The organism is Serpentinicella sp. ANB-PHB4, from assembly GCF_031432315.1.
GTDB lineage: Bacteria > Bacillota > Clostridia > Peptostreptococcales > Natronincolaceae > Serpentinicella.
Genome location: NZ_JAVKGO010000002.1, coordinates 33,144 through 90,814, shown reverse-complemented (window position 1 = coordinate 90,814; position 57,671 = coordinate 33,144). Strand labels below are relative to the sequence as shown.

Genomic DNA, 57,671 nt, shown 5'->3' with positions numbered 1-57,671 from the left:
AAACTCCACTGTACTGAGATGTTAATTCGTAAGGTATTCACCCTGTATTATGATTAAAGCCGAAGGTAATTTTAACCTTCGGCTTTTCTTAGTCAGAGATATTGGAATCACTGGTTAGTATATTCTTTTCTCTATATGCTCTTCTATACTCAGATATAAATTTAATAAAAACCTTGATCGTACCTGTTAAAGGAACAGCTATAATCATGCCTGGTATACCAAAAATATTTCCAAATAAAAGAACAGAAAATATAACGTTTAGCGGATGTAATCCTACACTATTTGACATAATCTGTGGAGATATAAAACTTGATTCTATCTGTTGAACAACAATAATCCAAATAGTTACCCAGATAGCCGTAATAGGATTATTCATTAATGCAAGTACAACAGGTAAAATCCCACCTATCCATGGCCCAAAGTAAGGAATAATATTCGTAATACCCGCTACAAGACCAATTGTCATGGCATAGGGTACCCCGATAAACCAGCATCCTAGTCCAGTTAAAATACCAACAAAGGTTGCAACTAAAAGTTGTCCTCTTATAAAACCACCAAGCACTTTATTAATTTCTCGTCCAATTTCTTTTATTTTATTTGCCCGTTTTTCACTAAAGTACTGCATAAAAAATTCGGTCAGTTTATCTTTATCTTTTAAATAATAAAAGGCAATAATTGGTGTCATAATTATATCTAGTAATGCACCTGTAGAAGATAGTAGTGCAGCAGATAGCTGATTAAATGAGTTTCTTACCACTTCAGATACTTTATTCATCTCTATATCAAAATCGAATAATTGCCTTGACCAATCTGGCAGTATTCCTAATTCGCCAGTTCTAAAATCTACAACAAACCGCTCTATTGTTGCAAATATTTGAGGTATGTCTCTTGCAAATATTGATAAATCTTTTGTTAATCTTGGCATAAATGTAGCAAACACAGCTGAAATGATCAATATAATAACTAAAAAAACAATAAGTATTGCAAAAATCCTTTTTATGCCTTTTCTTTCGATTAAGTTGACAATTGGGTTAAGTAAAAATGCAACAACTAAAGCATAAATAAATGGTGTCACCACATTCATAATATTGTCTCTTATTAAGAAAATAAGAATCGCTACAATTGAAAATAGCAATACGTCTAATAATACATTACGTTTTCTGTTAGATAGATACATAACATGTACTCCTTAGTAAATCTCTATTTTTTTATATTTTATCATATATTATAACGATCTGTAAGTCATCTTTTATTTTAGACGCTTTGTAATAAATTATTGAAAAAATAATTATTTATCATCGACACACTAGAAGTACGATATATTATGTTAAGATGAAAGAAATATCTCAAGAAACATTCTATTTAAACCCTAAGCTTAGATATTATGATTTAGATATTCTTCTATTAAAGGTTAACCTATAGGCCTTTTCCCCTTCTAAATTAATATGGTATCTATAAAAAGTACGGGTACCACTTTTCCTATCTTTAGTTACATTTCTTCTACCAATGCTTTCAAAGGACAAAGTTTTTATCTCCTGTGAGTCGCTTGTTGTGTATTTTATAATTATGCTATCTGAGATCCCTTCTTCTCCTTCTGAATATGCAACTGAAAAGAATTGAACTTGCGCCTTAATATTACTATTCGTAGTATGATCAATAATCTCCACGGGTAACTCCTTATTTTTAGTGTAAACGAGCGCTCTGATTAAAGTTGCATAATCAGTCGCTGTTAATTTAGGCATATCACAATAGTCTAAACACTTATTTGGGGTCTCACTGGTTATTTTATTCATAATAACATCCTCTCTATTCTTATCACATTTACTTTGCTTCTGTCTAAGTACATAAAAATCAATAAATACCCTGCTTTTATACATATATTAAATTGTTCTGTTCACAAAAGTCTAATAATAACTTTTTCGTACCATGTTTTTTAAAAGTAACTTTTGCTACTTTATCTGAGGAAATAGATTTTATTTCCCCTTCACCATACTGTTTATGTGTTATTTTCATACCAATATTATACGTACTAGGGCATTTCTTTAAAAACAATTTTGTTTCACTTATAAAGCGAGAGCAATTGACTTGATTATTAAACCGAGTTTTAAGAGTGCAAAGCCTTAACTTGTTTATAGCCCTTGTTAAAGCCACGTAGTATACTCGCCTTTCTTCTTCTATTTCACTATCATTTTCTTCTTTACTGTTTGAAGTGAAGGGAAATAACCCTTCTATAAGATCTATTAAGTAGACTTCTTCAAATTCTAATCCTTTAGATGCATGGACTGTTGATAAAATCAATTTACTGTTTACATTTTTCTTTGCTTTTTGAATGATAATTTGTAATGTATCTAATTTAGTCATTAGGTCAGACCCATTAGAACAATCCCTTGCTAAATATTTTAGTGTACCTAAAATGTTATTTGCAGTTTCCTGTGGGGTATGATCTTGATTTTGAAGATATTTTCCATAGTACATTTCTTTTTCTATATATCCTATAATATTCTTTTTATTTCCTGATTTTATCGCATCAAAATCTAACTTAAGCTCATGGATTCTATCTCTTTGTCTTGGTTTTAATCCATCATAGGTCAAAACAATATCTAAAATACGATTACCGGCCTGCTTTTTAGATAAATTTCCAACATAATTGAGAACATCCTTCGATAGGTAGGCATCAAGCTTATAGTATATTTTTGTAAAGCTTTCGAAGTCGCAGGGATCGTAGGCTAAATTTATAAAACAGATAATATCATTTACGATCCAGTGCTTTAAAAAAGACAACTTATGTTCTCTTATGTAAAAATCAATATTTTCCTCATTGAGTTTATCCATAAAAGGAATGGCTGAAAAATTATTTCTGTAAAGAATAGCTTTTTCGGTATTGCTTTCTTTAATACGTTCAATCACTGTATTTATCTGTTCAGTTTGATCTTTGAATTCATTTATCATAATAGCAGGACCATTTAGATTATTTGTAAATATATTTTTCTTATACCGTTCTTTGTTCTTGTCTATAATATAATCACTTAATTCTACGATATCTTTTGTACTTCTAAAGTTTTCTTCCATGAAGTAAACTTTAGCCTTTTTAAAAACCTTATTAAAGTCTAGCAAAATTTTAGGGTAGGACCCACGCCAGCTATAAAGGGTTTGATCGTCATCTCCTACACAAAAAATATTATTTTTAGGATGTATGAGTAACTTTATCATTTCATATTGTATTTTACTCGTATCTTGAAATTCATCAATTTGCCAATATTGATATCTATTTTGCAGTCCTTCTAAAAGCTTAGGTCTTTCTTTAAGTATCTTATATGCTACTGTTAACATATCGTCGTAATCAATATACAAATTTTCTTCTTTAAAAGTCTCGTATTGATTATATATCTGAATAAAGTTTTTAACATTTGTATCTATTCCCGCTATTTCTTCTTTTCTTAGCATCATATTTTTAATATAGGTGATAAGACTTAACATTTCTTCTACTGTTTCTTCTGTAGCATACCCGTTATTGAGCTGTTGGTAAATATTTTTAAGAATCCGGTGTTTATTTAGAGGATTCGTACTATCTTCTATAATCATTAATCTTCTGTTCATTTGCCTGTAGTATTGTAATATTATTTTATAAGCAAATGCATGTATCGTACTAAATGCTAAATGGTTTGTATCAATAAGATGTCCAAAAACATCCCCAAACCTTTTTTTCATATCTTTTGCTGCAGCTTTTGAAAAAGTTAAGGTCATAATGGTTTTTGGATTGATTCTATGATTTAAAATTAAATTTGCAGTTCTAGTGCAAAGAGTTGTTGTTTTTCCTGAGCCTGCAACGGCTAATATAATGGCTGGGCCATCTACGTGCTGTGCTGCTTCTTTTTGTTGTTCGTTTAGTCTATCTTGTATTTCTTCAAAACACCTGTACATACCGTTCACCTTTTGTATATGATTTTGCAGTCAACTGATTTTCAATTTCAGACATTGTCATTTGCAATATATTTATATTAACATATTTTTTATTTATCTTAAAATTTCCTATCTTATCCATAACAAAAATAAAAGATTCTCCTGCCTTCACCGAGAATCTTTTGTTTGTTAGCAAATTTTATTATCTGAAATTTCATATCGGAAATATAGATATATTAGCCTTACGCCGATAATTAGTGTTATCAATTCTGCAATTGGAACTGAAAGCCATACCCCATTTATCCCCCATATATGAGGTAGTGTTAATACTGCTGGTATTGTTAAAAACATACCTCTTAAAATGGAAACAATAAACGACTGTCTTGGCTTAGCGATCGCAGAGAAAAATGAAATGATAACAATATTTAATCCAATTAAAATAAAGCCTGGGAAGTAAAGCCTCATCCCTTGTTTTGCAATTTCATGTAATAACATGTCATTTTCTGCATTAAAGGCAGCAATAATTGGGTCTGGGTATAAGATAAAAATTATATAAAAAATACAGCTTATTAATACTGTGCAATATGATGCATATAACAGTATCTTTTTTATATAACCCATTTTCCCAGCACCGTAGCTAACACTTATGATTGGCTGAATACCTTGTCCTATTCCAATGAAAATTGCAATAAATACAAATGAAATATTAGCTAGTATCCCGTAAGCAGCAACTCCAATATCTCCTATAATTCTTAAAATTACTATATTAAAGACAAATAAAACAATTCCAGTTGAAAACTCCGTTATATAAGTTGGTATGCCAATAAAAACAACCTTTGATAGTTCACTTCGTTTAACCTTTGTTTTAATAAGCTTAAAATTATTTTTCTTAGTAAAGATATGGGAAGATAAAATTACTAGACTAATAATAGGCGCTAGACCTGTAGCTAATGCTGCACCAAACATACCCATATTAAGGGGAAATATAAATAAGTAATCAAGAATAATATTACTTATACTTCCTGTAAGCATAGCAATCATTGCTAATTTAGGATTGCCATCATTTCTAATCATACTAATTATAATATGGTTAAATATAAAGGCAAATGAGAATAAAAAAAGGGTTTTTATATACTCATTCGCTAAAGGGATCAGGTCCCCACTTGCTCCTAAGCCCGCAATAATATTTTTTGAATAAGTAATGCCTAGTACTGTTAAAATACTCCCTAAAAATAACGCCAATATCATTACTTGAGTAAATACGCTATTTGCGTTATTGGGTTCATTTTTACCTAAATATATGGAATACATTGTTCCAACACCCATACTCAGCATTAATCCCAATGCATTAATACCACCTATAAAAGCAGGTAACGCTAAATTTAGAACAATTAGGCCTTCTTTTCCAACACCGTTAGCTATAAAGAAGGTATCTGCTAGTACATATAATGACATACCTAACATACTTATTACATTAAACGACACATATTTTAAAAAGGTTTTAAAAATATTATTATCTATTATGTCTTGTGTTTTCATAGTGCCTCCAGGTCATTTGGTATCTTAAGCTCTTGATACTGTAATTTTTCCTTCAACTTTATTAAGATTTTTAATCTTCATCGTTGGATCTGTTACACCACAATCATTCATTATTGTTTCAAGTATTTTAAATTCTTTACGTTTGATGACAACTTCTATCTTATGTCTTATGTGGCCATGGTTTCCTCGTACTAAATAGTTGTTTACTGTATAGCCCTCGTCTCTTAATTTTTCAGCTATCTCAACCATTTTATTCTTATTATTTAAAAACACATCTACTTCTAATATCCCTAAGGCTAATCTTTCTTCAATTTTTCCTCCAATAAATACGCCTAAGGTTTTGCCTAATGCATAGGCAACTCCAAACTGTACACCGTCAGAATTAGCAACTTTACTAACTACAGTAGCAAAGATAATGGCATCCATAAAAACTAAAAAATAGACTGGATTCATAATTTTTTTTGCTAATAGTATGCTTTTTAAAGTTGCAAATATATTTGTTAGGGCGGTTACTAGGAACAACCCTATTAGTGTTAACACCATTTGTTGTGTCATATTGACACCTCCTTTTACCTTCTTTTTATTTCTAGCTTCTTTTCAGATTCATTCTAATTAAAAAAGCTAACATAGTCATATGTTAGCAAATAAAAGGCTTATTAATAATCTATTATTAATCCATGTTCCGCAAAGGTATGTAACATCTTTATTTAAGAAGCTACTTCATTTTTTAGACTAATACATATTATCTTTCAATTTTTATCATTGAAAATCCAAGAATAGAAAAAACCTACTTTCAACAGTTTTTATATGTTATCTCTTTAAAAAGAATCGGCATCTAACTTGTTCCTTTTAATTTAAAAAGTAATTTGTCTATACTTAATTTGCTTTATTTACTAATAAACTAACCTTTTTATCTTAACACATATTTGTAATATATTCAACTATCTTTATTTTTACTTTTATAAATAGTTATACTTTCTATTTCTTCTATAAAATTTCTAACTAAAACTTCATACACTTTCTTATTTTTCACATAGGCTCTTGCATGCTCTACATTTTCAGGAAAGAAACTCTTTTTTATGCCTTGCTTTACATTATACATTTTAATACTCATTTCACTTGGTATATAGTCATCCTTTTCCCCATGAATAAAAAACATAGGAATATCGCTTTTCTCTACATCTTTTATAGGCAATATATCTTTAGGATTAAATCCATTCTTTAATTTTATAATTGAGTTGGCAATATTTAAAATAGGGAAGGCTGGCAGCCTGTAATCCGCTTTTAATCTAACTTTTAAGAGTTCATTTAGATTAGAAAATGGACAATCAGCAATGACAAAGCCTATCCTTGAATCAACACCTGCATTTTGGAGTGCAATTGCAGCCCCCATTGATTCACCATGTAAGCCGATCATACTATCTTCACCTATTCGATCAAAAACCCAGTCAGTAAAAATTTTAAGATCATACTTTTCAAAATATCCAAAGGTAGTATTTTTACCACCACTGTTACCATGGTTTCTATGATCAAAAATTAGCACGTTATAATCACTTTTAAAAAATATATTTATATATTTAATAGATGCAAACATTGTAACGGTTATACCATGACAAAGTATAACCGTTTTTTTTGAATTGTGATTTTTTATAAATATACCTTTTAATTGATAACCATATGGCGAGTCTACTACTACTTCTTCTTTATCTAACTCGTTAAACCATTTTTCGTCAAAATTTTCTTTTTCCAGTTCATATAAATAACTTTTTTGACGGGTTATCGTTTTCGGATAGACTACAAGGGTTGAAAAGTAATAACTCAAGCCAAGTAGCATTAAAAAAGCAATTAATATAATACTCCAAAATATTATCATGTGCTTCATACCCTTTACATTTGAATATTAATTTGATAAAAATATAGTGCTGTGCTGTACATGTTTGTTTAAGAATATGCTTCATTTATATAGAATTATATCATCATACTTTCAAAATACAATATGTTAGACAATACCTTTAATAATGTGATAAAATTTACTAAATTAAACTAAGGAGTTGAGTACTATTAGATTTAATGATTACGATAATGAAGAAGATTACTATGATCGATTAAAGTCTCTAAAAAATCAAGATAAGCATCAATTTACTAATAAATCAACCTTTGAAAAATTTGAATTTGATTATGAAGAAGACCCTTATGAACCTTAAACTTCTACAAGTACACCCTGTAGGTATTTTAAACCTTACAGGGTGTACTTGTTATTTTATATTCTTCCACTCCTCTTCTTTAAATCCTATTAGTACAGAACTGTCACCTATTAACAATGGTCGTTTTACTAGCATTCCATTAGTTGATAATAACTTTATTTGTTCGGCTTCTGTCATTTCTATTAACTTATCTTTTAACTTCATTTCTTTATACATCTTACCACTTGTATTAAAAAATCTTTTTATAGGTAATCCACTCTTATTAATCCATTGTTTAAGTTCTTCCTCTGTTGGATTGTTTTCTACTATGTGCCTTTGTTCATATGTAATTTGATTATCGTCTAACCATTTTTTCGCTTTTTTACAAGTTGTACATTTAGGATATTCTAAAAATAAATAGTTCGTCATTTACTCATCTCCTTTGTTATTTAAGAAAATTGCATAGTTATATTAGGTTAATCGTTATAACCTATAACACCCTTTGATACTGTAATTACTGTAATTGCAATTTTTTACTTCAATCTCTTTTTAAGAATTACCCAATTTGTATTAAATTAATCTAAAGTTTTTCATACTACTATTAACTATCGACTTTTTTACCTATTGGTATAAAGATAAATGAATATTTTAACTGTTTGAAATTAAGAGGAATTAGAAACTTCTATAACGAAAATAGTATAGTAAAAAGCTCTTTGAGGAGTGATCTTATGCAAACAAAATTTAAAAAGATACTTCCTAATGAATTAGATGAAATTCTTGAGTCATCATACGATGGTATATACATAACTGATGGTCAGGGCTATACCTTAAAACTAAACAAAGCCTATGAAAGGATCAGTGGCATAAAGCGAGAAGAAATATTAGGCAGAAATATGAAAGAACTGGTACAAGAAGGTTATCTTTCAGAATCGGTATCTCTATTAGTTCTAAAAAAACGAGTTAGAACCACTATAGAGCAAGAATTTTCAAATGGTACAAAAGCCTTAGTAACCGGGACGCCAATTTTCGATGAACAAGGAGATATATCACTAGTTGTTACCAATGTTCGCGACGTAACAGAACTAGTGAATTTAAAGGATGAATTAAAAAAAAATCGTGAACTTACAGAAAAGTATTTCTCAACTATTGAAGAGTTGAAAAAACAAATTATAAAAACTGATCATATGGTTGTTGAGGATGAAAAGATACTAGAGTTACTCAAAGTAGCACAACGGGTATCGCAATTAGATGTTACTATACTACTATTAGGAGAAACCGGTGTCGGAAAAGAAGAAGTTGCTAGATTTATTCATCAGAATAGCAGCAGAAAGGATAAACCTATTGTAAAAATAAACTGTGGAGCCATTCCTGAAAATTTAATAGAATCAGAGTTATTCGGATATGAAAAAGGTGCTTTTACAGGAGCAAAAAAAGAGGGAAAACCCGGCCTTTTTGAAATAGCTGAAGGTGGTACTATATTCTTAGATGAAATTGGTGAATTGCCCTTAGAGCTACAAGTAAAACTACTGAGAGCATTACAGGAAAATGAAATTGTGAGAGTTGGTAGTGTAAAACCTATCAAAATTGACGTTAGAATACTTGCAGCAACAAATAGAGACCTTGAATACATGGTAAAAAACAAACTGTTTAGGGAAGATCTATACTATCGATTAAATGTTGTACCATTTTCAATTCCACCCTTAAGAGAACGAAAAAAGGATATTGTTCCTTTAATCTACTTTTTTACAAATAAAATAAATAATAAATATAATCTTAATAAAAAGTTTTCAGCAGAAGCATATCATTGTTTTATAAAATATGATTGGCCTGGCAACGTACGTGAGTTGAAAAATATCGTTGAGAGAACAATAGTTGTTAGTCCTAATTCAGAAATTGGATTAGAAGATCTTCCTAAACAGCTATACCAAAAACACAACTCTATTAGTATTAATATAGATGAGGATTTACAACCATTAAAAACCGTTGTTGAGAATATCGAAAAGAAATTAGTTGATAAAGCCTATGAAAAGTTTGGAAATGTTCGTGCAGCGGCTAAAGCGTTAGAAATTGATCCCTCTACCTTTGTTAGAAAAAGAAGAAAATACCAAAAACAGTAGCGTTTGTTGTGTAATTGCAACAGTTGCATTTACACAACATTTACATGTAACCTATACAATTCTCTATATTACCTGATTTGAAATTTAAATAAAAAAGGTTTGATGCAAATTTGCATCAAACCTTTTTTTATTTAAGATATTTTTTCCTTTTAAAATCCTAAATATCATTTTAATTATTAATATTTAACATAATTTTTTAAAAGATAAACCTCTAAATTTCAACTACTCCATGCACTCACTTTCTTTTTTCTACTTTCTAAAAAAAGTCTGGCATAATCTTTGCTCTATTAGTAGGTACGAACTAACCAAATAACTTTAATGAAGGGTGGATTATATTATGATAAAAACTAAAGTGGATACAAAAAAAAGTAGTATATTTGCTAAATTACTTGCACTACCAGAAGGGCCTAACCACGATACGTGTTTAGAATTTAAATACTATCTCCCGTTAGATGAGTCTAGACGTAAAGCATTACTAGCATCTTTTTCACAAGGTTTTAGTCAGAGGTTGCAGAAATAAGTTTAATAATGCCACCTTATCTCCTCCAAAGTTTCTTAGTTTAAAGACCCAAATCATTGGTTGATTAGGGTCTTTTACTTTATCTCTTTAAAATCGGAGAAATCTTTTTATAGATAAGTAATGTTATTAGTGCAATAAGTAATCCTTTGAAAATATTAAAAGGTGTTACTCCGTAGATAACTAGTGTTCTTATATCCACAATTCTGCTGTTCACAACAGTTCCCATCTCAATAATATTTTCGATAGGCATGATTTTCGAATAAAAAGGAATAATCAAATAGATATTTGATAATGCGCCTACAAAAGACATTATAACTGTCCCAACTAATGTTCCGATTATTGCGTGGGTTTTGTCTTTTTTATAACGATAAATTAAAGCCGCTGGTACAACATAGGCTGTCCCAACAATAAAATTTGAAAGCTCACCTACTCCTCCTGTTGAGGTTTTGGTTATCAAATGTAAAATATTTTTAAGTAATTGAATAAGCATTCCCGCAACTGGTCCTAGGGTAAATCCACCGATTAGTGCTGGTACATCTGCTAAATCAATTTTTAGAAATCCCGGAAATATTGGTAACGGGAAATGTATCAACATTAATACATAAGCAATTACTGCTAGCATTGAAATTTTAACTAGATTACTCGTAGTTAGTAGTGTTTTTTTGTTCACACCTATAGATCCATTTACATTTTGCATAAGTATTCCTCCTAATAATATCATTAAAGTTGAGGAGAACAGTGTGTTTTAAGTTTGTGAAATAAATCACAAAATGCCCAAAAGAAAAATCCCTTGGGCATGTAGAATCACAGTTTTATTTCGCTCTTCTCCCATCCAGACTTTACTGTCGGTACTGGAATTTCACCAGTTCAATCAATAAAATATTGATTCGCGGACTTTTAACCGCCGGTCGGGAATTTCACCCTGCCCTGAAGAATTAAATGTTATTTAATTTTCTTGTTTTCATTATAACCTTTTACTTTTAATTTGACAAGTATTTAACAGCAAAATTCGACAATAATCATCATTCCTTAATTTGGATTATACTATGCAATAAACCGATGAATCCACTTACTTAAAACTATTCTATATATAAAATATCCAATGATGCCTCCTACTGTATTTAAAATTATGTCATCTATATTCGCTGTGCGTAAAAGAACGAGTCCATAATAAGAAAAAATAAGTTGGTAAATTTCTATGGTTAAAGAAGTAAGCATTGTGTATAGGACCACTTTTTTAAAGCTTTTTATGTGAAATAAAACCGGAAAATAAATCCCTAATGGCAATAACATTACTAAATTATATAAAGATAGTTTAACAGAATTCAAAAAAAACCAGTCAGTTCCGCCTCTATTATACATTTCTACCCAATCTTGTAAAAACTTAAATGGGACTAATTGATAAGATATCCCTCGATATTCTCTTAATGGCGGTATATTAATGCCCCCAGTGGTCACCTGTACCACATATAATAAATAGAAAATAAAGCTATATCTAACTATTCGTTTTAGTAGCTTACTTTTCTTGTGTTTGAAAAAGTCGGATATTATATAAAGGACTAATAATAGACTACCTATTGGTACGATGTCAATACGATACATTGTTCAACCTGCTCTCTATTAATTTAATATAGAGGGGAGAATTTCCCCTCTATATTTTCTTTGTTAAATTGTTAGTTAAAGAAGTCCTCTACATACTGAGGAACACTTCCTTCAAAAAAGTTTTCAAGGGTAATCATGTTATTTTTTTCATCATAAAATCCTACTTGGTATCGTAGTTCTCCTCTGTGATAATTTCCTGATTTTTTAAGGGCCTCATTGATTTTGATTTTATCACTGGTCTCATAGCGCTTTATTGTGTTTGAGTCATCTCTATCTTCAAAACCTACTCTTGATCCACCCTGAAATTCCTCAACGACAATATAAGCTACTTGATCTTCTGTAAGCCTAACTTCATTTAGGTAGCCTTTCTCTTCAAGCCATTGGTCTACATGTTTAAAGTTTTTACTCCAATTTGTATGGATTTCTTGGATCACTTCACCATATAGACTTTCCATTTCTTCTCCTTGGGCAAGTAGAATACTGATGTCTCCCCATCTTCCTGATTTTTCAATGGTTTCATAGTCTGCTTCTAAAATATCTCTTCTTAGTGCTTCTACTAGCTCTTTTATTTCATCTGGGTCCGTTATTGCTACATGTCCCCCATTAGTATAACTATTGATTTGAATTCTTTGCATGGATTTAACTGCAGTATTAAGTACCGGATAATTATTTATTTTATGCTCTTTTGATTCAACCAATGGCTCGTAGTAATCTTCGTAAAACTCGCTACCCACTGGACTATAAGTCCTTACAAAGTTTTCTCCATTATTTAGTTCATATACAATATGGAACTGTCTAGTATCTCTTCGGTGGGATGCTCCTTTGATATTCCATTTGTTATCAATAATGGTTTGGTGCATATTTAATATTCTTTCTATATTTTCTTCTTCTCTGTAAATAAAGTTGAATGATTCACTTTCTTTCATTCTTTCATAACTGTAATGGGTTGGCCCTAAGTAAACACCCTGTATTTCTTCTTTAGTTGGTATTCTTCCCTCAAACCCGACCACATCAAAGGCTAGTGTACTTACTAATATTGTAATTATTAGACCGTAAATCGCATAATTTACAAAAAGCTTTTTTGTAAAAATTCGTACAGATTTTTGTAAAATGCCTTCTGCGATTAAATACCCAAGTAGAGAAAATGTAATATACCCTATATATACCCAAGTTAAGTTTCCGTCTGTTGCATAATAGAAATATAATCCCGCTACAAGCATGACACAAAACGTTACGCCGTATTTAAATATAATCTTTAATGGGTTAAAAACAATGACTTGTAGATTGTTCTCAAGCTTCCTCTCTTTATAAATATATAAACCTATCCCTAGCACAGCTAAAATGAATACTGAATATGCAATAGCTTCCTTTGCTGTGAACATATTATTAAATAGTCCGCCTAAGCGAATAATGGGCGATAATCTTTCCATTCCTGTGTAACCTAATCTTTCATAACTTTCCCAATTAAATCCAAAAAGGTACATTGTCATGTTGTTTAAAACTAGTGTGTATAACCCAACAGGAAGTAATAATACAATGTAAGTTAATATTCCTTGAGCCACTGTTATCCCCGTCACTGTTCCAACAAAAACGGTGCTGGCAAACATAATTAGATTTGCTAAAATCATTGTACCAATCCATACGAAAACTTCTTTAACAGTAAACAATATTGCTAGATCAAAAATAGCTCGTATGATTAGGATAATGATCCCGGTAAGCAGTATCGGTACAACAATAAATCCAATTCCAGCTAATACATAACTGATAAAAAGTCCTTCTCTTTTTATTGGTAAACTATGAATCATGTCTGAACTATCTTTATTTTGTAGGTATCTAAAAAGCAATAACCCTACAACCACCGGAATAGTGAAAATAGAAACCATTATGATACCACTATTAAAGTATAATATATTTTGGTGTATTCTAATACTATTTAAATTTTCTTCTAGATTCGGTAAATATCTTTGAACTTCCATAATAATTTGAAGGGGTACAGTTAAAAACAATGCGATAAAGTACAAAATCGGTACCCAGTATAGTCTTTTAATTTCATTCCTAATAATGCCTTTACTGAAATATGATGTGATCGATTTCATAACCCGTATCCCCCATTTCGTATATAAATACTTCTTCTAAACTTAAAGGTAATACATCTAACACCGCAGGGTTTAGTTTACTAAAGTGATGCATAATCCCTTCTCTTTCCCCCCGCACAATATAGACTTGTATGCTCCCCTTGGTTTCTTTGTGTAAAACTTCTAGTTCTTCTAATGCTTGTGGTTTTACTTCTTCTTTAAAGGCCACTTGTACTTTGTGCACATCCTTTTTTAAATCGTCCATATCTTTTTCTACAATCATTTTTCCTTGATGTAAAATACCTACATGGTCACATAGATCTTCTAATTCCCTTAAATTATGGGATGAAATAATAATTGTTAAGGAGCGCTCGGCTACATCTTGAAATAAAAGGTTTTTTACCTTTTGTCGCATGACAGAGTCTAATCCGTCTAAGGGCTCATCTAAAATCAGTACTTCTGGCATAGCAGATAGGGCTAACCATATAGCTACCTGTCTCATCATCCCCTTAGAAAGTCGATTAATTTTTCTATTAAAGTCTATTTTAAATACTTGCTTTAGATTACGGTACCTCTGCTCATTCCACTTAGGATAAATGCTTTTATAAAATTTTGCCATATCTTCTATGGTATAGGACGAAAAGAAATATAAACGATCTGAAATAAATATAACCCGTTCTTTTAATGCTATATTTTCAAATACCGGTTGTTCATCAATTAAAACTTCACCAGTATTTGGTTTGTACAGTCCAACTAGTGTTTTTAATAAGGTTGTTTTTCCTGCACCATTTGAACCTAAAAGGCCATAAATGGACCCTTTCTTCACAGATAAGTCTACTGAATCAATAGCTTCAAATCCCTCGTATTTTTTTGTCAGATTTCTAACACTAATCATTTTGATCCCTCCCAACATTATTTTCTACTTCTTCAATTACCTTTAAAATTTCATCTTTACCCATGCCTAAGTATATTGCTTCCGATAATATTTTTTTTAATTCCGTTTTAAGTAACATAAGCTTTTCCCTTTGGTCTCCTTTCTCTATCTTCTGAACGAAATTTCCTTTTCCTTTCACTGTGTAAATGTACCCTTCTCGCTCAAGGGCTTTATAGGCTTTTTGTATTGTATTTGGGTTAATGGTCAGCTCCTGGGCTAATGTCCTCACTGAAGGTAACTGTTCATCTGCTTTTAAAACATCTTCCATAATTAGTGTTTTAATCTTTTCAACTAATTGCTCATAAATTGGTAGTCTGCTTCTCAAGTCTAACTCTAGCATCGTCTTCCTCCTTTCTAAAAAATTAAATTAACCTAATTTCACTTTATGTATTATCTGTTATATGTGTGTTAGTTGTATTAGTACAGTTATAGTATAAAATAAAGCTCTACTTTTGTAAAGCCTTATTTTATTATATTAACTTTTTTAGTATTTAAACTATTGATCTTTAATTTTATTTTATCCACGACCCAAGCTCGGCAACAGGTTTGGGCTTGCAATAAAAATAGCCTTGCATTAAATCACAATTTAATTTTAATAATATATCCCTTTGTTCTTCACATTCTACACCTTCTGCTACAACTTTTAAGTTCATGCGATGACATAATTCTATAATAGACTCTGTTATATATTGATCCTTCTCACTAACTAATAAAGAATCTATGAAGGATTTATCTAATTTTAGCTTAGATATTGGTAATTCTTTTAAATAGTTCAACGACGAGTACCCTGTTCCGAAATCATCTAAAGCAATAATGAAACCTTTTTGTTTCAATAAGTCGAAAACTGCTAAAGTCTCTTCTATTCCTTCTAATAAAGTTGTTTCTGTAATTTCCAAAATTATATCCGATGGCTCTACATAATACTTTTTTACTAATGCTTCTAAAAAACTTACTAAGCCTTTATTAATTAAACCCTTTGGAGAGAGATTAATTGAAACAAAAAAGCGCTTATTAGTTTGTTTTTTCCAGTGCTCAACTTGCTTAAATACAGCCTCAAAAATTTGTTTTTCTAATTGTAGAATTTGTCCCGTTTTTTCTGCTATAGGGATAAACTCACAGGGTGAAATGAACCCTCTTTGGGCATCATTCCAGCGTATTAGTGCCTCAAACCCAACTAATTCTTCCTTCACTGTTTCTAAAATTGGTTGGTAGTACATACAAAATGCTTCTGTTTGTAATGCTTCATTAATATCATGCATATAACTGGTTTCTTTATAGGCAAATTCTCGCATGCTCTCTTGATAAATTCGGAACTGATTTTTTCCTTTAATTTTTGCATAATATAGCGCAGTATCTGCATACTCTAGTAGGCCATTGAAGGTGGGGGCATGCTCAGGACACAAGGCAATACCAATGCTTGCAGTTATACAAATTTGATGTCCTGTCAAAAACTGATTATATCTAAAAATTTTAAGCACTTCATTAGCCTCTTTATATAAATCACGTTCGTGATCGTAGAATAATAAAAGTATAAACTCTTCTTCACTATCTCTACCCAAAACAAACTTTTTATTTAATTTTTCTTTTAATTTTTTTGAAATATTTTTAATTACTTCATTACCCAACTCATAGCCTACTAAATTGTTAATGTATCTAAAATTATCTAAATCAATGTAAAAAATAGCAACTTTCTGATCGCTTTTATTTAAATCATACATTGCTTCAAATTCTACATTGAGTTTTGCTTTATTCGGCAGATCAGTTAGCGGATCATAGTAAGCCAACTGATATAATTGTTGATTCATTTTATTTTTTGATTCCATCTCCTCTGTAATGTCAATATGTAATCCTGCAATTCTCAAAGGTTTCCCACTTTGATCCATTTGTATTCTTCCACGACTTAAAACCCAACGATATTCTTTATCTGATTTTTTAATACGATATATATTCTGGTATATTCCAACCTTTTTAACTAGATAGTCTTCTAAAATATTGACTGCTTTTACTTTATCTTCAGGATGAAGAAGATTTTTCCATCCCTCTAATGAATCAATTTTTCTAGACGGTTGACTAACTGTCTCTTCTTTTGAAGAAAAGAAGTATTCGCCATTTTGCAAATTCCAATCCCAAATACCATCATTTGTTCCTTCTAATATAAATTGATTTCGCTCAATAATGTTTGATATACTTGTGTCTTTTTCCTGTGGGGAAGCTTTTTTATTTATTTTGGTTTTACGATTGTTTATCACTTCATTTCCCCCTCTTTAAAATATCAATTATTGCCTCTATTATGTATTAATTATAATATAAAATACCCCGTAAGAATGTACTCAATCAGAATGCTTTTATAAAATTTTTAGTAATCACTATGCACAAAATATCTGCAATTATATAGAAATTGTAACATTTTTCCGTTGTATTATCTTGTTTTTTGTCTAAAATAGTAAAAAATACCTATGTAAAATAATACATTTATTAAAAAAATCTAACTTTCTTAGATATAGAAAGTTAGATTTTTTAAATGTTTAATTTGATTCAGTGCAATGAATGCTGCTTATTATTTATTTTACTATTCAATAACAATAACCGCCCCATCTTCGATGTTCATCCAGTTATATAAAAATTCTGCATGACTTGTAAAGTTACGTACACACATATTTGAGCGTGGAAAAGTTCCAATTGTATGGAGGTACTCTATTAATCCAGGATCAATCTTTTCTCCATTTTCTTCTTCATAAGCTACTGGAACACCATGGATGTAAGCACCTCCTGTAAAACGAATAGCAAAAGGCGCATACCCTGCAATATCCTGTGTGCCACTTTGTAGATACTGAAAACGATCTCTTTTTTGTATTGCCTTATAGCTTCCTAATGTGGTTTCAAAGGAAAAATCACCTGGAATACCTGTAGTTGACAAGGTATAAGAAATAAGATTTAGCCCGTTTTCTGTCACTTCAAAGGCGGCTTGGTTTTGCTGATTCCTATCGATAACAACTACATGATTTAACTGGCTCAGTGTATTATCTAAATCTATATATTGCCGTGGTACATAAAATTCTCCGCCAAAAGTTGGTGAGAAGACCCGATAAAATTCATATACCTCTTCTAGTACACGTACTAGCATACCATCGGGTATATACCTATAATCACTTTCTAAATCAGCTTCCGCATATGCAGGTGCACTATGATAAAAACGATATCCGTGCTCATCTAGTGCTTCATCTCCATTTTGTGGTGGTACCCCATTTTCAAATTTATAATTTGATATAAAATGAAGCTCTCCTTGTTCTAATTCGTTTAACAACTCGCCTACTGCCTGTTGCTTACTATCGAAACGAAATATCCTAGGTGTCCCAGTATTTGAATGAACATATCCTTCTTTTAGTTCTCCTTCACTCTCAAAAGCAACCCTATACCATATATTTGAATCTTCTATTGCATCTCCTTCTACTCTCTGCAATAGAGCGACTTTATGTAGACTTTCTATTTCCTCTACAACCTCTCCATCAGGTACAGGATTTTCTCTAACTATAACGCCTTCTTCAGCTGTTATAAGAAAGTAATCGAAAGTTAAATTATATTTTAAATATTCAATAGCATCATTAACCCCTTCAGGCAATATACTTTCATATTGTTCTAATACCGTATTCATTTCTTTTGACCCAATGTTTTCTAGTAGCGCTTCTTTCTGCTGTTGGCTTATATTTGTTATTCTACTGGCCTCTTCTTCCGTAATTTCTACATCATCTTCTATATCGAAGCCATTAATGTTCTCTTCTACAGCTTCTTCATCAGTTTTTGCGAGTTTATCTTCCTTTGATCTATCTGTAACCTCCTGATTAGGGCCTGGATCTGTTTGTTCTTCTTCTGTAGGTCTTTCCAACGCAGCACACCCAGTCATAACAACCATTACTATAGCAAATATTATCATCTTTCTTCTACGCATAAACTCAACCCCATTCATTTTTTACTTATACACAATATTAGCTTTTACAATGGAATTCGGTATTATGTACTTGTATAGTAATAAATTATGAAGCAGAATGCTAGTTTCTCAGCACAATCTTTCTGCTTTTTCATATACTGAGATAAAGCTTATATCTTAAGGAGGAAAAAGTATGAACTATAGTACCCCTTATAATCCAATCTATACAAGTCCTATAATTATTTCTGCTGCACATGGTGACGTTACTGGGGATGGAATTTCTGATTACGTTTATCTCACTGGTATAACAACTAGTGATAGTCCATATGTGCAGAAGATTACGTTAGTCATTCAAGATGGAAGAACTGGTATGAAAAAAAGTGTTCCCCTTAAATCCGATTCTGGGTATAATCCTACCTTGTTCTTAGGTGACTTTACTGGAAACCATGTTAAAGATATCTTTATTAGCATTGCTTCCGGAGGTAGTGGTGGCATTATGTTCTATTATATTTACTCCGACTTTTGTAATATAACTAGGCTTTTATTTGACTATGAAGTTTTTAACAATGCTTACAAATATGACATTTGCTATAAAGATTATTATAAGGTTGAAGTAAGAAATATTACGAAAGGCATTAAATTTATAATTGATATTTCTACTAGGGATGCTGATTACTTACATGAAATATACCATAAAGATGGTAAGCTAAAATCACCTATTGATGGCTTCGTAAACCCACTAAGTGGACTTTATCCCGTAGATTTTGATACGAATGGTGTTTATGAGTTATTAGCCTATCAAAGAATTTCTGGTCGTTATGCGGCAGATGCTTTAGGCTATCTTAACACTACTTTAAAGTGGGATACACAAAATTTTGTTATGGATCATCAGAATGTTCTTATTTTTGGTGTTGAGTGTTGAGATAAAAGAATTATGGTGCAATATTCTAAAGTAGTAATTTAATAAGTTATATAAATTAAGTGACTTCCTCTTTTAAGAAGGAATCATTTAATTTATATTTTCTTCACTTTAGTTCTTTCCCTTACAATTTATGGTATAATTTTAAGTACTGATATTTGATAAGGGAGGTGTCTAATGAATAGAAGATTTCTGCATAACCTACAAATAGTAGATCGGAGTACAGGTAAACTTTTGCATATTAAATATAAAAGTTTAGTTGTGATTGTATGCACAGTTGTTATTCTCCTATCCATACCGGCATGTTTCATTTATTTACTTAATAACGGATATTTACCTAAGTAGTGAAATGATAAAAGTCCTAAAAGTATTAAACTTTCAGGACTTTTATAAATAGTTTTTTTGAATTACCAAGTACCAAATAATCCTCTTCCACCAAATAATACTACTAGCAATAAGAAGAAGAATAACAGACTATCCCCTGACGTTCTAAATAAACCACAATTACAGAAAATTATAACTAGTAGTAAGAAGAAAAATAATAAACTACTGTTTCCGTGCCTTGAAAACAATCCACCCAAAACGCCCTCTTTTTGAACGCTCATATATTACACCTGCTTTCATAATATATTATTTAGAAAGAGACACCGTTACCTATCTATCTCAATCTTAATATATATAGTATGAAAAATAATAAATTAGGTTCTAGTTATAGTAAATATTTTACATATTAGGATAAATGATATATACAATATTATTCTTTTATTAATTGTCTTAACTCAGAAAAGATATAAGGGTTCCCAGCGATAACTAAATATCCTTTTTCTAGTTGTCTTTTATATACTTTTCCCCCGGCCTCTTGTATAAGCAGTAGTCCTGCTTCAAAATCCCATGGATTAATTTTGTACTCCCAATATGCTTCAAATCGTCCCGCTGCCACTTGACATAAATCTAAAGCTGCACTACCGGTTCGTCGCATCCCACCTACATTTAAAACGACCGCATTAAATTGTTGTAAATTATTTAGAGAATCGGTTTTTCTGTCATAGGGAAATCCAGTTGCTATAAGCGAACTTGTCATTTTAGTGACACTAGATACTTGTACCTTCTTTCCATTTAGAAAAGTACCTTCTCCCTTCACCGCTTGGTAATGCTCCTTAATCATTGGTGCATAAATAACACCAACTACTGTCTCTTCTTTATGTTTAATTGCTACTGATATACAAAACATCGGAAACCTATGGGCATAATTAGTTGTCCCATCAATGGGATCAATAATCCATTTATATTCTGATGTTCCTCTTTGACCACCTTTTTCCTCTGAAAAGATTGTATCGTTAGGAAAAAAGTTTTTTATTTTATCATGTAAAAATTCATCCGTCCAAATGTCCATCTCTGTGACCAAATCAATATCATCATCTTTTTGTGATATGTCAATACTTTCATTCATTCGTAGCAATTGTTCTTTCCCTGCTTCCATTACCCATTGGTTTAGATTTTCTAAACGTTGTTTCCACTCATCCTTCATTAATATTACCTTCTTTCCTAATTAGCGTTATATCATGTTGCGTTCATTTATTGAATCTATCATTTATTTTGTAAAACTATCCAGTTTTATTTTAACATCATAGTGTGCTAAAATAAAATAAGAAAGGGTGGTATTATGTTAACTACTACTGGTATTATTTTACTAATACTTAGTATTGCTTTATCAATACCTTATATACGATCATCAAGAACTAAGCTTTTTGATAAATATTTCCAAGTTGATATTGAAGAAAGTTACAATCTTGTTGACTTATATCCAATTAAAATTACTGGTACTATCAGGCCTACGGTTGATTATTTAGATATCCCCTATGAGGATCTTGATATAGTAATTAATACAAAAACAATTCGTGGAACAATTGTAAATAATAAAATATCACTTGAACTCATTCAGTTAAGCGACCGAAGAAAAGCACTTTATTTAATTAAAAAACATTATACTAAAGCTGTTCAATCATATATTACTGAAACACTTACAAATAAAAAACAATTTATTGAACTAATTAATATTTCAAGCAAAGAAAAAAGATCCCTTGAAAAAATTGCATGTAACACTTGTAAGCACCGCCTAAATTGTCCTTTAGAGTTTAATAAATGTACTTATGAACGGGAAACCAAAGACATTATATTAAGTAAAGGTATCAAGGTAAATACCACTAAAAATTACGAGCTTAATAGTACCACTAACTATTAAACAAAGCTGTCCGAGCACCTTCATAAAAAAATTGATCCTTTAATTAAGGATCAATTTTTATTTTTCTCGTTTTTAATTAACGATTTTTTATACTCTTATACCTTTGTATATTGTCTTCATTTAGAAACTCATATGCATTTGTAATTTCTTGAAAGGCTTTTGTCGTATCCTTATCCTTATTTAAATCAGGATGGTGTATCTTAGCCTTCTTTCTATATGCTAATTTTATTTTATTTTTATCAGCATCGTAAGGAACGTCTAATGTATCGCAGCTCTTTTCGTACTTATTTTTAAATTCTACATAGGGATTTGAAAAGCCTTGATTACCTTGTCCACCGTAACTACTATATCCCCCTTGACCTCTATGAGCGTTTTGTTGGTGCCACCTTGCAAATCGCTCTGCCCATTCTTTTTGTTCTTCATAACGACGACGTTGTTCTTCTTTTCTTCTTTCTTCCTCTGCTCTTCTATAGGCTAGTTGAAATTCTCTAAGCGGTTTATACTGATATTTTTTCTTATCATTTAAGTAATTTCCAAGATTGAATAAAAATTCTGTCCATATATACTTTAAATATCTTAAGTAGGACACCATACTTGCACCAAGTACTGGAAATATTAATAAAAATAATACAATAAAAAGTCCTCCAGGTTGGGCTAATATTCTAAGACCTAATGGCCCGGCAAATAATAATATAAATAAACAACCGCCCATGCTTATTAAAGCAAAACAACCCTTCGTTATACTTCTTACAGTTAATACAACCGTCTCGATTATCCCTATTAAGATATCTAATACGACAGCTAAGAACGAACCTATTGAATATATAATTTTTCCTAATAGCTTATTTATTATCGTCATTGAAGGTTAGTCTCTCCTTACTATGTCAAAGTTTTTATTTAGTCTGAATTACGTCTTTCTACTAAATTTTAGTTTGCACTTAGGGCAGGTCACCATAATTTTCCCCTTGCCCTTTGGTACTCGTAGTGCTGTTTTACACTTCGTACACTTAAAATATTTATGTGTTTTTGCACAAGTAATCCTATTTTGTACTTTTTTAAATTTTGCATAAAGAGGACTCATAAGTATAGCAAACTTGTAGTTTTCCATACGTCTTTTTTGTACATCTTTTGAGAATATTCTATAGATGGCAATCCCTAAAGGAATGTAACTAATCATTATTAACAGAGATATCCCTACTATCTGACCCACTAACGTTAATAGAATTGAAATACAAAATAAAAAAATCGATAGCTGATCACCGCCAGATCTCCCATACATAAATTTCTTTAACCAGTCCATTATTATCACCCCTGTTTTCTTGACATCTATTTTTCACTTTTACTTTTAGTTTGTTATGATTGTAAAACTTTTGATTTTTTTACTCAGTCCATTATATCTTTTATAAACTTATATCTCAAGTTTTCATATGTATTTGAGTAAATTCCACAATAACATTTTCAGATTTTTTAAAAAAGAGGTGCTTTCAAAAAGAAAGCACCTCTTTTGTTTGTTAACTTGTTATAACTTACTATTACAATTATAGATCATTATCCTTGTATATCCCTTTTGTTATACCCTATAAACCCTAGGTAACTAAATACAGCACCTAAACCAACCAAAACAAGTGATGTTATAACATTTACTTCTTCCATTGGTATGTTTGGTATATGCCCAAAGGGTGTAATGAATTTTGCCCAGTCACTAAAATTTAATAATTGTCCAAAGTATGCAACCACAAAGGAGTAAAATACGATTACCCAACTTAAACTTGTGGCTTTCGGTAAATAACCTAGTAGTAAATTTGCAAACCCTAGTATACAAAGCATTGCGGGCAGATAGACAAATCCGGCTTTAAAAACTAAACCAAATGCCATAGGAACATCCATTACCGAGTAGCTTGCAGCCCAAAGGCCAATAACTGATATAAGTAATGTAACAATAGCGGTAAATACAGAAATACTAAAATATGCTCCCATTACATTGGTTCTAGATACAGCACAGGAATATATATGCTCCGTACGATTTTTCTTTTCTTCTCCCTTTAACCTTAATAACATGATTAAAGCAGCTACTAATGATAGAATCGCCACAATTGATAAAATCACAGATACAAATTGTTCTGCAAAACTAAAACCGACGCTTGGAGGTAGCATTTGTTGTATAATCTCGTTGTCTTCAAAAAACATTTCTAAATCTCCGAAAATTGATCCATACATTACAGCAAGCATAAATAAGCCAATGATCCATACAATGATTGATGTTCTCTGTAAGCGTAGTGCTAAGCCTAAAGGACTTTGTAAAAATCTGCTTGCATGTCTTCTTCCTGGTTTAGCAGGCAAAATTCCCGCGCCTAAGTCCCTTGCAGCACTTAAATAAAAACCTAGTGCACCTATTGCTGTCCCAACAGCAATTGTCACAATTGCTGGCCACCAGTAGTTGTTAACAAATACTTCTGTCCTCAGAATTAGGCCTAAAGGTGAGGCTACTGCAAGTGCTTCATTACTAACATCGCCTATAGCTCTCATAATATAACTTATCCCAAGTACACCGAAAGAAAAACTTAAAGCACCTCTGGGCGTTGATGAAAGCTGTGCAAATAATATTGTCACACCTGTAAAGAAAATACCTACTGCTCCAAGAGCAGTACCATAAAGTAATGATGGTCCTAATGGCATACTATCCATTCCTAAAGCATACAAACCAAACCCTACAATTAGTGCAAGACTAACATTTGCTATTACAGAAAGAATTGTAGCTGCACCTAAGTTGGAAAGGCGTCCTACAGGTAAGGATAGTATCATCTCTATTCTTCCCTCTTCTTCGTCAGCTCTAGTGTGCCGGGTAATTAAAAAAATACTCATCAGCGCAACACCAATAGCTGTAAATAAAAGCATTTGATGCCCCATCATAGCACCAATATTATAATTATCTAATCCGTAACCTGGCCCAACCATTGCTGTCATGGCAGGATTTCTCATGGTTTCTGCAATTGCTTGTAGAGCTTCATCAGTAGGATATAGCTCATCAAATGCAGGTGGAATAATTAAAGTAAAAAAGACTAACATAATAATCCAAATTGATAGCTTAATACGGTCTCTTTTTAACATTGATCTCGTTAACAGACTTGTATTTGTAAAAAGTGCTTTAGTCATTATTTCACTCCTTTCTCTCCTTCATAGTGACGAATAAAAAGGTCTTCTAGTGCCGGTGGTGCACTTTCTAGTTTTAATATTTCAAACTGACTAATGTGTTTAATTACATTACCCATCTCTTCACTATCTACCTGGAAGACCAATCCACCCTTTTCCTCGGACAAGTCATGTATTCCCTTCAATGCATTAATACCCTCTATTGCTTTTCTTGTTTTCACAAAAACATGGGTGCGTGTTAAATGCCGTAATTCATCTAATGTTCCCGTTTCAATTATTTCACCCTGCCTAATAATACTCACTTTATCACATAGCTTTTCTACTTCTGATAAAATGTGACTAGACAAGAGTACACTTTTCCCTTTATCTTTTACTTCTTTTACACATTCCTGAAATACTCTTTCCATTAACGGATCTAGACCTGAAGTGGGTTCATCTAAAATATATAGATCTGCATCAGAAGCAAAGGCAGCAATTAAAGCCACTTTTTGTCTATTACCTTTTGAATATGTTCTACACTTTTTTGTTGGATCAAGATTAAACCGCTCTATTAATGCTTCACGATGACTTTTGTTGTCTCCACCTCTTAGTTTTGTGAATAGATCAATTACTTCACCACCGGTTAAGTTAGGCCAAAGGTTTACATCTCCTGGTACATATGCTAACCTTTTGTGAATTTCTACAGCTTCTTTTCGGGCATCTTTACCCAAGATCGTCGCTTGCCCCTCAGTTGCATTCAAAATACCTAAAAGTATTCTTATTGAAGTTGTTTTCCCAGCGCCATTTGGACCAATAAAACCATATACTTCACCTTTGTTTACAGTTAAATTTACATTTTTTAAAGCTGTAAATTCACCATATTTTTTTGTCACATTCACTAAATTTATCATTTCCATAATTTTTTACCCCCTTATTTATATAATATTTTTTTTAATAAATCTAAATAGTTATAGAAATCTTCCCAATATGGGTCGATATCTGTATCTAGCTCTGTAATTTTTTTACCTTTTAACTTTTCTAACAATTCCTTTTCATAGCCATCCATAGATAACCGAATTAAACGTATTCCATCACCCGGATCTATATCTTCACGAAACAAAGTTTTATCAATGTTTCTATATATTTTCTCATAAACTAATTGGCGCAGTTCTAAAAGTTTAATTTCTAATTCGTCACTAAGCGTCATATCTTTATTTAAGTAACTCGTTGCAAAAAAATTAAAAATATATGGTTTTTCAGTATATGCTTTTAGTTTAACTTTACTACCTTGCTTACATTTTTCGATAAAGTCTCCCATATTTTCATCAATTTCTTCTAAATAGCGCTCCTTGATAAATTTAATACCATGATCGATTAAATAATAATAGAGCTCTTTTTTACTATTAAAATAGTAGAACAACATTCCTTTTCCAATGCTTGCATTTTTAACTATTCGGTTTGTAGAAGCTTGCTCAAACTTTTTCTCTGTGAATTCTTTATATGCTGCACTTAAAATACGCTCTTTTTTGTCTGCATCTAAGTTGTAAAACTTATCATTCAAATGATCACCTTCCTTTTTTCGACCACCGTAGTCTACTTTTATGTTTTAAGTATATCCTTTTAGACCACTTCGGTCAACACTTTTTTCTAAATATATCCATAATTATATATTGCCTAATAATCTGTAGAAGAATAAAAACCGATTAAAGTAATTTTTACTACTTTAATCGGTTCTTTTTCACACTTTTGTTTTTTAAGAGTAATTACAGTATTAATCAGGCCTCATGACTCTCATGGCATTTAATACTGCAATCACCGATACACCAACGTCTGCAAATACAGCTTCCCATAGTGAAGCAACGCCTAAGGCACCTAATGCTAAAAATAATATTTTTACCCCCATAGCAAAAACAATATTTTGCCATACGATTTTTCTTGTTCTTCTTGCTATTTTTATTGCAGTAGCGATCTTAGAAGGTTCGTCAGTCATAATGACAATATCTGCTGCTTCTATAGCAGCGTCAGAACCTAAGCCTCCCATTGCTACCCCAATATCTGCTCTTGCCAGCACCGGAGCATCATTAATACCATCGCCAACAAACACGAGTTTTCCTTTGACAGATTTATAAAGCAATTCAAGTTTTTCGACTTTTTCAGTGGGCAGTAACTCTGCAAACACATTGTTTATCCCTAACTGCTTGCCGATCTTCTGTGCAACAGCATTTGTGTCTCCAGTGAGCATTACTCTGTTTTTCACTGCTAGATTTTTAAGTTCCTTTATTGCATGTTCGGAATCTTTCTTAACCTCATCTGCAATTACAATGTTACCGGCATATACTTTGTTAAGTGCTACGTGTACTTGTGTTCCTGTTGACTCCAGCTCTTTAAATACAATATTCTCTCGATGCATTAATTTAATATTGCCAACGAGTATTTCATCTCCTTCAATCTTTACTTTAACCCCATGGCCAGGAATCTCTTCATAAGCTTCAATTTTTCTCTTATCTACATCTTTTCCATAGGCTTTTAGAATTGATGTTGCAATTGGATGATTTGAGTAACTTTCACCATATGCGGCATATTTTAATAGTCCTTCTTTTGTATAATTTCTCATAGGATTGATTTCTGTTACGTTGAATACACCTTTTGTTAATGTTCCAGTTTTATCAAAAACAATGGTTTCTACATTATTTAATGCTTCTAGGTAGTTGCTTCCTTTTACTAATATTCCTCTTTTAGAGGCTGCTCCTATGCCTCCAAAAAATCCTAGTGGGATTGACACGACTAAGGCACATGGACAAGAAATAACTAAAAATACCAAGGCTCTATACACCCACTCAGAAAATGTTGCCCCTTGGAGGATAAGTGGTGGTAGCGTGGCAAGAACAACTGCTATGCCTACAACTATAGGTGTGTAATATCTTGAAAATTTTGTTATAAAGTTTTCCGTCGGGGCTTTTCTGCTGGCGGCATTTTGAACTAAATCTAAAATTTTTGATACCGTTGATTGACTAAATTCCTTTGTCACTTCTATCACTAGTACACCGTTTTGATTAATGCAACCACTCAATACATCATCCCCTGTTAAAACTTCTCTTGGTATTGATTCTCCGGTTAAGGCGGATGTATCTATCATCGAATTTCCCTCTACTACCTTCCCATCTAATGGTACCTTTTCTCCTGGTTTTACAATAATCATATCTCCAACATTTACATCTTCAGGGGATACCTGATTTTCCTCTCCATTATTGATGACCCTTGCAAAATCCGGTCTTATATCCATCAATGCACTAATAGATCTTCTTGAACGGTTAACAGCTAAATCTTGAAAAAATGCTCCTACTTTGTAAAACAGCATCACTGCTACCCCTTCTGGGTACTCTCCAATGATGAATGCACCAATGGTTGCAATACTCATTAAAAAGTTTTCATCAAACACTTGGCCTCTTCTTATATTATTTGTAGCTTTAAGTACAATTTCTCCTCCAACGATCATATAACTTAATAAAAATATCATGAGGTTAAGGGAACTTGATAAATCTAAAATCAAGCCAATACCGAATAAAGTTCCCCCTACAGCAAGTTTAATTAATTCATTTTTATTGTTATTTACCTCATGATCATTTTCTTTATTCAGGTTTTCTTCTACTGCTATAACTTTTACATCCGGCTCTATTTTTTTAATAATAACTTCTGCTTCTTCAACAATCCTTTTTAAATCCGATTTATTATTTGCTTCAATCATTAATTTTCTTGATACAAAGTCAACACTTGCTTTTTTTACACCAGCAAGGTTTTTTATTTGACTTTCAATTTTTGTAGCGCAGTTTGCACATCCTAACCCAACTAGTACTAAAGACTTTTTTTCACCTTTTGTTATCTTTTTTTCTTTAATTACAACATGTGGTTCATGACGATTTACAATCGCATTTACAGTTACTAATATACCATCTAAATTAATATTGTTATCAACTTCAACGGTAAGTGTCTTTGTAATAAAATTTACAGAAGCAACTACCCCATCAATTTTATTAACTTCCGACTCTATTTTTGTAGCACAATTTGCACAATCTAAGCCTTCTAATATTAATTCTTTTTTTAACTTTATATCTACACTCAACGTTTTTGCCTCCTTATAGTGCCGCAGGTCTTGCCTATATTACTTTCATAATTGAATTATTTAAACTTATTAATACCTATCGCCTTTCATTAATATGGTTTAGCCCTTGATCAAAAATTTGTTTGATATGGTCATCATCTAAAGAATAATAAACAACTTTACCTTCTTTTCTAAATTTTACAAGTCTAGCTTGCTTTAAAACCCGTAATTGATGTGATATTGCAGATTGAGTCATGTTTAATAAAACAGCAATATCGCAGACACACATCTCCGAGGCAAACAAAGCATACAGAATTTTAATCCTCGTTGTATCACCGAAAACTTTAAATATTTCTGCTAAATCATATAGCCTTTCTTCTTCTGGCATACTCTCTTTTACAGCGTTAATAATATCTTCATGTATAATCGTACTATCACATTTAACAATTTTACACTTTGTATCTTTCATAACTTCTTTCACTCCTTCTTATAATAACATATGAGCAAATATTCATATGTTATTATAATTATATGTTTAATTTTTTCTATTGTCAACGATTGGTACAGTAGCACAATCTATTCAAAAAAAATAAAGTACCCCAGTTACACTGGGGCACTGATCAGTATCAATTATTATAACTTCATAAATCGTTTTATAAAAAATCTAGCGGGTTTATAATAAAAGCCTTCCATAGCTTTAGAAACTTTGGCTAACTCATCTATAATCGCTATATTTTGTGGACAGTGTTTTTCACATTTACCACATTTAATACATAGAGAAGCATTTTGAGCCTGACTTTTAAAGCTGGTCTGCATAATATATTTTCCGATGGCTGTAATTTTACCTTCTATCTCCCTGTCATTATAACAGGAAAAACAAGTTGGTATATCTACCCCTACTGGGCATGGTAAACAATAATCACAAGCTGTACATGGTATTTTGATTTTTTCATCTAAAATTTTTCGTACCTTGTTAAATAATTCGTAATCATCTTCTGTAAAAGTATTTGCTTCGGCCTGCGATGCCACTCTAATATTTTCTTCAATCATTTCCTGTGAATTCATTCCTGATAATACTACTGTTACTTCTGGGTGATTATAGATCCAGCGAAAGGCCCATTCTGCCGGCGTACGCTTAGTGTCAGCTTTATCCCATACTTCATAGACTTCTTTTGGCAAGTTTGTTACCAATTTTCCACCTCTTAAAGGTTCCATAACCATCACTGGTAATCCTTTAGCTGCAGCATATTTTAGGCCGCTTTTTCCTGCTTGATTATTTTCGTCTAGATAGTTATATTGGATCATACAAAATTCCCATTCATAGGCATCAATAAGTTTTATAAATTCCTCTCTTCCTCCATGATAGGAAAAACCAATATTAATAATTTCACCCTTTGCTTTCTTTTCTTCAATCCATTTAAGAATACCTATATCTAGAAGTCTTTTCCAAATGTTAATATCCGTTAGCATGTGCATAAAGTAATAGTCAATATAATCTGTTTGTAATCGTTCCAACTCTTCATAAAATATTTTATCTAGATCTTCATATTTTTTTACTAGGTAAGGAGGTAACTTTGTTGCAATCTTAACCCGTTCACGATACCCTTTTGAAAGTACTCGCCCTAATTTCACTTCACTATTTGGATAAATATAAGCCGTATCAAAAAAATTCACACCATTTTCTATAGCGTAAATAATCTGCTCTTCTACTTCTTTTTGATCCTTTGGTAGACGCATACATCCAAAACCTAGTGCAGAAAGTTTATCATTATTTTTTGGGTTTACTCTATATTTCATATTCGTCTCTTTCCTTTCATATAAAAGCACTAGCCTTGCTCACTTAATTTTATCACTGTAGATAAAAAAATAAAATTATCTTTTTAAAAAGACAATTTTATTTTTTTTATTACCTTAACCGAATTCTTGGCAAACTTTCAAAAACATCTTTTCCGAAAGTTGTATTTAAGAAAATAGTTGCTAAAATTGACAATACTATAATCGCGCCTATTACACTAAATGTCGTCTTATACTTAGGTTCCATTACTATTCCTCCACTCATTGATTATAATTCAAATGGATCACATAACCTTAACTTTGTTAAGATTCTATACTTTTACAGAAATTTTTTCTACAAAATCTAAATTAACAAGCTCTAGGCTTTTACTTTTTTTCTCCTCAACCTCAACTTCCATCCATTTGTCATCTACGGTCGTTATCTTTCCTTCTACATATTGGTCTAAGGTATGCACCTCACAAATTTTACCTATATATTTTTTTATTACTTCATGGGTCATTTCTATCCCTTCTTTCTTGTTAATTTTCCTTATAATAATTTTTTTTGTAGTATCTGTTTTCGTAAAATCGAAATGATCTATAAAGATTAATACTAAAAATAAAATTAATGGCCATGATAAAAAATCCAGTTCTAACACCACACTTCACCTCTTTGCGCTTAGAATTCCATTTTGTCCCACGCTCTTTTACCTATATTTGAAATATACGTAATCTGCACGATAACAGTGGATACGGCAATTACTATTATTAATGGTAGATTTAAAAAACGCTGTAAGTTCGATAAAAACCGTAGCTCTATGCTATAAATTACATATAGACCTATCGTAAGTAAAAGATATGCTGGTATTATCAAAAACGAAATTAAGCCTCCAATAAATTTGTTGCTTTCGAAATATTTTTGAAAGTAAATCATTTCAACGGATTGACTCATATAAAAATATCCAGTTGTAATGAATATTTGTATTAGTATAATTACGATCCATTCAATTAAGGTTAACTGTAAAAAAATTGATGATATCGTTAACCCGATTGTTAAAATTACTATGCTAGGAATAAAAATCATAATAATTCTTGATAGTATTACCTCCTGTGAAGAAACAGGCATAAATTTAATCAGAGAGTGCTGATACTTAGCCGTTAAAGGATTTTTCGTGATTTCACTACTTTCAAAAGGTACTGATGTACCAGTAGTAACTAAAAATATTCCACCTGCCATGGCTAATGCACTAAATAATAACGGGTTTCTACTTCCTATCTTTATTGTAAAATAAACTAAAAGACTATACAGGGCATAAAATACTAAACTACCTACCATAATGTCGAAATTTTTGCAGGCTCTTATCCACTCATATTTTACCATACATAAAATTGGTGTTAAGTTTCTTTCTGGTGTTTTCTTATTTGTAACTTTCTTATTTGTAGTTTTCACTTTTTCAACCGGTGTACTATTCATCCAACCCTTGTAAAAATATTTTTTCGCTATACAATATGTTGCTATCACTATTAAAGCTGTAACGCCTACTAAAAATAGGGTCGGCATAACCAGTTCCTTTGGTGATGCCCCCAAAGCTATCTTTCCTAATAGCTCTCCACCTGATATAAATGGAAATATAAGATATAAATAAGCTGTGTTAAATAACCATTTAAAAATGTCCTCTAGAGGGATAAAACTAGGTGCTTTTACACCAAAGAATATAAATACCCACACTAAAGCTGTTAATAAAAAATTACCTGTATTTACAAAATACCTATAGGATTTTATAGAAAATTTTGTTAGAAACAATATTCCTAAGGATACCCCAATACTGGCAGCCGTTGTCGCAATCATAAAATAGATCAACGGCATTAATATGTAAAAAACGGCATTAGCCTGTACTGATATACTTAAAGCAATTACAACAGGCACAAAAAATATCGCTTCTTTTATAATTGTGTTACAAGTATGATTTAACAGTTTATATATTAGAATAATTCCTGAATTTAGAGGTTTAGAAACCAAGAAACCCATATCAGGTGATTGATAAAAATTATTAATTAGGCCTAAGAGGCTTGCAAAAAATTGAAAAGCAAATATCAATAGAAAAACTACTGAGTACATTACGGTAGCTACTGCATAACCTTGTTCACTAGGAAAGTCTCCAAATCTTCCTACTACTTTTGTATTTAAAAAGTAAACCCCTAAGCTTAATAAACCTAAAATACCACAAGCAATAAGTATGTTTACAATCCCTTTATTTCTAGTTCTAAAATATCTGTTAATAAACATTGACCATTGATTTTTATAGAGTAACTTTAATGTATTCATAAATTAAATCACCTACCCTTGTACCGGATCTGATTCACTAGTAATGTTTACAAAAACTTCTTCTAACGTAGTTCCCTTTTGGGCCTTCTTTTGTAACTCTTCTAATGTTCCTACAGCAACTAACCTACCACCTGCAATAACAGCAATCCTATCACATATTTGTTCTGCAATCTCCATGACATGAGTGGTCAGTAACACCGCAGTATTTTCTTTATAGGCCATTTCTTTTACAATGTCTTTTGCATTTTTTGCACTAACTGCATCTAAGCCTAAAGTCGGCTCATCTAATAATAAAATTTTTGGTTGATGAATAATTCCTGCCATTAATGCTATTTTTCTTTTCATCCCTCTTGAATACCCACCTATTAGTTCGTTACTTTTTTCTTGCAGGTCTAATCTATCTAATAGGTAATCTATTCTCTCTATTCTGAGTTTAGGATCAACACCATACATTTCCCCAACAAAGTTTAAGAACTGTCTTCCTGTTAACTTATCATATAAAAAAGGATCATCAGGGACATACCCTAAATGCTTTTTAGCTTCAGTAGGATTAGTAACAATATCATACCCACAAAGATTTACTTGACCTTCAGTAGGTAATAAAAGACCGCTACAAATTTTAATTGTTGTTGTTTTTCCTGCACCGTTAGGTCCTAAAAATCCTAATATTTCACCGGGCTTTACTTCAAAATCTATCCCTTTTACAGCCTCTACTTTTCCATATTGTTTTTTTAGATGAGATACTTTTAACAAATTATTCCCTCCTTGTATATAACCTTTATCTTGTTTAGATGTTTTAACAGTTAATTTCAATATTAATTTCTTAATTTTTCCATAATTATAGCACATCATTTTATGGAATGCATCTAATTTCATCAATATAAAAAGCACAATTCAAAGTAGACAATAATATCTACTTTGAATTGTGCTTTTTAAACGAAGATAACTTTTTAGTATTTAAAGTTCTCAAGCTCATCATAAATTGCGCAAATAATTTTGTGTTTTTTGCGATCTTTGTATATTTCTATATTTATTTAACTAATTTTTATTTAGTTTCTTCAATCTTCTATTTCATTTATCAACTTATAAATATTATCTCTTTCTTTTGTTACAACAAACTTATCTAGTAAAAATGAAATAATTAATATTCCAGGTATATTAATCAATAACCGAGTTACTGCGAAGTCAGATCCTAGTGCAGCCATTTCAAATAAAAACATAGGTATTTTCGTTGTGGACCAGGCACCAATAAAAATTAGTATATTACTAAATGTTGCCCCTTTTTTCATTAATACTAATGCTACAGGAAAGGCACCATACAATGGGCCCGCCGCAGCTGAACCTAATGTAAAAGCTATTATTACTCCTTTTATACCGGAACCTTCTCCCATGTATTTTACCATTGTTTCCTTAGGGACCCATACATCTAAAAGACCTAGTAAAATAAAAACTGGTGGAATAACCATCGCCATCTCTCTAAAACTAAAACCTACAACATCTATTGCTTCTCTTCCCATTTCAGCATTCACTGCTGTAAGTATGCCTAATGCAACAATCGTTATAGCAAAAAAACGATATCGCTTTAACATAGTTCTCATAGACGGATTTTTACCTGCTGTATTTTTCATCCTCCTATAACCCTCCCCATAATAAAAGCTACAATAAAAGCAAATAGAAATGCACTTATGTTTCGCCACATTGTTAGTCTTCTGCCAAAATACTTACTTTCAATAGGTATGGTTATGACCCCTACCATCATCAAAGAGGATATGAATGCTGCTATTTGAGCAATCCCAGCACCACTTTCTAATAATAATGCAGCAGTTGGAAAAGCCACAAAAGCAGGTATTAGTGTCACTGCACCAATTGCAGCAGATATAATTACACCCAACCAACCTGACTGTCCACCAAGTATAGCGCCTATTACTTCTGGGTTTAAGACCGCTAATAAAATACCCACCAAAATAATAACACCTAAAAACTGAGGCAAGATATTCTCAAAGGCTTTCCAAGCTTTTTTCAAAGCCATCTTTGTTTTCTTTTCATCTTTTCTATAAGATACAACTAAAAAAATAATTACTATAGCATACAAAATTCTATTAATCATGGTTTCACTCCTAAAAGATCAGTTTAATATATTATTTCTCATTGTCTTATAATTAGACTCCCAAATATAAATTGTTAAAAATTGTAGTTTAAGTAACAGAGAATAAATATAATATACTTTTTAAATACTATTGTTATATTATTTTTTAAATTATATAGGTAAAGGAGTTTAGTACATGAATAAGTATGATGCTATTGTTATAGGACTGGGACCTGCAGGTATGGCTATTGCCGGTATGGCACCACTCATGGGTTTAAAGGTACTTGCTATAGAATCCCATAAAGTAGGTGGAGAATGTTTAAATTACGGTTGTATCCCTAGTAAAGCAATGTTAAAAATTGGAGAAGTAGCTTACTCAACAAAAAAACTTGACTTCTTTGGTCTAAAGTCAACATCTGAAATTACTTCTTCGGCACCAATGGATAATGTTCGGACAAAAACCCCTAAAATAAATAATCAGATGGCAGAGAAAATGTTTCCCGGAGTAGATCTAATTATCGATAAAGGATTAGCTAGTTTTGTTGACTCCCACACAGTAGAGGTAGATGGAGAAAAATATGAAGGAAAAACTATTTTTATTGCTACTGGTACCGAACCTTTTATACCACCAATTCCAGGGATACAAGATGTGCCTATTTTAACTAATCAAAATGTTTTTGCATTAGAAGAAGTACCAGAGTCACTAACTATAATTGGAGGAGGAGCTATTGGTAGTGAATTAGCCCAAGCTTTTTCTAGATTGGGTTCTAAGGTTACAGTTGTACAAAAAAACTCTTTTTTAGTTCCAATTGGTGATGAAGAAGCAGGACATGTTTTAGAAGATCAGTTTAAAAAAGAAGGTATTAAGGTATTCAATGATACCCAAATAGAAAAAGTTGAACAAAAAAATAATAAGATTTATACACATACTACTAATGGTGTACTGGAATCGGATAAACTTCTTGTTGCAACAGGTAGGCAACCGGTATTAGAACCCCTTAACCTAGAAAAAGCAGGTATTGATTTTGATAAACGAGGTATTATCGTTGATGAATATAATAAAACCTCTCAACCTCACATTTTTGCCTTAGGAGACTGTAATGGCAAGTCACTACTATCACATGCCGCAATGCATCAAAGTATGCTATCTCTAATGAGTATGTTTACACCGGAGCCAGCAGAATCCTTAAAAAGAAGTAACCATTTAGTCCCTTGGGCTGTTTTTACTAAACCAGAGATTGCACAAGTTGGCATGACAGAAAGGGAAGTTAAAGAAAAAGGAACTGACTATATAGTAGTTAAAGAAGATTATGCAAATTACACAAGAGCTGCTTCTGAAGGTCACACTACTGGTTTTGTTAAAGTTATTACGGATCTCCGTGGTACAATATATGGTGTAACTATTTGTGGTGAGGCTGGTAGTGAGCTAATACATGAATGGGTCCTTGCAATGCAAAATAGACTTACTATGTTTAACATTGTTATGATGCAGCATACCTTCCCTACACTGTCGCTGTTAAATAAAAGGGTGGCTGAACAATGGATGATGACTATGATGCAAAATGGTGCTATGGAAGAAATGATGAAACAAATTAAGTAAAATTACAAGCCACTTGTTGTAAATAACAAGTGGCTTGTAATCTTTATAATTTTCTTTATTGCATTCCTCTTCGATTATATCTATTTCCATTTCCTTCACGATATCCCTGACCTTCATTTCTTGCTTTTCTATCTTCGTTCCCTTTTCCAGTTCCAAATCTCATGCCAAGTTTTTCTTCTGTCTGATGAATCCCCGTTCCATCACAATCCCTTTGCCGTTCCTCTAACTTACTATAGATTTGACTTGCTTCTTCTTGTGTTACTTTCCCCGCCACAATTCTTTGTTCTAATATTGCCTTTTTATTAATTAGATTGTTTTCTTTAAATTCTTCTAAAACACCTTTTTCATTAGCTAAAGCCCCAAATGTGAGATCCCCTTTTTCCTCATATAAGGTTTCTACGGGTGTATCAGTTAGAGCTGCAAGGTTTTCTACAGGACTTGAATACTCACTAGCATAAGCCATAATGCCAGTCCCAAGTATGATAGTAGTAACTCCTACTACTAAACCTGTTAATTTTGTTCTTTTCATTGATATCCTCTCCTTTACAATTTTACAAAGACTAATGTTACTGTCTTTACAAAATAGTATAGCCATCAATTGTGATAGAAGTATGATCAAAATATGTTTTTACTATGAAACCAATTTTTTACTAATTGTAAAATAAAAAGTACTCCCTTTTCCAACCTCACTATCTACACCATAAGGTATTTCATGGGCTTCTAAAATGCTTTTTACAATTGAAAGACCTAAACCTGTCCCTCTATTTGAGTTATGAGAACACTTATAGTGTCTATTCCAGATATATTGTAGCTCTTTATTAGATATACCCACACCGGTATCCTGTATTTGAACTTTTGTGCCTTGACTCTCTTCTGTAATCGTAATTTTAATTTTTCCCCCTGCATGAGTATGTTCAAGTGCATTAGATACTAAATTATGTACAACCTGTTCTATTCTTTTATAATCCCCATAAACATTGTTTTTTCCCCCGCTATATTCTAAGATTAATTTGATCTCTTTTTGTGTTGCAATTAGTTTGTACTTGTCTATAGTATTTTTTATTAGATCTGTAATATTAAACACCTCTTTTTGAAGTTTTAGATATCCAGACTGTATTTGTGAAAAATCTAAAATGTTATCTACAACACGACTTAACCTATTTGTTTCTTCAATAATTACATTTAAATTTTCATCTCTTTTTTCTTTATTTTCCCCGTTAATATCACGTATTAGTTCAGCATATCCCTGTATTAAACCTAAAGGTGTCCTTAGTTCATGGGAAACATTTGCAATCAGATCTTTTTTTAACTTATCAACTTTTAATAATTGCTCTGTCATACTATTAAAGTTTTTTGACAGTGTACCTATTTCATCACTTGTTGTTACATCTACTCTAACGTTCATATTTCCTTCTTTCATAGCTTTAACTGATTGGTTAAGCTTTTGGATAGGTTTTAGAAATACCTTAGATATAAGTGTTCCTATAATAATTGCTATTATGAATAAAATAAATGATATTGTTATAAGCTGTTTTTGAAGTATCTCAATTGTCTCATTAATAGGTTCTATTGGTATACTTCCAGTTATTATGTACTCAGCGTCAGTTATTAGTTTTGAGTATGTTAATACGTCCGTATTTAATCTATTATATTGAGTAATATTTGTTATTTCCCCAGTCTCTATAATTTCTTTTAAGTAATTGCTTTTAAATATTTTATTATTTAAAAGTTGTCCTCTTCCCTTCATATGCCCTGATATGAATAAAGATTGTCCATTTAAATAACTAACTTCAATAGAAATATTATGTGTATAAAAGATTTTTTCAGCATATTCCTGCAGTTCTAACATATTTTCTTCTTCATAGTGAATTCTTGTGTTCTCAACAGCTTGTCTTATATGATCAAGTTTGCTTTTCATATAATACTTCTCTAAATAAACAGATTGATACACCCACAAAATAATTATTGTCAATGATGTAAATGCAATCATACCCAAAATTAACTTGCGTGATATTTTATTCATTATTATCTCCTATCTCAAATTTATATCCTACTCCCCAAACTGTAGTAATATAACGTTTATAATCCTGCAATCTCTCTCTTAACATTTTGATATGAGTGTCTACAGTTCTGTCATCTCCGAAAAAATCTGCACCCCAAACGCCATTTAATATTTGCTGTCTGCTTAAAGCTTTATTTTTATTATAAACTAAATAAACCAGAAGTTCGTATTCTTTTGGTGTTAGCTTTATTAGTTTATTATTAATGTAAACATCCCGAGAACTTGTATTAATAATCAATTCATTTAATTCCATAACCCCTAGTTGATCGGATTCTTCTATCTTTAAACTTCTTCTAATCACTGCCTTAAGTCTTGCCATGAGTTCTTTTGGACTAAAGGGCTTTACAATGTAATCATCTACACCTAACTCAAAACCAAATAGTTTATCATACTCTTCTCCTCTAGCTGTAAGCATAATAATTGGAATATCAGAAGTTTTTCTAATTTCCCTACATACAGACCAACCATCAATTCTGGGCATCATAACATCTAATATGACAGCATCGAATACGGATTCTTTAAATACTTCTATTGCCTCTTCACCATCCTTGGCAGCAACGTAATTGAAACCTTCTGCTTCTAAATAAGTTTTTATAAGTTCACGCATTTTTTGTTCGTCTTCAGCAATTAAAATTTTTTTCATTTTACCACCTTCCTCTACCAGTTTCATTGTAATAGAACTTTTTTCTATTATAAAGCATTAATGTGATAGAATTATTATCAATTTATTTTTTTTTGAATTTATTCCAATTTAACTTCTGAAGTTGATTCCATGCATCATCAAATGTAATCTCTGGATTCTGATCCATAATCACCCCTACTACATACACAAGGGGGATCTTAATAGGAGGTGGTATAGCATCGTATTTTTTCTCTTTATCTTGTGTAACAGATTTTGAAATGTCCTCTTTATCTCCTAAAACTGCAAGCCAACTGCTATTTTTTAAAAATAATAAGTCTTTATAAAAAGATTTTAATGTGGCGTACTGTTGTGGTGCACGCGGTAAATAAAGTGCAGGTCCTTGGTTTGTTTTTGGTGTAATACAAGTAAGCTCAGGGTAAATAATGATTTTTCCTAAAATTTTTTTTAACCTTAGTTTTTTAAAATACAGATTTGAAAACCTCTCAATAAACAAATCTTCCAAATCAAGCAAACCAATTAAAGGATCTTTTGTGGAACAATGGCACCATTGATTAAACTCATCTTTTAAATTTATTTTATTTTTAAATAAAAATTTACTTATCAAATCAACCTCTTTTTTTAGATTTCTGAACCTCTTTTTATTTAGTTTTACCACTTGAAGCTTGTTTCGCCTAACAAAAATCTTATTGAAAGACTTAGTCGCAAACGCTAAATCCTCTGAGAGCTTCTTTTTACCGTGTAAGTATCTAATAAGTAAGTGATAAGGAAGACCTTCTAGAGCAACATTCTTAGTTGTGACTAACAAGTGCTTAATAGGGTTATTAGGAATCATGGATATTTCATACCAAACTTCCACCATGTTCATATAACAAGTATCAAGGAGCATACAATCTATACTTTTTCCAGTTTTTTCTTTAATTTTATAAAGACAACTTGTAAGACCTTGTATATTCATCATATAAGGATAGTCCTGCATGTAATCGGTCATAACTCCTACAAATCCTGCACCATGGCCTGACATAATAACCATATTTCTCGTAGATGGGTATTTTTTCATCCCCCATATAACAAAATCCGATAAACTATTTGGGTCAGCCATATTTATATTTCCTAGATCATCTAATTCTACTGCATGGTTATCCTTGATAAGGTACCTGCGAACGCCACTCCACTCCTCACGTTTAGCTAAATTTTTTTTCGGTCTTAATAATTCCACTAGACTTCCTGGTGCTCGCCCTAACTGTACAATAATATTTATATTGTTGTTAATGGATTCTTTTTTAAGCTGAAGAAACCTTTCGTATATCTCAGGCTCTAGTTCATTGTTACCATTAGCGTATATCATTATGGTCCATTTTTTTTTACTAGAACTATTCTTAAACCATTCAAATTCTCGCTTAGCCATTTAACTTCATTCCCTCATAATAAATTATGTTTCACATTCACAAGATTCTGGCGAATCGGTGCAGTTGTCTTTACTGACCATCATTGTGATTGTTTCGCCTTCAAATTTTGGGGGAATTCTTAACATATAGTACCCGTCACAGCCACTATAAGTGTGGCAAATGTCCCTGAGAATGCCTTGTTTATCTTTATAAAATGCTTTTATTATTGCTCCTTCTACCTGCTTTTTGGTATAACATTGTTTGATATGTCCGTATACAATTACATCATTTATCTTTCTAACTTTTATATCCTTTCTTATCAGTATTCTCTTTCGTTCAGGTTGTTGTGGCGGATAAAAATCAGGAAAAGGTGCATCATGGAATTTTTCGCACAGATCAAGCTCAAAGTCGATACATATTGGTGCTTCAGGGCAAAATCCCATATAGGGAATGAATAACTGTACCCTTCCAACAACACTAATCAATAAGGTTATACCAAATTTATAATATATCTCGTTCTGCTCCGTAACTTCCTCTAACACCTGTGATCTTGTATCTAACTTTACTTCAAAATCAAACTCACTTCTGTTAGCATCTGGCATAAATAATATAAGATCTTGTTTTATGTTGGATATAAGACCTTTATAGACTTTTTCGTCATTACTTTCAGCTTGAAATGGCACTTCAACTTCAAAAACTACTCGTTTGAAGTTTGATTGGTTTTTAATGGTGTTAATGCTTAGACTCCCGTTTTTAATGATTCCATTACTAAATATAATTTGTTTTATTTTTCGATTTTCAAAAGGAATCTCTGCATTAGGAATGCATACATTTTTTTTACACTGGGCAAATATTTTATCTGCAATAATGCAGGCAACTTTATCAAATTCCTTTAAATTCATAAAATTTATAGACATGGTTAATCCCCCATTTAGTAAATATATCCCCTTTGTATATTGTATGATTTTTTGTTTAAACCGAGACATTTTAAAAAATTATTATCTAGTTAACACGTAAAAAAACAGAGGACGATCAATCTAAAGCCCTCTGTTCTAAATTATTAATTATCCACCTCTTATTCTGGACACTCACAAGGTTCTAGTGTATCAGGACAATCCGAACCTACAGCCATAATGGTTATGGTCTGGTTCGCTAAATTAAAGTCTTCGAATTCTTCTGTTTCAGGATTGAAAACTTCCACTGTTGGTGGAATTCGAATCATGTAGTAACCATCGCAACCTGAAAAAGTATGGCATACATCCTCAAGTTCCCCTGTAAATGGATTTGTAAAAAAATACTTTACAATTGCACCTACAATTGGTTCTCCAGTTTCACATTCTGTAATTTGACCCAAAACAATAACATCCTCTACTTCTGTAACCCCAAGATCTAATCGCTGTTGTTGTTGATCAAAAATCTCTGGAAGCGTTACAGTTCCAGCACTTAAAATATATGACATTTAATTACCCTCCCCTCTATCTGGCTTACTTTATCATATGGTGTTAGTAATTAAATGTGCTTGAAAAGATTAAATTAAAAAGACCGCAAGTATAATTGTTTTTTACTTTTGGCCTAAAATATTTGACTGTTTATTTTTAAATTATTTGTTTTTTACATCCACTTGAAAGTCCATTTCAATTAATTTCTTTTTTTTGTCTAGTTTTATTTCATTTGCAAAAAGAAATGTTTCACTTTCTTTAAGATGCGGTATTTTATCAACACTTCTTACTTCATTATTTTTCCTTTTTAGACTCTTTTCATCTTCTTCTCTAGCTATACGCTGCTTTGTTGTTCTATTGATCTTATCTGCTTCGTATTGGTTATGTTGAACTTTTTGCCTGATTAGATTTTCTAGATTCTTTTTATCTGTTTTTGTTTGGTAGGCATTTTTCAACTCTTTTATTACATTTTTTTGTGCTTCTATTTGTAAAAACATTTTTTTTAAATCCTTTTTAAGTGTAACACCAGTTAAAAACTGTATTAGCATTATAGTAATAAACAAAACGTACATCATTGAGTTTTCTATCATAGTTACACCCTCCAATTAACACATTTATTCTTTTTAATAATCCCGTTATATTATAACTTATGCAAAACTCTACTTTAAGGTTCAAAAAATCTAGATGAGATAATCTATTTACTTAACAATCTCATCTAGTAATATGAATTAATTAAAGGATAATACTGCGGGTTGGTGGAATAATCTCCTCGCATACAGGTCCACAAATAAGCGGAGTATCATTATCTATTCCTGCTTTTAGACCCATAGTAACTGGTCCTATTGGAAGGGGCTGAGTTAAAGTTAAAGTCAAAATAATCCGTTCTTGTTCAACATCCCCCTCACCAGACGGTATATTATCAAATTTCAATCCCTTACAAGCTGCTGGATTTTCAGCCGGCCTTGGAATTATATTATCTATAAAGCAGCAATCTTCATTAGGCCCACTGCAATCAAACTCTGTATTATTATCGAAGTATACTTCAAGGGAACAAGAAGCTAATAATGCTAATCTGTCAGCATCAGATATTTCTGGACATATACAAATTCGTATATTGCTCATTTGTCTTGAATTATTTACACGAGTTAATTCATATACAAAAGTAGTTGCTGTTGTCGCACTTTCCTGTGGCTCTAATAGCTTCACTTGCCAACCAATATCAGTTTGAACAATTCTGTCACAACTATTTGGCATCTCTTCACCTCCTAATATATAAATCAAGTTTTTAGGTTTCTTGATTGGTCAATACATTATATTCTAACTAAATAATTTTGTTCTTCTTAATACTTATCTGCCTCTTTCTATTCCACTATAACTACTATTAAGCAAAACAAAATCCCCTAAACTTATATGTTTAAGGGACTTTGTTTTAAAGCTTATGTTTTTTTATAAAATCATTTAACATTTCATTTAGATTTGGGCTACCTACCTCATCTAGCTCATAGTGTACACGGGTACAAGGCTTGTGGATATTGATAATTCTTGTTAAATCAATTGGGGTACCAATAACTACAGCCTCACAGTCGGTTTTGTTAATTGTTTCTTCTAAATCTTTTAATTGTTGTTCGCCATAACCCATAGCAGGTAATAGCACACCTATATCTTTATAAATTTTAAATGTATCATTTAATTTTCCTACTGTGTATGGGCGCGGATCTACTAGTTCCTTGGCTCCAAAACGTTGAGCTGCGATTGTTCCTGCTCCAATTGTCATTTCTCCGTGGGTTAACGTAGGACCATCTTCTACAACTAGTACACGTTTTCCTTTAATTACTTTTGGATCATCCACTGTTATCTTCGATTCAGCCTTAATAATTGCAGTTTGTTTATTTGCATTTTTAATGTTTTCTTCTACTTTAAGCACTGACTCCGTGTCTGCACTATCAATTTTATTAATAATTGCTGCATCTGTCATTCTTAAATTAACTTCCCCTGGATAGTAGCTCAACTCATGTCCAGGACGATGTGGGTCTAGTACTGTAATTGCAAAATCTGGTTTGTAGAATGAGAAATCATTATTACCGCCATCCCATACAATTACATCACAGCCATCAGGATCTTGCTCCGCTGCTCTTAATATTGCTTCGTAATCAACACCAGCATATATAATGTTTCCACGAGTTACATGTGGCTCGTATTCTTCCATTTCCTCTACGGTACAGTTATGTTTCTTCAAATCTTCTAAAGAAGCAAATCTTTGAACTTTTTGTGCTACTAAGTCACCATATGGCATTGGATGTCTTACTGCAACAACTTTAAGATCCTGCTCCATTAGAAGCTCTATAACCTTACGAGTTGTTTGGCTCTTTCCACAGCCTGTTCTAACAGCGCATACAGATATCACAGGTTTGTTACTTTTAATCATTGTTTTAGTTGGCCCTAGAAGTTTAAAATCTGCCCCTGCAGCGTTTACAATAGCACTGATACCCATTACATGGTCATACTTCACATCACTGTAGGCAAAAACACATTCATCTGCTTTTAATTCCTTAATTAGCTCAGGCAGTTTTTCTTCTGCATATATAGGGATCCCTTCTGGGTATAAGCTACCTGCTAATTCAGCAGGATATTTTCGGTTATCTATATCCGGTATTTGTGCAGCTGTAAATGCTACAACATTGTAATTTTCATTATCGCGATAATATGTGTTAAAGTTATGAAAATCTCTTCCAGCAGCACCTATGATAATGACATTTTTTTTACTCAAATTAACCAACTCCTTTTGTATAATTTAATTATTTTAATATTAATAACAACACTATAAAACAATATTAACACTTTTTGTTTAGTATGTTTGTCGAAATTTGCTGAAAACTTATAAATATTCATTTTTTTATTTTAAAAATAAACAATTATTTTTTTATTAACTTAAATTATCTATAATTAAATAATTTGAAAATACCATATATTCATTGAATTAACAACGTTTATAGTGTCTTTATTTTAAAACTAAAATCCAAACTATATTTCATAATTTAAAAATCAATTTCATATTTATACATAAGTTTAAACTAAAAAATAGTAAAGGTCAACCTATTAATATAAAAAAGACAGACTATTTAAATAAAAAAACAGTCTGTCTCCCATATTTTTCTTATATTTTACTTTAGAATATTTCTAATCCCACTGGACAATGATCTGATCCATGCACATCGGTGTAAATACTAGCTTCTTTTAGCTCACTTTTTAACTTTGATGACACACAAAAATAATCAATTCTCCACCCGATATTTCTATCTCGCGCTTTTCTCATATATGACCACCAAGTATAGGCATCTTCTTTATCTGGATAAAAGTATCTAAATGTATCAATAAAATCATTGTTTAGAAGTTCATCAAACTTAGCCCGTTCTTCATCTGAAAAACCTGCACTTTTTCGATTGGTATCAGGATTTTTTAGATCTATCTCTTTATGCGCAACATTTAAATCCCCACATAATATGACTGGTTTTGATGCTTCAATCCCTTTTAAATATTTTAAGAAATCTGTTTCCCATTTCATCCTATAGTCTAATCGTGCAAGACCTCTTTGAGAATTGGGTGTATACACAGTTACCACATAGAAGTCTTCATATTCTAGTGTAATAACTCGCCCTTCATTATCGTGTTCTTCAATACCAATGCCATATGTTACATTTAAAGGCGCTACTTTCGAGAATATGGCTGTCCCAGAATAACCTTTCTTCTCAGCATAGTTCCAATACTGATGATAATCCTTTAAGTCCAGAGTGACTTGGCCCTCTTGTACTTTAGATTCTTGAATGCAAAATATATCTGCATTTTCTTTTTCAAAAAAATCCATAAATCCTTTTTTAAGGCAGGCTCTAATGCCGTTTACATTCCACGAAATTAATTTCATAATTTGCCCCCTATCTTCCCGTAATAATAAAGTTTAATGCTAATTTTAGCACTTTTATATCTAATTTTATCATATTACAGAAGATTTCGTGGAAGATTTTTATTATACAAAAGCGAAAGCCTTATTTATAAATAACTAATATTATAGCTATAATTATTATTAATGTTCCGCCAGTGATTATTTCTCCAATTCCTCTTAGTTTTGACTTTTCTTTTTTCACTTCTAAGGTTTTGTCTTTCAAACCAAGTTGAAATTGTTTATTTTGGGTAAAGTCATAACTGTTTAACACTAAAACTTCTTTATTATTTTCAAATACGGGTACCTCTTTTAACGTTATTTTTGCTTTACTGCCTTTTATTTTGAATATATTTTTTCCTTTTTCATTAACCTCATGATTGTATTCTATTTTAAGCTCTTCTAATACCGACTTTACTAAATAAATTGCTTCTTTCTTTTCTATATCATAAATTGTAATTCTTCTACTAATAACCTCTACATATAATCTATAGACAAAAATGACTCCTGGAGCTAATAAAAAAACTACAGCAAATTTCTTATATTCTTGCTCTACTCTTATAAAGCTAGTAATTAGCGTCATAAAAAGATAGACTAAAAGAAGTATACTGAGTACTTTATTATGAAATATAATTTCTTTTTGACGGTATTTATGAAATCCTTCAAGAATCAAAAATACACATACAACAGCGGCAATAATAAAATTTACAAAATACATATGCTCTATGGTCATAATATTCCCCCTTGATTTTTGTTTTTTTTTAAATATAACAATGGGTTGTTCCATTCAATTCGAATCAGTTTAAAATTAAGTCAATTGAAATCTTCACACTTACACTTCAACAGATTTCAGTATAAGCGCTACTAACTCTCTATTACTAAATATTAGCATTATTTGATGTAAATTCCTAGTCAATTCCCTTTTTTTTACTTATAAATATACTAGTGAAACCGCTTTCTGGATTTCCCAACATATAAAAAAGCCATTTCAAATAAGAAATGACTTTTTTAGTGTATTTAGTTTAATCCTAACGCTTTTCTTTTTCCTTCAATATGGTCAACATAAATTTGTATAGTCTTTTCTGCATCCATTTCTACTACCACCTTACCTAATCCTAATGTTTCAGTCGTTTCAGTCAAGGTTTTGACCACTACATCACTTCCTGTAATTGAAGGAACTGGTGCTACATGAACTAACCATCCTAAGGCTACAGCAGTACATGCGTCGGCTACTGCTTTTTGCTCTAAATATTCAGGGGCACCAATTACCAAAGGTAGTTTATTCGTGTCTACATTTAATGCATCTGCTAACTCCTTAGCAGTATGGGTCATCTTTCCTATATCTACACAAGCCCCATAGGTCAATACCGGTGGAATCCCTAATTGTTTACAAACTGCTTTTAAACCGTCTCCACATTCTTCTGCTGCCTTTGGATCTGTTAACCCTGTGTATTCCATAACACTAGAGGTACATCCACCTGATAATACTAAAATATTGTTTTCAATCAAACCTTTTGTGATTTTAAATATATTACTACCACCTTGACCATATCGAGCTGTCGTACACCCAACGATTGTTGCTATTCCTCTAATATTACCATTAGCTATTTGTTCAATTAATGGGTCAAAGCTACCGCCAAGCGCATTTCTTACTGATTCCGTACTAAAACCAACCATGCAGTCAGAGACATGAGGAGGAATATAGGTTTTTCGATTTTCTCTCTTTCTTTCTTTAAAAGAATCAATTGCCATCTCTAAAGCCTTTGTAGCTTGTTCTTTCATTTTTTCTGGTACAAAGTCTAAGGTCTCTGTTCCTTGTAGTTTAATAACTGGATGCGTACTTAATAACTTGGTCCCAAATTTTTTAGCAAATATAGGCATTGTTGGTACAGTACAGTTATAATCAAACATAAATAGGTCAACAACTCCAGTTGCTAATAGGTATTCCTGTGATAACCATTCACCTTCTTGACCACCATAAGCACTTTGGTTGTGGGTGCCTTCATAGTTAATTAGCTGCTGCCCTTCGCAAACATGCCCAAATATTTTAATGCCTTCAGCCCCAGCGTCTTTTGCTTTTTTCTGCCATTCGTCACTAGAAGCTAAATCAATTGCTATATGCGCCAATAACGGCATATGACCATTGGTTACAACATTGATCTGATTTTCTTTCAATAAACCCATATTCTGCTTTTTCATTGCAATCTCTTGAGTACCCATTAAAATTTCTTGAACGATATTTAATAAAAATAATCCCTGATATTCATTCGCTATTCCTAGACGAACACTTCTAAGTAAAAACTCTACAGGGTCAGAGTTAAAATTGGTCATACACTGGGTTTGTGCATAGGCTACCTCACTATATCCCCCACCTGGAAATAGTCCTAACTGTCTCCAAAGCTCTTTTCTTTTTGTAGGTGCAAAGGCTTCAACCGCTTTAGATTCCATATGATGAGGCAAATGTATATCATCCATTACCCATTGAGCAAATGCTATAGCAAGCTTATCTATAGGCTGATTAGCGTCTAACCCGGCCATATCAGCATATTTTTTTAGTTTTTCAGGATCTCGTATTTTCAATCCACTTTCTGGATGCTCCCCAGCAGCTTTTAGTGTTCTTGCTGCTTGATGGCAATGAAATATGTTTGCTGATGTACCAATGGTTACATGTCTATATGTAAAATTCCTTGCTACCATCGTATGGGCGTCTACACCACAGACACCTCTTGGTGCCTTCTTACTAATTCTGCATGGACCATTTGCACATAGTTGACAGGATAACCCTTCAATACAAAATTTACATTGTGTTGGTTGTTGTTCACTAAAACGGTCAAATACATTGCTCATTCCTGCTTTGTTTACGACTTGATACATCTCTCTCATAGCAGGATCAATAATTGTATTTAAAGGATATCCTTCCTTTGACTGATCATCTTTTTTAATATGATCTCTTTGCCATTGATGTACTTCTTCCATCGATGGCGATTTTTCTATTCCTTCATAGTCTACCTGAATTTTTTTGTGAATATCCTCATGTAAGCTAGGATCATTATAATCGGCATCTGTTAAATCAGCTGAAAAAGTCTTTTGATCTCCTCGCATTCTTTCTGCACTTCTTTGATAAGATTTTTGCACATCCTTGTCTGACATAGATTTATCCTCCCATAAACAATTCATATTTTATTTGTTTTAGTCTCTTCTATGTCAGTTTTAAATATTCACTATTACAATTAATTTCTTTTATTACCCAATTTCCTCAATGCAAGCTATTCGGTTTCTAACAATTTGCACTTTTCATTTAGTTTTTTATATATTCCTTGCATCCATATTTCTTTGGACAGCGCTGCTGATTTATTAAAATCAACCCACATAACCCCACTATTTTCATCTGGTTTTATAAAAAGTTCTAAATCTTCATCTACTTCTAGTAAATAGGTTACATTCAAATGTAGATGGGAGGACACATATTTGCCCCGCTTCATATGACCATTAACAGAAAGAATCTCTAAGGAAAAAATATCTTCTACTATCGGCTTTACATAATTCACCCCAGTCTCTTCTTTCAGCTCATTTATAGCAACCTTCAAAAGGTCCTTCTCCCCATCTACATGCCCACCAGTCCAAGCCCACGAATCATATATATTATGATAAATCATCAAAACTTTTGTTCTTTCTTTATTAAGTACCCAAGCTGATGCAGTAAAATGTGCCATCTCATTTTCTCTGGTTAATAAGTTTCCAAAGGTACTTAAGTACTTTACCATTAATTGTTGATCCTGTTCTTCTTGATCATTATACGGTTCATATCTTTTTATTTCTTCTAATAAGTTCATTGTACTCCTCCTAAAATAACAACTAATAAAATAATTTCTTATTAAAAATAATCTTAATATTATTTTACTTAATATCCTCTTTAAAATCAAAATGGCTAGTGTGTTATTTATTTTGTAAAATTTTTCTAAAGCTTCTTTTAATTTCACTCCTCATTATAAGACTTTTACTCACTTTAAAATAGTTGATAATAAAGGCTTAGTTTAAACCAAAAAGAACTGCCTCGTATTTAAGAGACAGTCCTTATCTTTTCTAACAACTCATCACTGTTTGTGTATCATTATACTTTACAGATGATCCGCAATATCATAAATTAATTTTTCTGTTGTATCCCATCCTATACATGCGTCAGTAATGGATTTTCCATAAATATTTTCGTTGATACTCTGGTTACCTTCCTCTAAATAGCTTTCAATCATTAAGCCTTTTATCATTTTCTTTAACAAAGGTTCATACCTTCTACTATGTAAAACTTCCTTAGCAATACGAGGTTGTTCATAGTAACGCTTCATTGAATTAGCATGATTAACATCAACTATAATAGCAGGATTGCAAAGTTCTAACTTTTCATATTCTGCTGCTACTCTAATTAAATCTTCAAAGTGATAGTTGGGTATGTTTCTTCCACTTGAGTCCACTGCTCCTCTTAAAATTGCATGGGTTAATTTATTTCCAGTAGACTCTACCTCCCATCCATTATATGTGAAATTATGTGACTGCTGAGCTGCTACTATAGAATTAAACATAACTTTTATATCCCCACTAGTAGGATTTTTCATTCCTGTTGGTACATCTACTCCACTTACTGCCAACCTATGTCCCTGATTTTCAACTGAACGGGCACCAATAGCAATATATCCTAAAATGTCCGAAAGGTAGATGTAGTTCTCTGGATATAGCATTTCATCTGCTGCAGACATATGATATTCACTTAAAGCTTTTAAATGCATTTTACGAATCGCCTTTATACCCTCAAATAAATCTGGCGTTTTAGTTGGATCTGGTTGATGGAACATTCCTTTATAGCCTACACCAGTTGTTCTTGGCTTATTTGTATATATTCTCGGAATAATTAAAATTTTATCCTTTACCTTATCCTGAACTTTAGCTAGTCTACCGATATAGTCGCAAACCGAGTCCTCCTTGTCCGCAGAACATGGTCCAATAATTAGTACAAATCTATCATCTTTACTTTCAAAAATATCTTTTATTTCCTTATCTCTTTTTTCTTTTATAGTCTTTAAATCTTTTGGTACAGGTATTTCTTGCATAATCTCTTCGGAAGTAGGAATTCTCCTTTTAAAATTCATACCCATGACATTTCCCCCTTTTGTATTTTCATTATTTTCTGTATTTTCTGTAAATTTAACTTATATGAAAATATAACATATAGTCACTTTAAAAATCAAGATTAATTTTTAAATAATTTTTATATGAATAGTACAGTCTTCTAGTCAAATGTATATGTTATTCGGGATTGAACTATTAACTGATTTTACTCAACCCCTAAAGCATTCTCTATTGCCTTTATATAGGCTTTACTGCTAACGGTAGCCCCAGACACTACATCTATATCTAAGGATTGATCCTTTATTATTCTATGGTAAACCTTCTCCATTACATCTTTGTGGGTAAAGCCATCTGTCAGATTAATCTCTACGATCTCGTTGCTCTGTACTTTCACTTCTACCTTATTGGTCCACCTTCTACTATTATACTCTCCTATATATATTCCATCTTCAAGACCTGTAATATCCACCTCACCGATGGTAACCATCTTTCCTTCCTCTAATCCTCTTGTCATAAAAAACAATCCGCCAGCCCCCACTAATATAATCCCAAGAAATATTCCTGCAATAATTTTAATTGCCTTTTTCATTATAACCTTCCTCTCAATATTATTTTTCTACTTCCTATAGACCCCAAAATTTATTTCCTTGTTCCTTTTTAATTTAAGTATTCTTCCTACAAAAAACGTTTGTAGCTAAACGCTATCTAATTAATAATATTCTACACTTACTCTCCTGTAAAGTTATTCTATGAAAATATTTCCAACTTATTGAAATAAATAAGGATATATCAAAGCACTTATAAAAATGCTCTAATATATCCTGTCTATGTTTATATATTAAATTTAATAAGTGTAACTTTATCTTCTCTAAATATAAGCTCCAATAATTGATACACTTAAGGCAATAACCACAATCCAGAAAAATATATTAAACGCATATACTACTGCCATTTCAGCCTCTGGATCTTCTGCCCCTTTACTCTTTTTAGAAATATTTTTTGGATGTCTCTTAGGCTCTGCAACAGCCACCATAATCATAGCCACAAACAAACCTATAATTAAAAAGCTTAGCCAATATGCACCCCATATTTGAGGACCTACTGGTTGTGTCCATGTACCTCCTGCCCATGCGGCTAAAAATACAATTATAAAAAATGCCAATAATCCACCTCCGACATTTTCTCTTTTAGCACCTGCACCGAATACAAAAGTTAATAGCACCGCTATTAAGAACACAACTAAAAAGTCTACAAAAAACATTATATTCCTCCTTTAAATTTATGTACTGTAATGTTCTATATTAATTTACATACCCGCATACATTCTTTTTAAACTTCTTCAACTAAAAATCAGGTCCTTCGACCTGATTCTTAGTTTCGTTGTCTTCTATTCTTTTTTGTCCTAAAATCCGCATGGTTGATTTTAATGATTTTATTACCAATCTATTTTTGTAGGATCTGGTTTAACCTATTAATAGGAATTGCTGCGCCGAGTTTTCTATCGGAAAAATTTTCATCACTTATAGTTGCAAATATTACCCCTATCACTTCCCCATCATCGTTTATAACAGGACTCCCACTATTTCCTCTATTAACTGGCGCATCGATTAATAAAATCGATTCCCTTGTTCCCTTTATTTTAGTCAATCCAACTACTACCCCTTTGTTTGCAATGGCCTCGTAATGCAAGGGATTCCCAATAATCAATACTTCATCCTCCTCATTTATCTCTAACCGCTCTCCTAACGCTAACTTTGGTAACTTTTTAGCTTCTATTTCGATTAGAGCTAAATCTATGCCTTCATAAACTTTCGATACCTTTCCTTGAAATATTTCTCCCTTATAAAAACTAACGATTACACTTTCTCTATCCTCAACAACATGGGCATTTGTAACAATCAAGCCATCTTCTTTTATGTTAAATCCTGTCCCTCTTTTATTATCAACCATAATAGTAACGATAGATTTTTGAAATTCTTTTATTTCAGGCTTTTGCGTTAATTGGGAGGATTCTTTAAGAAACTCTAAAGAAGGTAAGCTAAGATTTGTAAATATCGGACCCATTATCATAATCCCTAAACATATAGCTGTTACTAAGGCGATTATCCTAATAGATTTTCTTCTCTTATAATTATCTATGTTTTGTTCTTCCTCAATTTCATTTCCCTGATTATTATCTTCATTTTCATTAGACATAAATAATTTCTCCTCCTATTAACATCTACCAGCACAAAAACTAAGCTTTTTGCAATTATAAAAACTTATTCAAAACAAATATTCCGTGTAATAAGTAAGTCACTCCGGCTGAAGAAATCATTATTAAAAATGATCCTATCCAATAGGATATCTTATGTTCTTTTAATAAAACAAAATTAAAAACAATAAATATAAGTGCTACTGCACCAATATACAAAGAAATCAAATTAGGATTCGTCCAAAATACACCAAATAATATGTATAAAAAACTACTAATTGCACCTATTCCTATTAATATATTTCCAATGATCCAACCTTTTTTATTAAACATAATATCTTTCCTTTACTAGTTAAATCTTATATATTACATCAAATACCCAGTAGTTTAATATATACACATTTTTTATTCTAGTACACTTATATATATACTTTTCAACTCACTCTATTTTGTTTTTTATGTGTTTAAATGCTTAGGTAGGCTGTCTATAAATCCATCCAATAATGTTATCTTAATATTTTCTTTATTAATTTCAATTTATTTTTATATGGTGGATATCTAAGAGGTATATCAACTAAATTAGATTTTTTAAGTATGCTTTTTTTATGAGAAAAGGTATCAAAGCTTGCCTTTCCATGATACCCTCCAATCCCACTGTCACCAACACCCCCAAAGGGCATATGTGGAGTAGCTAGATGTACTATAGTATCATTAATACATCCACCCCCGTAAGATATATTATTAATAATATGTTTCTGCCTCTTTATATCATTTGAAAAGTAGTAGAGTGCTAATGGTTTAGGCTTTTTATTTACCCTTGAGACAACTTCGTTTATATTTTCAAATTCTATTACCGGCAATATGGGTCCGAATATTTCATCCTTCATAACAGCACTGTCTATGGTTACATTATCTAATATAGTAGGAGATATTTGATTCGTTTTATCGTTGAATTGCCCTCCAAAAACAATATTCTCTTCATTAAGTAATGTCCTTAGCCGGTTGTAATGTTTATCATTAATAATCTTTGGATATTCTTTGTTACTGCATGGTGATAAACCATAAAACTCAGTAATATGATCTTTCATCTTGTTTATAAGTTTTTCTTTCACGCTACTGTGCACCATCAAGTAGTCTGGGGCTACACAAGTTTGACCTGCATTTAAAAACTTACCCCAAACAATTCTCTTTGAGGCTAAATCTATATTGGCAGTTTCATCTACAATACAAGGACTTTTTCCCCCTAGTTCAAGGGTTACAGGCGTAAGGTGTTTTGAAGCTGCTTCCATTACAACCTTTCCTACTTGAACACTACCAGTGAAGAAAATATAATCAAATTTTTCAGCTAACAGAGATTTATTCGCTTCTCTTCCCCCTTTTATTACTGAAATATATGCTTCATCGAAATTTTTGCTGATTAGCTTGTCTATAATTTCAGATGTGTTTGTAGCATATTCAGAGGGTTTTATAATGCTACAATTTCCTGCTGCAATAGCACCAATTAGTGGTGCTATTGTTAACTGAAAAGGATAATTCCAGGGGGACATAATCAGTGCTACGCCATATGGTTCTGAATAAGTGTGGCTTTTAGATAAAAAGTGTATTATTGGTGTCTTAACTTTTTTTGGTCTTACCCAATTTGGAAGATGCTTTATAGTATTTTAGTTCCTCTAGAACAAGACCTATTTCTGTTTCATAGGATTCGAAGGGGGCTTTGTTCAAGTCTTTTTTCAGAGCTTCCATTATTTCTTTCTCATTATTAATTATTTCCTGCCTTAATATTTTCAGTTTTTCCAAACGGAAATTTAAGTCTTTTGTTCTCCCTTCTTCAAAATACAACTTTTGTTTTTCTACAGTTTCTTTAATACTACTCATACACTATCCCTCCAAAAAATTTCTTTTACATAACTTCTTTATCCTAATAAATACCCAAAATATTTTCTTGTAATTAAACGTTGAGATGTCATTGAAAACGCACCTATCTATGTCATGTTAGTAAAAAAAATAACAGTATATTATAAATCTATTGACAACATGTTTTATTTCACTCAAAATAGTAATGTCATATTGTTATAATATCATTATTAGGAGGCTTTTATATTGAAATTTCTAGAGAAGTTAAGTCGTATCGCTGGTAATTATTTTTCTGTATGGATTATATTAGTATCTGTGTTAGGTTTATTAAACCCTTCAATCTTTGCATGGTCTTTACCTCACATTCCCCTATTCTTAGGTGTCATCATGTTTGGTATGGGTATGACACTGAAAGGTGACGATTTTAAGCGGGTTTTACTCCAGCCGAAAGCCATATTAGTTGGGGTTTTTGCTCAATTCATTGGTATGTCTTTGATCGCATTTTTAATCGCTAAGACCTTTAACCTTGATCCTGAGTTGGCAATAGGGGTTATTTTGTTAGGTGCTTGTCCTGGAGGAACAGCTTCGAATGTTATCACTTATTTAGCTCGAGGAAATGTCCCTGTTTCTGTTACCATGACATCAATTTCAACAATTTTAGCGCCTTTTTTAACGCCATTAATTATGCTGGTTTTTGCAGGCCAGTGGCTTCCAGTTTCTGCTTCAGTGTTGTTTGTTGATATACTAAAAATCGTTCTTATCCCTGTAATTATGGGTATGGCAACTAGAAAGCTATTGAATAATTCCATTGAAAAAAGCCTTAAAATTCTTCCTCTAGTTTCTGTAGTTGCTATTTTAATTATTGTTGGTGCAATTATAGGTGCAAACGCTGAGCGTATATTTACCTCAGGTATTTTAGTTTTTATAGTAGTTATTTTACACAACCTAATGGGACTTTTAATCGGTTACACAATAGGTAAATTCTTTAAAATAGATGAGGATAAAATTAGAGCTATAACTTTAGAAGTTGGCATGCAAAACTCTGGTCTAGCGGTTTCTTTAGCTAATGTGCATTTTGGACCTTTAGCTGCATTGCCTGGTGCACTTTTTAGTGTTTGGCATAATATTTCTGGAACTGCATTAGCAACTTATTGGAACAGAAAAGATTCTAAAAAAAACGCACCTCATATCCATATAGGAAAAAGTTAAAGTATTAATTAGCTTTGCGTCTGTCTATACTATAAAATCCGAAGTGATATTTAAGATCACTTCGGATTTTGTTAAATACAATTCCTTTATTTTACCTTAAAATACTTTTATATTTATGGTTCTATTAGCGCTATTACTTCCCCATCTTTATGTATAAAACTATTACCATGAACCAAGACTACTATTTATTTGGAAGCCTCTTTTCATGCCTTTAGCCCCCCGATCATATTTTTTGGTAGTTGTCGTTGTGCTTGTTGAAGTAGTACTAGTCGTTGTGGTCGTTGTAGTTGTTGTGCTTGTAATTGGTAGTAATTCAACAATGTTTTCCAACTTATTATTTAAGAGCATCTGAAGTTTAATCATATTTCATAATGTCTGATTAACACATTTATTGATATCTTTTGTATCTTCAACTGAAAGGTTTTGAAGCTTACACTCTTCCCTTTCTAATAGCAACATTATGCACCAAGTGCCAACCCTGGTAGTGAATATCATGCATTATACATATGTCAATATCAGATAATTACTTTCATCAATTTTTCCCCCCAACCTTTGATTTTGTTACTGTATCAACAGACAGAATTCATTTACATATCCAGCTATACATCTTCAAGGTAATATATGAGGAAATAGTATTTTTTAGAATAATTCACTAAGCTCCTAACAAATCTAACTAACAAAATTTAAAAATATAACATCCCCCCCTAAGTCTTAAGGAGAGATGCTATATACGTTGTAGTTATTCTTCTATTTCTAGTAAATTCCTCTATTTAAACCATCTACAATTGCAGAGAATACTTTGTTTCCTCTGATACTTGCTCCTGTAAAGCCATCAATATCTTCTATAAAATCTCCAGGTGT

59 protein-coding genes and 1 riboswitch are annotated in these 57,671 nt (G+C 31.8%); of the genes, 8 read left to right on the top strand and 51 right to left on the bottom strand.

Annotated elements, in window-relative coordinates:
- Positions 1-88: 88 nt before the first annotated feature.
- From RH915_RS03005 to RH915_RS02980, 6 genes are all read right to left on the bottom strand, one after another.
- Positions 89-1,177, bottom strand: a complete 1,089-nt coding sequence (locus tag RH915_RS03005) for an AI-2E family transporter (protein ID WP_310477833.1) — start codon at positions 1,175-1,177, stop codon at positions 89-91.
- A gap of 205 nt (positions 1,178-1,382) precedes the next feature.
- Positions 1,383-1,793, bottom strand: a complete 411-nt coding sequence (locus RH915_RS03000; protein ID WP_310477832.1) for a hypothetical protein — start codon at positions 1,791-1,793, stop codon at positions 1,383-1,385.
- A gap of 76 nt (positions 1,794-1,869) precedes the next feature.
- The gene (locus RH915_RS02995) at positions 1,870-3,921 is read right to left on the bottom strand and encodes an ATP-dependent helicase (protein WP_310477831.1); all 2,052 of its coding nucleotides are present in this window, start codon (positions 3,919-3,921) and stop codon (positions 1,870-1,872) included.
- A 168-nt stretch (positions 3,922-4,089) separates the two neighbouring features.
- Positions 4,090-5,439 (bottom strand): MATE family efflux transporter, encoded by a 1,350-nt coding sequence (locus RH915_RS02990; RefSeq protein ID WP_310477830.1) that lies wholly within the window; start codon positions 5,437-5,439, stop codon positions 4,090-4,092.
- 24 nt (positions 5,440-5,463) lie between these two features.
- The gene (locus RH915_RS02985; RefSeq protein ID WP_310477829.1) at positions 5,464-5,994 is read right to left on the bottom strand and encodes a DUF5698 domain-containing protein; all 531 of its coding nucleotides are present in this window, start codon (positions 5,992-5,994) and stop codon (positions 5,464-5,466) included.
- A gap of 382 nt (positions 5,995-6,376) precedes the next feature.
- Positions 6,377-7,312: an alpha/beta hydrolase gene (locus tag RH915_RS02980; protein WP_310477828.1), complete on the bottom strand. Its 936-nt coding sequence runs from the start codon at positions 7,310-7,312 to the stop codon at positions 6,377-6,379.
- 178 nt (positions 7,313-7,490) lie between these two features.
- On the opposite strand from RH915_RS02980, the gene RH915_RS02975 reads away from it, so the two are divergent.
- Complete coding sequence (locus RH915_RS02975) at positions 7,491-7,643, top strand: hypothetical protein (protein ID WP_310477827.1); 153 nt, start codon at positions 7,491-7,493, stop codon at positions 7,641-7,643.
- Positions 7,644-7,694: 51 nt separating this feature from the next.
- On the opposite strand, the gene RH915_RS02970 is transcribed toward RH915_RS02975, so the two are convergent.
- Positions 7,695-8,051, bottom strand: coding sequence for a Spx/MgsR family RNA polymerase-binding regulatory protein (locus RH915_RS02970; protein ID WP_310477826.1), 357 nt, complete (start codon positions 8,049-8,051; stop codon positions 7,695-7,697).
- A gap of 299 nt (positions 8,052-8,350) precedes the next feature.
- On the opposite strand from RH915_RS02970, the gene RH915_RS02965 reads away from it, so the two are divergent.
- The gene (locus tag RH915_RS02965) at positions 8,351-9,739 is read left to right on the top strand and encodes a sigma-54 interaction domain-containing protein (protein WP_310477825.1); all 1,389 of its coding nucleotides are present in this window, start codon (positions 8,351-8,353) and stop codon (positions 9,737-9,739) included.
- 337 nt (positions 9,740-10,076) lie between these two features.
- The gene (locus RH915_RS02960; protein WP_310477824.1) at positions 10,077-10,259 is read left to right on the top strand and encodes a hypothetical protein; all 183 of its coding nucleotides are present in this window, start codon (positions 10,077-10,079) and stop codon (positions 10,257-10,259) included.
- Between the two features lie 79 nt (positions 10,260-10,338).
- Here the strand turns inward: RH915_RS02960 and RH915_RS02955 are convergent, their stop codons facing one another.
- The 7 genes from RH915_RS02955 to RH915_RS02925 all read right to left on the bottom strand — a co-directional run bounded on the left by RH915_RS02955 (position 10,339) and on the right by RH915_RS02925 (position 18,816).
- The gene (locus tag RH915_RS02955) at positions 10,339-10,956 is read right to left on the bottom strand and encodes an ECF transporter S component (protein ID WP_310477823.1); all 618 of its coding nucleotides are present in this window, start codon (positions 10,954-10,956) and stop codon (positions 10,339-10,341) included.
- A gap of 119 nt (positions 10,957-11,075) precedes the next feature.
- A riboswitch (FMN riboswitch) is annotated at positions 11,076-11,198 on the bottom strand.
- A gap of 105 nt (positions 11,199-11,303) precedes the next feature.
- Complete coding sequence (locus tag RH915_RS02950) at positions 11,304-11,861, bottom strand: VanZ family protein (protein ID WP_310477822.1); 558 nt, start codon at positions 11,859-11,861, stop codon at positions 11,304-11,306.
- Between the two features lie 71 nt (positions 11,862-11,932).
- Positions 11,933-13,957 carry a DUF6449 domain-containing protein gene (locus RH915_RS02945; protein WP_310477821.1) on the bottom strand — a complete coding sequence of 675 codons (2,025 nt, stop codon included), beginning with the start codon at positions 13,955-13,957 and terminating at the stop codon, positions 11,933-11,935.
- Positions 13,929-14,831 carry an ABC transporter ATP-binding protein gene (locus RH915_RS02940; protein WP_310477820.1) on the bottom strand — a complete coding sequence of 301 codons (903 nt, stop codon included), beginning with the start codon at positions 14,829-14,831 and terminating at the stop codon, positions 13,929-13,931. The genes RH915_RS02945 and RH915_RS02940 overlap by 29 nt, the downstream gene beginning before the upstream one ends.
- Entirely contained in the window at positions 14,824-15,210 is a 387-nt protein-coding gene (locus RH915_RS02935; RefSeq protein WP_310477819.1) for a GntR family transcriptional regulator, read from the bottom strand. The genes RH915_RS02940 and RH915_RS02935 overlap by 8 nt, the downstream gene beginning before the upstream one ends.
- A gap of 172 nt (positions 15,211-15,382) precedes the next feature.
- Entirely contained in the window at positions 15,383-17,119 is a 1,737-nt protein-coding gene (locus RH915_RS02930) for a bifunctional diguanylate cyclase/phosphodiesterase (protein ID WP_310477818.1), read from the bottom strand.
- Positions 17,120-17,439: 320 nt separating this feature from the next.
- Positions 17,440-18,816, bottom strand: a complete 1,377-nt coding sequence (locus RH915_RS02925) for a L,D-transpeptidase family protein (RefSeq protein WP_310477817.1) — start codon at positions 18,814-18,816, stop codon at positions 17,440-17,442.
- Positions 18,817-18,988: 172 nt separating this feature from the next.
- On the opposite strand from RH915_RS02925, the gene RH915_RS02920 reads away from it, so the two are divergent.
- A complete protein-coding gene (locus RH915_RS02920; protein WP_310477816.1) occupies positions 18,989-19,717 on the top strand; it encodes a VCBS repeat-containing protein in 729 nt (242 codons plus the stop codon).
- 174 nt (positions 19,718-19,891) lie between these two features.
- Positions 19,892-20,059 carry a hypothetical protein gene (locus tag RH915_RS02915; RefSeq protein ID WP_310477815.1) on the top strand — a complete coding sequence of 56 codons (168 nt, stop codon included), beginning with the start codon at positions 19,892-19,894 and terminating at the stop codon, positions 20,057-20,059.
- Positions 20,060-20,121: 62 nt separating this feature from the next.
- Here RH915_RS02915 and RH915_RS02910 read toward each other — a convergent pair whose 3' ends face one another.
- Both RH915_RS02910 and RH915_RS02905 read right to left on the bottom strand, forming a co-directional pair.
- Positions 20,122-20,319, bottom strand: coding sequence for a hypothetical protein (locus tag RH915_RS02910; RefSeq protein ID WP_310477814.1), 198 nt, complete (start codon positions 20,317-20,319; stop codon positions 20,122-20,124).
- A 149-nt stretch (positions 20,320-20,468) separates the two neighbouring features.
- Positions 20,469-21,242, bottom strand: a complete 774-nt coding sequence (locus RH915_RS02905; RefSeq protein WP_310477813.1) for an inositol monophosphatase family protein — start codon at positions 21,240-21,242, stop codon at positions 20,469-20,471.
- 135 nt (positions 21,243-21,377) lie between these two features.
- Between RH915_RS02905 and RH915_RS02900 the strand changes: the two genes are divergently transcribed.
- A complete protein-coding gene (locus tag RH915_RS02900; RefSeq protein ID WP_310477812.1) occupies positions 21,378-21,956 on the top strand; it encodes a hypothetical protein in 579 nt (192 codons plus the stop codon).
- A gap of 76 nt (positions 21,957-22,032) precedes the next feature.
- On the opposite strand, the gene RH915_RS02895 is transcribed toward RH915_RS02900, so the two are convergent.
- From RH915_RS02895 to RH915_RS02830, 14 genes are all read right to left on the bottom strand, one after another.
- Positions 22,033-22,815: a J domain-containing protein gene (locus RH915_RS02895; RefSeq protein ID WP_310477811.1), complete on the bottom strand. Its 783-nt coding sequence runs from the start codon at positions 22,813-22,815 to the stop codon at positions 22,033-22,035.
- A gap of 48 nt (positions 22,816-22,863) precedes the next feature.
- Positions 22,864-23,256: a hypothetical protein gene (locus RH915_RS02890; protein ID WP_310477810.1), complete on the bottom strand. Its 393-nt coding sequence runs from the start codon at positions 23,254-23,256 to the stop codon at positions 22,864-22,866.
- Between the two features lie 248 nt (positions 23,257-23,504).
- On the bottom strand, positions 23,505-25,109 hold the full coding sequence (locus RH915_RS02885; protein WP_310477809.1) for an ABC transporter permease: 1,605 nt from the start codon (positions 25,107-25,109) through the stop codon (positions 23,505-23,507).
- Complete coding sequence (locus RH915_RS02880; RefSeq protein ID WP_331618271.1) at positions 25,109-26,002, bottom strand: ABC transporter ATP-binding protein; 894 nt, start codon at positions 26,000-26,002, stop codon at positions 25,109-25,111. The genes RH915_RS02885 and RH915_RS02880 overlap by 1 nt, the downstream gene beginning before the upstream one ends.
- Before the next feature lie 14 nt (positions 26,003-26,016).
- Positions 26,017-26,646 carry a TetR/AcrR family transcriptional regulator gene (locus tag RH915_RS02875; RefSeq protein WP_310477808.1) on the bottom strand — a complete coding sequence of 210 codons (630 nt, stop codon included), beginning with the start codon at positions 26,644-26,646 and terminating at the stop codon, positions 26,017-26,019.
- Between the two features lie 210 nt (positions 26,647-26,856).
- The gene (locus RH915_RS02870) at positions 26,857-29,205 is read right to left on the bottom strand and encodes a heavy metal translocating P-type ATPase (RefSeq protein ID WP_310477807.1); all 2,349 of its coding nucleotides are present in this window, start codon (positions 29,203-29,205) and stop codon (positions 26,857-26,859) included.
- A gap of 76 nt (positions 29,206-29,281) precedes the next feature.
- On the bottom strand, positions 29,282-29,653 hold the full coding sequence (locus RH915_RS02865) for an ArsR/SmtB family transcription factor (RefSeq protein ID WP_310477806.1): 372 nt from the start codon (positions 29,651-29,653) through the stop codon (positions 29,282-29,284).
- Positions 29,654-29,817: 164 nt separating this feature from the next.
- Entirely contained in the window at positions 29,818-30,981 is a 1,164-nt protein-coding gene (locus RH915_RS02860; protein WP_310477805.1) for an aldo/keto reductase, read from the bottom strand.
- Between the two features lie 109 nt (positions 30,982-31,090).
- Positions 31,091-31,225 (bottom strand): hypothetical protein, encoded by a 135-nt coding sequence (locus RH915_RS02855; protein ID WP_310477804.1) that lies wholly within the window; start codon positions 31,223-31,225, stop codon positions 31,091-31,093.
- A 64-nt stretch (positions 31,226-31,289) separates the two neighbouring features.
- Positions 31,290-31,619 carry a hypothetical protein gene (locus tag RH915_RS02850; protein WP_310477803.1) on the bottom strand — a complete coding sequence of 110 codons (330 nt, stop codon included), beginning with the start codon at positions 31,617-31,619 and terminating at the stop codon, positions 31,290-31,292.
- 17 nt (positions 31,620-31,636) lie between these two features.
- The gene (locus RH915_RS02845; protein ID WP_310477802.1) at positions 31,637-33,283 is read right to left on the bottom strand and encodes a putative ABC transporter permease subunit; all 1,647 of its coding nucleotides are present in this window, start codon (positions 33,281-33,283) and stop codon (positions 31,637-31,639) included.
- A gap of 12 nt (positions 33,284-33,295) precedes the next feature.
- Complete coding sequence (locus RH915_RS02840) at positions 33,296-34,036, bottom strand: ABC transporter ATP-binding protein (RefSeq protein ID WP_310477801.1); 741 nt, start codon at positions 34,034-34,036, stop codon at positions 33,296-33,298.
- Between the two features lie 305 nt (positions 34,037-34,341).
- On the bottom strand, positions 34,342-34,911 hold the full coding sequence (locus RH915_RS02835; protein ID WP_310477800.1) for a permease: 570 nt from the start codon (positions 34,909-34,911) through the stop codon (positions 34,342-34,344).
- Entirely contained in the window at positions 34,908-35,390 is a 483-nt protein-coding gene (locus tag RH915_RS02830) for a permease (RefSeq protein WP_310477799.1), read from the bottom strand. Before RH915_RS02830 ends, RH915_RS02835 begins: the two co-directional genes overlap by 4 nt.
- A gap of 175 nt (positions 35,391-35,565) precedes the next feature.
- Between RH915_RS02830 and RH915_RS02825 the strand changes: the two genes are divergently transcribed.
- Positions 35,566-36,969 (top strand): dihydrolipoyl dehydrogenase family protein, encoded by a 1,404-nt coding sequence (locus RH915_RS02825; protein WP_310477798.1) that lies wholly within the window; start codon positions 35,566-35,568, stop codon positions 36,967-36,969.
- Positions 36,970-37,024: 55 nt separating this feature from the next.
- On the opposite strand, the gene RH915_RS02820 is transcribed toward RH915_RS02825, so the two are convergent.
- The 20 genes from RH915_RS02820 to RH915_RS11435 all read right to left on the bottom strand — a co-directional run bounded on the left by RH915_RS02820 (position 37,025) and on the right by RH915_RS11435 (position 55,622).
- Positions 37,025-37,498, bottom strand: a complete 474-nt coding sequence (locus tag RH915_RS02820) for a hypothetical protein (protein ID WP_310477797.1) — start codon at positions 37,496-37,498, stop codon at positions 37,025-37,027.
- 102 nt (positions 37,499-37,600) lie between these two features.
- Positions 37,601-38,992: a sensor histidine kinase gene (locus tag RH915_RS02815; RefSeq protein WP_310477796.1), complete on the bottom strand. Its 1,392-nt coding sequence runs from the start codon at positions 38,990-38,992 to the stop codon at positions 37,601-37,603.
- On the bottom strand, positions 38,985-39,674 hold the full coding sequence (locus RH915_RS02810; protein ID WP_310477795.1) for a response regulator transcription factor: 690 nt from the start codon (positions 39,672-39,674) through the stop codon (positions 38,985-38,987). Before RH915_RS02810 ends, RH915_RS02815 begins: the two co-directional genes overlap by 8 nt.
- An 82-nt stretch (positions 39,675-39,756) precedes the next feature.
- Positions 39,757-41,079, bottom strand: coding sequence for a clostripain-related cysteine peptidase (locus tag RH915_RS02805; RefSeq protein WP_310477794.1), 1,323 nt, complete (start codon positions 41,077-41,079; stop codon positions 39,757-39,759).
- A 24-nt stretch (positions 41,080-41,103) separates the two neighbouring features.
- On the bottom strand, positions 41,104-41,976 hold the full coding sequence (locus RH915_RS02800; protein ID WP_310477793.1) for a hypothetical protein: 873 nt from the start codon (positions 41,974-41,976) through the stop codon (positions 41,104-41,106).
- A 158-nt stretch (positions 41,977-42,134) separates the two neighbouring features.
- Positions 42,135-42,518 (bottom strand): hypothetical protein, encoded by a 384-nt coding sequence (locus RH915_RS02795; RefSeq protein WP_310477792.1) that lies wholly within the window; start codon positions 42,516-42,518, stop codon positions 42,135-42,137.
- A 141-nt stretch (positions 42,519-42,659) separates the two neighbouring features.
- Entirely contained in the window at positions 42,660-43,088 is a 429-nt protein-coding gene (locus RH915_RS02790; RefSeq protein ID WP_310477791.1) for a hypothetical protein, read from the bottom strand.
- A 142-nt stretch (positions 43,089-43,230) separates the two neighbouring features.
- Complete coding sequence (locus RH915_RS02785; RefSeq protein ID WP_310477790.1) at positions 43,231-43,752, bottom strand: hypothetical protein; 522 nt, start codon at positions 43,750-43,752, stop codon at positions 43,231-43,233.
- A gap of 175 nt (positions 43,753-43,927) precedes the next feature.
- Complete coding sequence (locus RH915_RS02780) at positions 43,928-45,265, bottom strand: cyclic 2,3-diphosphoglycerate synthase (RefSeq protein ID WP_310477789.1); 1,338 nt, start codon at positions 45,263-45,265, stop codon at positions 43,928-43,930.
- A 399-nt stretch (positions 45,266-45,664) separates the two neighbouring features.
- Positions 45,665-46,417 carry an exodeoxyribonuclease III gene (locus tag RH915_RS02775; protein ID WP_310477788.1) on the bottom strand — a complete coding sequence of 251 codons (753 nt, stop codon included), beginning with the start codon at positions 46,415-46,417 and terminating at the stop codon, positions 45,665-45,667.
- Between the two features lie 121 nt (positions 46,418-46,538).
- A complete protein-coding gene (locus tag RH915_RS02770; RefSeq protein WP_310477787.1) occupies positions 46,539-47,165 on the bottom strand; it encodes a hypothetical protein in 627 nt (208 codons plus the stop codon).
- A gap of 284 nt (positions 47,166-47,449) precedes the next feature.
- Positions 47,450-49,582, bottom strand: a complete 2,133-nt coding sequence (gene cooS / locus RH915_RS02765) for an anaerobic carbon-monoxide dehydrogenase catalytic subunit (RefSeq protein WP_310477786.1) — start codon at positions 49,580-49,582, stop codon at positions 47,450-47,452.
- A 116-nt stretch (positions 49,583-49,698) separates the two neighbouring features.
- Positions 49,699-50,265, bottom strand: a complete 567-nt coding sequence (locus RH915_RS02760; RefSeq protein WP_310477785.1) for an NUDIX hydrolase — start codon at positions 50,263-50,265, stop codon at positions 49,699-49,701.
- Positions 50,266-50,550: 285 nt separating this feature from the next.
- Complete coding sequence (locus RH915_RS02755; protein WP_310477784.1) at positions 50,551-51,579, bottom strand: 3-deoxy-7-phosphoheptulonate synthase; 1,029 nt, start codon at positions 51,577-51,579, stop codon at positions 50,551-50,553.
- A gap of 179 nt (positions 51,580-51,758) precedes the next feature.
- Entirely contained in the window at positions 51,759-52,142 is a 384-nt protein-coding gene (locus tag RH915_RS02750; RefSeq protein ID WP_310477783.1) for an FMN-binding protein, read from the bottom strand.
- A 279-nt stretch (positions 52,143-52,421) separates the two neighbouring features.
- Positions 52,422-52,814, bottom strand: a complete 393-nt coding sequence (locus RH915_RS02745; RefSeq protein ID WP_310477782.1) for a hypothetical protein — start codon at positions 52,812-52,814, stop codon at positions 52,422-52,424.
- 182 nt (positions 52,815-52,996) lie between these two features.
- Complete coding sequence (locus RH915_RS02740) at positions 52,997-53,749, bottom strand: S1C family serine protease (protein ID WP_310477781.1); 753 nt, start codon at positions 53,747-53,749, stop codon at positions 52,997-52,999.
- Between the two features lie 55 nt (positions 53,750-53,804).
- Entirely contained in the window at positions 53,805-54,080 is a 276-nt protein-coding gene (locus RH915_RS02735) for a hypothetical protein (RefSeq protein WP_310477780.1), read from the bottom strand.
- Positions 54,081-54,253: 173 nt separating this feature from the next.
- Positions 54,254-55,294, bottom strand: a complete 1,041-nt coding sequence (locus RH915_RS02730) for an aldehyde dehydrogenase family protein (protein ID WP_331618267.1) — start codon at positions 55,292-55,294, stop codon at positions 54,254-54,256.
- 67 nt (positions 55,295-55,361) lie between these two features.
- A complete protein-coding gene (locus tag RH915_RS11435; protein ID WP_331618266.1) occupies positions 55,362-55,622 on the bottom strand; it encodes a hypothetical protein in 261 nt (86 codons plus the stop codon).
- 225 nt (positions 55,623-55,847) lie between these two features.
- Here RH915_RS11435 and RH915_RS02725 point away from each other — a divergent pair, with 225 nt between their 5' ends.
- Positions 55,848-56,810: a bile acid:sodium symporter family protein gene (locus RH915_RS02725; protein ID WP_310477779.1), complete on the top strand. Its 963-nt coding sequence runs from the start codon at positions 55,848-55,850 to the stop codon at positions 56,808-56,810.
- Between the two features lie 162 nt (positions 56,811-56,972).
- Here the strand turns inward: RH915_RS02725 and RH915_RS02720 are convergent, their stop codons facing one another.
- The gene (locus tag RH915_RS02720) at positions 56,973-57,158 is read right to left on the bottom strand and encodes a hypothetical protein (protein ID WP_310477778.1); all 186 of its coding nucleotides are present in this window, start codon (positions 57,156-57,158) and stop codon (positions 56,973-56,975) included.
- Positions 57,159-57,671: the final 513 nt, after the last annotated feature.

Bases quoted from the DNA above. Each gene is read 5' to 3' on its own strand.
- RH915_RS02900 (WP_310477812.1), top strand. From the start codon at position 21,378: ATGTTAACTACTACTGGTATTATTTTACTAATACTTAGTATTGCTTTA.
- RH915_RS02745 (WP_310477782.1), bottom strand. From the start codon at position 52,814: ATGTTTTTTGTAGACTTTTTAGTTGTGTTCTTAATAGCGGTGCTATTA.
- RH915_RS02895 (WP_310477811.1), bottom strand. From the start codon at position 22,815: ATGACGATAATAAATAAGCTATTAGGAAAAATTATATATTCAATAGGT.
- RH915_RS02790 (WP_310477791.1), bottom strand. From the start codon at position 43,088: ATGATAGAAAACTCAATGATGTACGTTTTGTTTATTACTATAATGCTA.
- RH915_RS02720 (WP_310477778.1), bottom strand. From the start codon at position 57,158: ATGCTCTTAAATAATAAGTTGGAAAACATTGTTGAATTACTACCAATT.
- RH915_RS02910 (WP_310477814.1), bottom strand. From the start codon at position 20,319: ATGAGCGTTCAAAAAGAGGGCGTTTTGGGTGGATTGTTTTCAAGGCAC.
- RH915_RS02940 (WP_310477820.1), bottom strand. From the start codon at position 14,831: ATGATTAGTGTTAGAAATCTGACAAAAAAATACGAGGGATTTGAAGCT.
- RH915_RS02970 (WP_310477826.1), bottom strand. From the start codon at position 8,051: ATGACGAACTATTTATTTTTAGAATATCCTAAATGTACAACTTGTAAA.
- RH915_RS02985 (WP_310477829.1), bottom strand. From the start codon at position 5,994: ATGACACAACAAATGGTGTTAACACTAATAGGGTTGTTCCTAGTAACC.
- RH915_RS02845 (WP_310477802.1), bottom strand. From the start codon at position 33,283: ATGAATACATTAAAGTTACTCTATAAAAATCAATGGTCAATGTTTATT.
- cooS (WP_310477786.1), bottom strand. From the start codon at position 49,582: ATGTCAGACAAGGATGTGCAAAAATCTTATCAAAGAAGTGCAGAAAGA.
- RH915_RS02825 (WP_310477798.1), top strand. From the start codon at position 35,566: ATGAATAAGTATGATGCTATTGTTATAGGACTGGGACCTGCAGGTATG.
- RH915_RS02775 (WP_310477788.1), bottom strand. From the start codon at position 46,417: ATGAAATTAATTTCGTGGAATGTAAACGGCATTAGAGCCTGCCTTAAA.
- RH915_RS02795 (WP_310477792.1), bottom strand. From the start codon at position 42,518: ATGTCATATATTTTAAGTGCTGGAACTGTAACGCTTCCAGAGATTTTT.
- RH915_RS02880 (WP_331618271.1), bottom strand. From the start codon at position 26,002: ATGGAAATGATAAATTTAGTGAATGTGACAAAAAAATATGGTGAATTT.
- RH915_RS02755 (WP_310477784.1), bottom strand. From the start codon at position 51,579: ATGGGTATGAATTTTAAAAGGAGAATTCCTACTTCCGAAGAGATTATG.
- RH915_RS02935 (WP_310477819.1), bottom strand. From the start codon at position 15,210: ATGCTAGAGTTAGACTTGAGAAGCAGACTACCAATTTATGAGCAATTA.
- RH915_RS02810 (WP_310477795.1), bottom strand. From the start codon at position 39,674: ATGAAAAAAATTTTAATTGCTGAAGACGAACAAAAAATGCGTGAACTT.
- RH915_RS02750 (WP_310477783.1), bottom strand. From the start codon at position 52,142: ATGAAAAAGGCAATTAAAATTATTGCAGGAATATTTCTTGGGATTATA.
- RH915_RS02915 (WP_310477815.1), top strand. From the start codon at position 19,892: ATGAATAGAAGATTTCTGCATAACCTACAAATAGTAGATCGGAGTACA.
- RH915_RS02955 (WP_310477823.1), bottom strand. From the start codon at position 10,956: ATGCAAAATGTAAATGGATCTATAGGTGTGAACAAAAAAACACTACTA.
- RH915_RS02965 (WP_310477825.1), top strand. From the start codon at position 8,351: ATGCAAACAAAATTTAAAAAGATACTTCCTAATGAATTAGATGAAATT.
- RH915_RS02990 (WP_310477830.1), bottom strand. From the start codon at position 5,439: ATGAAAACACAAGACATAATAGATAATAATATTTTTAAAACCTTTTTA.
- RH915_RS02860 (WP_310477805.1), bottom strand. From the start codon at position 30,981: ATGAAATATAGAGTAAACCCAAAAAATAATGATAAACTTTCTGCACTA.
- RH915_RS02735 (WP_310477780.1), bottom strand. From the start codon at position 54,080: ATGTTTAATAAAAAAGGTTGGATCATTGGAAATATATTAATAGGAATA.
- RH915_RS02945 (WP_310477821.1), bottom strand. From the start codon at position 13,957: ATGAAATCGATCACATCATATTTCAGTAAAGGCATTATTAGGAATGAA.
- RH915_RS02920 (WP_310477816.1), top strand. From the start codon at position 18,989: ATGAACTATAGTACCCCTTATAATCCAATCTATACAAGTCCTATAATT.
- RH915_RS02770 (WP_310477787.1), bottom strand. From the start codon at position 47,165: ATGACCATAGAGCATATGTATTTTGTAAATTTTATTATTGCCGCTGTT.
- RH915_RS02905 (WP_310477813.1), bottom strand. From the start codon at position 21,242: ATGAAGGATGAGTGGAAACAACGTTTAGAAAATCTAAACCAATGGGTA.
- RH915_RS03005 (WP_310477833.1), bottom strand. From the start codon at position 1,177: ATGTATCTATCTAACAGAAAACGTAATGTATTATTAGACGTATTGCTA.
- RH915_RS02805 (WP_310477794.1), bottom strand. From the start codon at position 41,079: ATGGCTAAGCGAGAATTTGAATGGTTTAAGAATAGTTCTAGTAAAAAA.
- RH915_RS02760 (WP_310477785.1), bottom strand. From the start codon at position 50,265: ATGAACTTATTAGAAGAAATAAAAAGATATGAACCGTATAATGATCAA.
- RH915_RS02730 (WP_331618267.1), bottom strand. From the start codon at position 55,294: ATGTCCCCCTGGAATTATCCTTTTCAGTTAACAATAGCACCACTAATT.
- RH915_RS03000 (WP_310477832.1), bottom strand. From the start codon at position 1,793: ATGAATAAAATAACCAGTGAGACCCCAAATAAGTGTTTAGACTATTGT.
- RH915_RS02785 (WP_310477790.1), bottom strand. From the start codon at position 43,752: ATGCCAAATAGTTGTGACAGAATTGTTCAAACTGATATTGGTTGGCAA.
- RH915_RS02835 (WP_310477800.1), bottom strand. From the start codon at position 34,911: ATGAAAAATACAGCAGGTAAAAATCCGTCTATGAGAACTATGTTAAAG.
- RH915_RS02960 (WP_310477824.1), top strand. From the start codon at position 10,077: ATGATAAAAACTAAAGTGGATACAAAAAAAAGTAGTATATTTGCTAAA.
- RH915_RS02815 (WP_310477796.1), bottom strand. From the start codon at position 38,992: ATGAATAAAATATCACGCAAGTTAATTTTGGGTATGATTGCATTTACA.
- RH915_RS02830 (WP_310477799.1), bottom strand. From the start codon at position 35,390: ATGATTAATAGAATTTTGTATGCTATAGTAATTATTTTTTTAGTTGTA.
- RH915_RS02980 (WP_310477828.1), bottom strand. From the start codon at position 7,312: ATGATAATATTTTGGAGTATTATATTAATTGCTTTTTTAATGCTACTT.
- RH915_RS02820 (WP_310477797.1), bottom strand. From the start codon at position 37,498: ATGAAAAGAACAAAATTAACAGGTTTAGTAGTAGGAGTTACTACTATC.
- RH915_RS02740 (WP_310477781.1), bottom strand. From the start codon at position 53,749: ATGTCTAATGAAAATGAAGATAATAATCAGGGAAATGAAATTGAGGAA.
- RH915_RS02865 (WP_310477806.1), bottom strand. From the start codon at position 29,653: ATGAAAGATACAAAGTGTAAAATTGTTAAATGTGATAGTACGATTATA.
- RH915_RS02925 (WP_310477817.1), bottom strand. From the start codon at position 18,816: ATGCGTAGAAGAAAGATGATAATATTTGCTATAGTAATGGTTGTTATG.
- RH915_RS11435 (WP_331618266.1), bottom strand. From the start codon at position 55,622: ATGAGTAGTATTAAAGAAACTGTAGAAAAACAAAAGTTGTATTTTGAA.
- RH915_RS02890 (WP_310477810.1), bottom strand. From the start codon at position 23,256: ATGGACTGGTTAAAGAAATTTATGTATGGGAGATCTGGCGGTGATCAG.
- RH915_RS02800 (WP_310477793.1), bottom strand. From the start codon at position 41,976: ATGTCTATAAATTTTATGAATTTAAAGGAATTTGATAAAGTTGCCTGC.
- RH915_RS02950 (WP_310477822.1), bottom strand. From the start codon at position 11,861: ATGTATCGTATTGACATCGTACCAATAGGTAGTCTATTATTAGTCCTT.
- RH915_RS02995 (WP_310477831.1), bottom strand. From the start codon at position 3,921: ATGTACAGGTGTTTTGAAGAAATACAAGATAGACTAAACGAACAACAA.
- RH915_RS02855 (WP_310477804.1), bottom strand. From the start codon at position 31,225: ATGGAACCTAAGTATAAGACGACATTTAGTGTAATAGGCGCGATTATA.
- RH915_RS02885 (WP_310477809.1), bottom strand. From the start codon at position 25,109: ATGACTAAAGCACTTTTTACAAATACAAGTCTGTTAACGAGATCAATG.